This is a genomic window from Paraburkholderia sp. BR13444 (genome assembly GCF_040948755.1).
GTDB classification, from domain to species: domain Bacteria; phylum Pseudomonadota; class Gammaproteobacteria; order Burkholderiales; family Burkholderiaceae; genus Paraburkholderia; species Paraburkholderia youngii.
In genome coordinates this window covers 1-57,671 of record NZ_JBFPKM010000002.1, presented here as the reverse complement: position 1 = coordinate 57,671, position 57,671 = coordinate 1, and the positions used below count along the sequence as shown (strand labels likewise).

44 protein-coding genes and 6 tRNA genes are annotated in these 57,671 nt (G+C 63.9%); 35 read left to right on the top strand and 15 right to left on the bottom strand.

What is annotated here, in order from left to right:
- Positions 1 to 7 precede the first annotated feature (7 nt).
- From bamB to AB3X95_RS04555, 11 genes are all read left to right on the top strand, one after another.
- Entirely contained in the window at positions 8 to 1,153 is a 1,146-nt protein-coding gene (bamB, locus tag AB3X95_RS04605) for an outer membrane protein assembly factor BamB (protein WP_176108225.1), read from the top strand.
- Positions 1,154 to 1,621: 468 nt separating this feature from the next.
- On the top strand, positions 1,622 to 2,959 hold the full coding sequence (gene der, locus AB3X95_RS04600) for a ribosome biogenesis GTPase Der (RefSeq protein WP_013089777.1): 1,338 nt from the start codon (positions 1,622 to 1,624) through the stop codon (positions 2,957 to 2,959).
- Positions 2,960 to 3,134: 175 nt separating this feature from the next.
- Positions 3,135 to 3,371 (top strand): RNA chaperone Hfq, encoded by a 237-nt coding sequence (hfq, locus tag AB3X95_RS04595; protein WP_006051315.1) that lies wholly within the window; start codon positions 3,135 to 3,137, stop codon positions 3,369 to 3,371.
- A 58-nt stretch (positions 3,372 to 3,429) separates the two neighbouring features.
- Positions 3,430 to 4,617 carry a GTPase HflX gene (hflX, locus tag AB3X95_RS04590; protein WP_176108226.1) on the top strand — a complete coding sequence of 396 codons (1,188 nt, stop codon included), beginning with the start codon at positions 3,430 to 3,432 and terminating at the stop codon, positions 4,615 to 4,617.
- 49 nt (positions 4,618 to 4,666) lie between these two features.
- A complete protein-coding gene (hflK, locus tag AB3X95_RS04585; protein WP_368620791.1) occupies positions 4,667 to 6,070 on the top strand; it encodes an FtsH protease activity modulator HflK in 1,404 nt (467 codons plus the stop codon).
- 15 nt (positions 6,071 to 6,085) lie between these two features.
- A complete protein-coding gene (gene hflC, locus AB3X95_RS04580) occupies positions 6,086 to 6,991 on the top strand; it encodes a protease modulator HflC (RefSeq protein WP_368620790.1) in 906 nt (301 codons plus the stop codon).
- Positions 6,992 to 7,034: 43 nt separating this feature from the next.
- Positions 7,035 to 7,226: a DUF2065 domain-containing protein gene (locus AB3X95_RS04575; protein ID WP_176108229.1), complete on the top strand. Its 192-nt coding sequence runs from the start codon at positions 7,035 to 7,037 to the stop codon at positions 7,224 to 7,226.
- A 219-nt stretch (positions 7,227 to 7,445) separates the two neighbouring features.
- On the top strand, positions 7,446 to 8,597 hold the full coding sequence (locus AB3X95_RS04570; RefSeq protein ID WP_176108230.1) for an ATP phosphoribosyltransferase regulatory subunit: 1,152 nt from the start codon (positions 7,446 to 7,448) through the stop codon (positions 8,595 to 8,597).
- Positions 8,598 to 8,817: 220 nt separating this feature from the next.
- Positions 8,818 to 10,164 carry an adenylosuccinate synthase gene (locus AB3X95_RS04565; RefSeq protein ID WP_176125673.1) on the top strand — a complete coding sequence of 449 codons (1,347 nt, stop codon included), beginning with the start codon at positions 8,818 to 8,820 and terminating at the stop codon, positions 10,162 to 10,164.
- Between the two features lie 18 nt (positions 10,165 to 10,182).
- Entirely contained in the window at positions 10,183 to 10,755 is a 573-nt protein-coding gene (locus tag AB3X95_RS04560; protein WP_013089770.1) for a phosphoribosyltransferase, read from the top strand.
- 234 nt (positions 10,756 to 10,989) lie between these two features.
- Positions 10,990 to 12,876, top strand: a complete 1,887-nt coding sequence (locus tag AB3X95_RS04555) for a potassium transporter Kup (RefSeq protein ID WP_176125675.1) — start codon at positions 10,990 to 10,992, stop codon at positions 12,874 to 12,876.
- A 153-nt stretch (positions 12,877 to 13,029) separates the two neighbouring features.
- Here the strand turns inward: AB3X95_RS04555 and AB3X95_RS04550 are convergent, their stop codons facing one another.
- Positions 13,030 to 15,381 (bottom strand): Tex family protein, encoded by a 2,352-nt coding sequence (locus AB3X95_RS04550; protein WP_176125676.1) that lies wholly within the window; start codon positions 15,379 to 15,381, stop codon positions 13,030 to 13,032.
- A gap of 259 nt (positions 15,382 to 15,640) precedes the next feature.
- Here AB3X95_RS04550 and AB3X95_RS04545 point away from each other — a divergent pair, with 259 nt between their 5' ends.
- The 3 genes from AB3X95_RS04545 to AB3X95_RS04535 all read left to right on the top strand — a co-directional run bounded on the left by AB3X95_RS04545 (position 15,641) and on the right by AB3X95_RS04535 (position 19,338).
- A complete protein-coding gene (locus tag AB3X95_RS04545; RefSeq protein ID WP_368621093.1) occupies positions 15,641 to 16,654 on the top strand; it encodes a hypothetical protein in 1,014 nt (337 codons plus the stop codon).
- Between the two features lie 148 nt (positions 16,655 to 16,802).
- Positions 16,803 to 17,021 carry a DUF465 domain-containing protein gene (locus AB3X95_RS04540; RefSeq protein WP_013089766.1) on the top strand — a complete coding sequence of 73 codons (219 nt, stop codon included), beginning with the start codon at positions 16,803 to 16,805 and terminating at the stop codon, positions 17,019 to 17,021.
- 64 nt (positions 17,022 to 17,085) lie between these two features.
- Positions 17,086 to 19,338, top strand: coding sequence for an ATP-dependent DNA helicase (locus AB3X95_RS04535; protein ID WP_368620789.1), 2,253 nt, complete (start codon positions 17,086 to 17,088; stop codon positions 19,336 to 19,338).
- Positions 19,339 to 19,539: 201 nt separating this feature from the next.
- Here the strand turns inward: AB3X95_RS04535 and AB3X95_RS04530 are convergent, their stop codons facing one another.
- Together AB3X95_RS04530 and AB3X95_RS04525 are read right to left on the bottom strand one after the other, a co-directional pair.
- Positions 19,540 to 19,788, bottom strand: coding sequence for a hypothetical protein (locus AB3X95_RS04530; protein WP_035491217.1), 249 nt, complete (start codon positions 19,786 to 19,788; stop codon positions 19,540 to 19,542).
- Between the two features lie 231 nt (positions 19,789 to 20,019).
- Positions 20,020 to 21,273, bottom strand: coding sequence for a cupin domain-containing protein (locus AB3X95_RS04525; RefSeq protein ID WP_368620788.1), 1,254 nt, complete (start codon positions 21,271 to 21,273; stop codon positions 20,020 to 20,022).
- A 32-nt stretch (positions 21,274 to 21,305) separates the two neighbouring features.
- Here AB3X95_RS04525 and AB3X95_RS04520 point away from each other — a divergent pair, with 32 nt between their 5' ends.
- The gene (locus tag AB3X95_RS04520) at positions 21,306 to 21,848 is read left to right on the top strand and encodes a peptidylprolyl isomerase (RefSeq protein WP_184226670.1); all 543 of its coding nucleotides are present in this window, start codon (positions 21,306 to 21,308) and stop codon (positions 21,846 to 21,848) included.
- Here AB3X95_RS04520 and AB3X95_RS04515 read toward each other — a convergent pair.
- The 4 genes from AB3X95_RS04515 to AB3X95_RS04500 all read right to left on the bottom strand — a co-directional run bounded on the left by AB3X95_RS04515 (position 21,828) and on the right by AB3X95_RS04500 (position 28,339).
- A complete protein-coding gene (locus AB3X95_RS04515) occupies positions 21,828 to 23,243 on the bottom strand; it encodes a hypothetical protein (RefSeq protein ID WP_368621092.1) in 1,416 nt (471 codons plus the stop codon). The genes AB3X95_RS04520 and AB3X95_RS04515 overlap by 21 nt on opposite strands.
- Entirely contained in the window at positions 23,230 to 25,917 is a 2,688-nt protein-coding gene (gene mutS / locus AB3X95_RS04510; protein WP_176368639.1) for a DNA mismatch repair protein MutS, read from the bottom strand. The genes AB3X95_RS04515 and mutS overlap by 14 nt, the downstream gene beginning before the upstream one ends.
- A 107-nt stretch (positions 25,918 to 26,024) precedes the next feature.
- A complete protein-coding gene (lplT, locus tag AB3X95_RS04505; RefSeq protein WP_176368640.1) occupies positions 26,025 to 27,323 on the bottom strand; it encodes a lysophospholipid transporter LplT in 1,299 nt (432 codons plus the stop codon).
- Positions 27,324 to 27,535: 212 nt separating this feature from the next.
- On the bottom strand, positions 27,536 to 28,339 hold the full coding sequence (locus AB3X95_RS04500; RefSeq protein WP_176368641.1) for an inositol monophosphatase family protein: 804 nt from the start codon (positions 28,337 to 28,339) through the stop codon (positions 27,536 to 27,538).
- 334 nt (positions 28,340 to 28,673) lie between these two features.
- Here AB3X95_RS04500 and AB3X95_RS04495 point away from each other — a divergent pair, with 334 nt between their 5' ends.
- Together AB3X95_RS04495 and cysE are read left to right on the top strand one after the other, a co-directional pair.
- Positions 28,674 to 29,504: an RNA methyltransferase gene (locus tag AB3X95_RS04495; RefSeq protein WP_368610681.1), complete on the top strand. Its 831-nt coding sequence runs from the start codon at positions 28,674 to 28,676 to the stop codon at positions 29,502 to 29,504.
- A 262-nt stretch (positions 29,505 to 29,766) separates the two neighbouring features.
- The gene (gene cysE / locus AB3X95_RS04490) at positions 29,767 to 30,609 is read left to right on the top strand and encodes a serine O-acetyltransferase (RefSeq protein WP_176368642.1); all 843 of its coding nucleotides are present in this window, start codon (positions 29,767 to 29,769) and stop codon (positions 30,607 to 30,609) included.
- A gap of 45 nt (positions 30,610 to 30,654) precedes the next feature.
- Here the strand turns inward: cysE and AB3X95_RS04485 are convergent, their stop codons facing one another.
- The 4 genes from AB3X95_RS04485 to AB3X95_RS04470 all read right to left on the bottom strand — a co-directional run bounded on the left by AB3X95_RS04485 (position 30,655) and on the right by AB3X95_RS04470 (position 33,572).
- The gene (locus AB3X95_RS04485; RefSeq protein WP_176125684.1) at positions 30,655 to 31,452 is read right to left on the bottom strand and encodes a UDP-2,3-diacylglucosamine diphosphatase; all 798 of its coding nucleotides are present in this window, start codon (positions 31,450 to 31,452) and stop codon (positions 30,655 to 30,657) included.
- A 63-nt stretch (positions 31,453 to 31,515) separates the two neighbouring features.
- Positions 31,516 to 32,010 (bottom strand): peptidylprolyl isomerase, encoded by a 495-nt coding sequence (locus AB3X95_RS04480; protein ID WP_013089755.1) that lies wholly within the window; start codon positions 32,008 to 32,010, stop codon positions 31,516 to 31,518.
- Positions 32,011 to 32,148: 138 nt separating this feature from the next.
- Entirely contained in the window at positions 32,149 to 32,730 is a 582-nt protein-coding gene (locus AB3X95_RS04475) for a peptidylprolyl isomerase (protein WP_176125685.1), read from the bottom strand.
- 50 nt (positions 32,731 to 32,780) lie between these two features.
- Positions 32,781 to 33,572 (bottom strand): tetratricopeptide repeat protein, encoded by a 792-nt coding sequence (locus AB3X95_RS04470; RefSeq protein ID WP_368620787.1) that lies wholly within the window; start codon positions 33,570 to 33,572, stop codon positions 32,781 to 32,783.
- Positions 33,573 to 33,822: 250 nt separating this feature from the next.
- On the opposite strand from AB3X95_RS04470, the gene cysS reads away from it, so the two are divergent.
- The 6 genes from cysS to AB3X95_RS04440 all read left to right on the top strand — a co-directional run bounded on the left by cysS (position 33,823) and on the right by AB3X95_RS04440 (position 40,937).
- Entirely contained in the window at positions 33,823 to 35,220 is a 1,398-nt protein-coding gene (gene cysS, locus AB3X95_RS04465) for a cysteine--tRNA ligase (protein WP_368620786.1), read from the top strand.
- A gap of 47 nt (positions 35,221 to 35,267) precedes the next feature.
- Complete coding sequence (locus AB3X95_RS04460) at positions 35,268 to 36,371, top strand: DNA-3-methyladenine glycosylase (protein ID WP_368620785.1); 1,104 nt, start codon at positions 35,268 to 35,270, stop codon at positions 36,369 to 36,371.
- Between the two features lie 128 nt (positions 36,372 to 36,499).
- Entirely contained in the window at positions 36,500 to 37,471 is a 972-nt protein-coding gene (locus AB3X95_RS04455; RefSeq protein ID WP_090800690.1) for an acetyl-CoA carboxylase carboxyltransferase subunit alpha, read from the top strand.
- Between the two features lie 53 nt (positions 37,472 to 37,524).
- Positions 37,525 to 38,997, top strand: a complete 1,473-nt coding sequence (gene tilS / locus AB3X95_RS04450) for a tRNA lysidine(34) synthetase TilS (RefSeq protein WP_368620784.1) — start codon at positions 37,525 to 37,527, stop codon at positions 38,995 to 38,997.
- A 415-nt stretch (positions 38,998 to 39,412) separates the two neighbouring features.
- The gene (locus tag AB3X95_RS04445; RefSeq protein WP_018435472.1) at positions 39,413 to 40,663 is read left to right on the top strand and encodes an aspartate kinase; all 1,251 of its coding nucleotides are present in this window, start codon (positions 39,413 to 39,415) and stop codon (positions 40,661 to 40,663) included.
- Between the two features lie 180 nt (positions 40,664 to 40,843).
- Positions 40,844 to 40,937, top strand: a tRNA-Ser gene (locus AB3X95_RS04440).
- A gap of 134 nt (positions 40,938 to 41,071) precedes the next feature.
- On the opposite strand, the gene AB3X95_RS04435 is transcribed toward AB3X95_RS04440, so the two are convergent.
- The 3 genes from AB3X95_RS04435 to AB3X95_RS04425 form a co-directional block, all read right to left on the bottom strand.
- A complete protein-coding gene (locus AB3X95_RS04435; protein WP_368620783.1) occupies positions 41,072 to 42,256 on the bottom strand; it encodes a porin in 1,185 nt (394 codons plus the stop codon).
- Between the two features lie 97 nt (positions 42,257 to 42,353).
- On the bottom strand, positions 42,354 to 44,789 hold the full coding sequence (locus AB3X95_RS04430; protein WP_368620782.1) for a TIM-barrel domain-containing protein: 2,436 nt from the start codon (positions 44,787 to 44,789) through the stop codon (positions 42,354 to 42,356).
- A gap of 19 nt (positions 44,790 to 44,808) precedes the next feature.
- Complete coding sequence (locus tag AB3X95_RS04425) at positions 44,809 to 46,095, bottom strand: MFS transporter (RefSeq protein WP_176126415.1); 1,287 nt, start codon at positions 46,093 to 46,095, stop codon at positions 44,809 to 44,811.
- Positions 46,096 to 46,556: 461 nt separating this feature from the next.
- Between AB3X95_RS04425 and AB3X95_RS04420 the strand changes: the two genes are divergently transcribed.
- The 6 genes from AB3X95_RS04420 (at position 46,557) to AB3X95_RS04395 (ending at position 53,627) form a co-directional block, all read left to right on the top strand.
- Positions 46,557 to 46,904 (top strand): hypothetical protein, encoded by a 348-nt coding sequence (locus AB3X95_RS04420; protein ID WP_368620781.1) that lies wholly within the window; start codon positions 46,557 to 46,559, stop codon positions 46,902 to 46,904.
- Between the two features lie 182 nt (positions 46,905 to 47,086).
- Entirely contained in the window at positions 47,087 to 49,003 is a 1,917-nt protein-coding gene (locus tag AB3X95_RS04415; protein ID WP_368620780.1) for an extracellular solute-binding protein, read from the top strand.
- A gap of 49 nt (positions 49,004 to 49,052) precedes the next feature.
- The gene (locus AB3X95_RS04410) at positions 49,053 to 50,090 is read left to right on the top strand and encodes a microcin C ABC transporter permease YejB (protein WP_176126412.1); all 1,038 of its coding nucleotides are present in this window, start codon (positions 49,053 to 49,055) and stop codon (positions 50,088 to 50,090) included.
- Positions 50,090 to 51,196 (top strand): ABC transporter permease, encoded by a 1,107-nt coding sequence (locus tag AB3X95_RS04405; protein ID WP_176108252.1) that lies wholly within the window; start codon positions 50,090 to 50,092, stop codon positions 51,194 to 51,196. The genes AB3X95_RS04410 and AB3X95_RS04405 overlap by 1 nt, the downstream gene beginning before the upstream one ends.
- Complete coding sequence (locus AB3X95_RS04400) at positions 51,193 to 52,824, top strand: ABC transporter ATP-binding protein (RefSeq protein ID WP_176126410.1); 1,632 nt, start codon at positions 51,193 to 51,195, stop codon at positions 52,822 to 52,824. The genes AB3X95_RS04405 and AB3X95_RS04400 overlap by 4 nt, the downstream gene beginning before the upstream one ends.
- Positions 52,825 to 52,961: 137 nt before the next feature.
- Positions 52,962 to 53,627, top strand: a complete 666-nt coding sequence (locus AB3X95_RS04395; protein WP_176126408.1) for a C40 family peptidase — start codon at positions 52,962 to 52,964, stop codon at positions 53,625 to 53,627.
- A 112-nt stretch (positions 53,628 to 53,739) separates the two neighbouring features.
- Here the strand turns inward: AB3X95_RS04395 and AB3X95_RS04390 are convergent, their stop codons facing one another.
- Complete coding sequence (locus AB3X95_RS04390) at positions 53,740 to 54,684, bottom strand: patatin-like phospholipase family protein (protein ID WP_176108255.1); 945 nt, start codon at positions 54,682 to 54,684, stop codon at positions 53,740 to 53,742.
- A gap of 488 nt (positions 54,685 to 55,172) precedes the next feature.
- Between AB3X95_RS04390 and gltX the strand changes: the two genes are divergently transcribed.
- The 6 genes from gltX (at position 55,173) to AB3X95_RS04360 (ending at position 57,503) form a co-directional block, all read left to right on the top strand.
- Positions 55,173 to 56,582 (top strand): glutamate--tRNA ligase, encoded by a 1,410-nt coding sequence (gene gltX / locus AB3X95_RS04385; RefSeq protein ID WP_184226684.1) that lies wholly within the window; start codon positions 55,173 to 55,175, stop codon positions 56,580 to 56,582.
- Positions 56,583 to 56,701: 119 nt separating this feature from the next.
- Positions 56,702 to 56,777: transfer RNA gene (locus tag AB3X95_RS04380), tRNA-Ala, on the top strand.
- A 189-nt stretch (positions 56,778 to 56,966) separates the two neighbouring features.
- A tRNA-Glu gene (locus AB3X95_RS04375) sits at positions 56,967 to 57,042 on the top strand.
- Positions 57,043 to 57,132: 90 nt separating this feature from the next.
- Positions 57,133 to 57,209: transfer RNA gene (locus AB3X95_RS04370), tRNA-Asp, on the top strand.
- Between the two features lie 61 nt (positions 57,210 to 57,270).
- Positions 57,271 to 57,346, top strand: a tRNA-Glu gene (locus AB3X95_RS04365).
- Between the two features lie 80 nt (positions 57,347 to 57,426).
- Positions 57,427 to 57,503, top strand: a tRNA-Asp gene (locus AB3X95_RS04360).
- Positions 57,504 to 57,671: the final 168 nt, after the last annotated feature.

Sequence of the window (57,671 nt, the reverse complement as noted above, 5' to 3'; positions counted from 1 at the left end):
TCCACCGATGAATCTGCTGAAACGTTACGCCGTGCCCGTTATCTGTGCGATGACCGTTCTCACGCTGGCGGCTTGCTCGTCCACGAAAGACGAGCGCCGTGTGCCGACGCCGCTCACCGAGTTCAAACCCGTTCTCGATGTGCAGCAGTCCTGGTCGGCGAGCGTCGGCAAGGCGGGCCGCTACATGTTCTCGCCGGTTGCCGTCGGCAATGCCGTGTACGCTGCCGGCACGAACGGCACGGTCGCCAAGATCGACGCGCAAACCGGCAAGGACGTGTGGCGCGTCAAGCTGCATGACGATCTGTCGGCGGGCGTCGGCAGCGATGGCACGCTCACCGCGGTCGGCGGCCTGAAGGGTGACGTATACGTGCTCGGCGCGGACGGCAAGGAGCTGTGGACCGCGAAGGCGCCGGGCGAGATCATTTCGCCGCCGCTCGTCGGCAACGGCCTCGTGGTCGTGCGCACGATCGACGGCCAGATCGTCGCGTTCAACGCGCAAACCGGCGAGCAGAAGTGGAACTTCCGCAACCGCGCGGTGCCGTTGAACCTGCGCGTGTCATCGGGCATGACGTTCGCGGGCGACGCGGCCGTGCTGGCCGGCTTCCCGGGCGGTTCGTTCGCCGCTATCAATCTGCAGACGGGCGACGCCTACTGGCAGACGCCCGTGTCGTATCCGAAGGGCGTGACCGAGGTCGAGCGTATTAACGACGTGACCGGCCCGCCCACGCTGGTGGGTTCGGAGACCTGCGCAGTGACGTTCCAGGGCCAGATTGGCTGTTTCGACGCGAACTCGGGCCGCGCGCTGTGGGGCAAGCCGTTCTCGAGCACGAGCGGCCTCGCGCAGGATGAGCGCAGCGTGGTCGCCGCCGACGACTGGTCGGTCGTGTCCGCGTTCGACGTGAACAACGGTTCGGTGCTGTGGAAGAACGAGGCGCTGAAGAACCGCGAACTGAGCGTGCCGATGCTGCTCGGCCGCGCGGCTGTGTTCGGTGACTACAAGGGCTTCGTGCATTTCCTGTCGACCGCCGACGGCACGCTCGTCGCGCGGGTCAAGACCGACGGCAGCGCGATTACCGCCGCACCGGTGCTGGCCGGCGACACGCTGGTCATCCAGACGCGCGATGGCGGCCTGTTCGGCTATCGTCCGCGCTGATCGCTATAGATGGTGTCAGGCGCGCAGGCCGGCTTTGCCGGCCGCGCGTTTTTTAATTGAAGTCTGCGTGGGCCTTGGCGCACGGCTCCTGCCTCGGGTTGCCACTGCGTCCGTGGCGTGATCGGGGCAGACTCAATAGAAAAATCGCCGGACGGGCTGGTCCGGCAAGTCGGATCGAAGCTGCGCCCGCCGGCATCGAAGGCGGTGCGTGCGCTTGGTCGGCGGCTTTGCGAACCCCGGAAGCACTCGCGCACGAGCGTCGGCCGCCGAGCAGCCCGGTCTGAAGCAGGCGACCCCCAGTGGCGTCTGCGCAGCCACTCCCGTCCGCCTGGATGCGCGTGTCGATCGCGCATCCGGAGCAGGCTGAATTCGTGATAATTTCGTCAAAACGCCGCCGCGTGGCGGCTGCCTGGCGTCGCTAAGCGCGCGATCGATTGCGATCCCGCGTTTCACCGTGAACAACATCAGATGAAACCCGTAATTGCCCTCGTTGGGCGCCCCAATGTGGGGAAATCCACGCTGTTCAACCGCCTTACGCGTTCGCGTGATGCGCTGGTTGCCGACCTGCCCGGTCTCACGCGCGATCGCCACTACGGCGAAGGACGCACCGGCGAGCGGCCTTATCTGGTCGTCGATACCGGCGGCTTCGAGCCTGTCGCGAAGGACGGCATCCTGCACGAGATGGCGCGCCAGACCCGCCAGGCGGTCGAGGAGTCGGACGTCGTCGTGTTCATCGTCGATGGCCGCAACGGGCTCGCCCCGCAGGACAAGTCGATCGCCGACTATCTGCGCAAGGTCGGCCGGCCCATCTTCCTCGTCGTCAACAAGGCCGAGGGGATGAAGTACACCAACGTCGCAGCCGACTTCTACGAACTCGGCCTCGGCGACCCGCGCGCGATCTCCGCCGCGCACGGCGACGGCGTCACCGACATGATCAACGAGGCGCTCGAAGTCGCGTATGCCGGTCAGCCGGAAGAGAGCGAGGAAGACAAGGAAGCGCGCGGCGTGAAGATCGCGATCGTCGGGCGGCCGAACGTCGGCAAGTCGACGCTGATCAATGCGCTGGTCGGCGAAGAGCGCGTGATCGCGTTCGACATGCCCGGCACTACGCGCGACTCGATCTACGTCGATTTCGAACGTAACGGCAAGCCGTATACGCTGATCGACACGGCCGGCCTACGCCGCCGCGGCAAGGTGTTCGAGGCGATCGAAAAGTTCTCGGTCGTGAAGACGCTGCAGTCGATTTCCGATGCGAACGTCGTGATTCTGCTGCTCGACGCGCGTCAGGACATCTCGGATCAGGATGCGCACATCGCTGGCTTCGTCGTCGAGCAGGGCCGCGCTCTGGTGGTTGGCGTGAACAAATGGGACGGTCTCGATCCGCATGTGCGCGAGCGCACCAAAGCCGACCTCGAACGCAAACTAAAATTCCTGGACTTCGCCAAATTCCATTTTATTTCCGCCGCGGAAAAAACCGGGATTGGGCCGTTGATGCGTTCGGTCGACGACGCGTACACGGCCGCGATGTCGAAGCTGCCGACGCCGAAACTGACGCGCGCGCTGATCGAGGCGGTCGAGTTCCAGCAGCCGCGCCGCCGCGGTCCGGTGCGTCCGAAGCTGCGTTATGCACACCAGGGCGGGCAGAATCCGCCGATTATCGTGATTCACGGCAATGCGCTCGACGCGATCACCGACACGTATAAGCGGTACCTCGAAAATCGCTTCCGGGAAACTTTCAAGCTGACGGGGACTCCATTGCGAATAGAGTTCAGATCGTCGACGAACCCTTACGCGGACAAAGGCTGAAGCAGGCTGAAGCTGGTCTTAAACCTGGGCTGAAACCCGCATGTATGCTGGGTTTGGCCGGTGGTCCCGGGCCCGCGCGTCGAAATGAAAATCAGCTATAGTGTAGCGGTTGGCGGCGGATCTCTTTTTCTTCGCCGTCAATTCAGTCAACCTGCAAAAAAATACGGAGTTTGCTATGAGCAACAAAGGGCAATTGTTACAAGACCCGTTTTTGAACGCACTGCGTAAAGAGCATGTGCCGGTGTCGATCTATCTGGTCAACGGCATCAAGCTTCAAGGGAACATCGAATCGTTCGACCAGTACGTCGTGTTGCTCCGGAATACGGTCACCCAGATGGTCTACAAGCACGCGATTTCGACGGTCGTGCCGGCCCGTCCGGTGAATTTCCACCCGGATTCCGAACAGTCCTAACCCTCGCCGCGGCCGGCACAGCGTCGCCCGTTGGCGATTCGCTCCCGGTCGCGTCATTTTGATACCCTCCAATTTGATCAATGCAGCGCTCGTTGGCATCGACTTCGGCAAGATCGATTTCGAAGCCAGTCTCGAAGAACTCAGCCTGCTCGCGCAAAGCGCGGGCGCGAACCCCGTAGTCACCCTCACCGGACGCCGTTCCAGTCCCGACGCGAAGATGTTCGTCGGCAGCGGCAAGGCTGAAGAATTGCGCCTTGCCTGTGAAGCGAACGACATCGAACTCGTGATCTTCAACCATGCTCTGGCGCCTGCGCAGCAGCGCAATCTGGAGCGGGCGCTTAATCGGCGCGTGGTCGATCGCACCAGTCTGATCCTCGACATTTTTGCGCAGCGCGCACGCAGCCACGAAGGCAAGCTGCAGGTCGAGCTCGCGCAGCTGCAATATCTGTCGACCCGGCTGATTCGCGCGTGGACCCACCTCGAACGTCAGAAGGGCGGTATCGGTTTGCGCGGTCCGGGTGAAACGCAGCTCGAAACCGACCGCCGGCTGATCGGCGAGCGCATCAAGGCACTCAAGATCCGCCTCGACAAGCTGCGCCGCCAGCACGGCACGCAGCGTCGCGCGCGTAATCGCAACCAGACGATGTCGGTGTCGCTCGTCGGCTATACGAACGCTGGGAAATCGACGCTCTTCAACGCTCTCACCAAGGCGCAGGCGTATGCCGCCGACCAGTTGTTCGCGACGCTCGATACCACCTCGCGGCGCGTGTATCTCGGCGACGAAGCGGGGCAGGTAGTGGTGTCCGATACCGTCGGTTTCATCCGCGAGCTGCCGCATCAGCTCGTCGCGGCGTTTCGCGCGACGCTCGAGGAAACCATTCACGCGGACCTGTTGCTGCATGTCGTCGATGCATCGAGTGCGGTGCGGCTCGATCAGATCGATCAGGTGAACGAGGTGTTGCACGCGATCGGCGCGGACACGATCCGCCAGGTGCTCGTGTTCAACAAAATAGATGCGGTGCCAGAGCTGGCAGCCCGTGGGGACGCGGTCGAGCGGGACGAGTATGGTAATATTTCGCGCGTCTTTTTGAGCGCGCGCACCGGGCAGGGGCTGGATGCGTTGCGCGCTGCCATCGCTGAAATCGCTACAGCCGAACCGCTTGCCGAAATGCCGCTCGATGCGTCGCAAGATGACCGCTCGGCGCAACTGCGCGAAGACCACAAGATTCCAGAACTCGGGCACTGACCCGTTCCAATTGCACTGACCCGCTGTCTACTCTGGTGAACGAACACAGGTGAACGATTACAACGAGCGGAGTATCTGGCTGCGTATGCGCGCCTTGCTTTCACTGAACGATCCGCGTTGGGGCCGGGGCGACGGCAACGGCGACCGGCAACGGCCGAACGATCCGAAGCGACCGGGGCGCGACGGTGAAGGTCCGCCCGATCTCGACGAAATGTGGCGCGATTTCAATCGCCGTCTGTCCCGGATTTTCGGGCGCAAGGGCGGCGGTGTCGGCGGCGGCCGTCCGGACAACGGCCGCGGCGCGCGCCTCGGCGTCGGCATCGTAATCGGCGTGCTGATCGCAATCTATCTCGGCAGCGGCGTGTTCGTCGTGCAGGATGGCCAGGCGGCCGTCGTGCTGCAGTTCGGCAAGTATCGCTATACCGCGGCGCAGGGCGTGCACTGGCGTCTGCCGTATCCGTTCGAGTCCCACGAATTCGTCAACGTCGGCCAGATCCGCCAGGTCGAGATCGGCCGTAGCAACGTGGTGCGTCTCGCCAACGTGAAGGATTCATCGATGCTCACGCACGACGGCGACATCGTCGACGTGCGCTTCGCCGTACAGTACCAGGTGCGTAAGCCCAACGACTTTCTGTTTCGCAGCGTCGATCCCGATCAGAGCGTGATGCATGCCGCGCAGGCGGCGGTGCGCGGCATCGTCGGAGCGCACAGCACCAGCGATATCCTCGATCAGGATCACGAAACACTGCGCCAGCAGCTGATCGCGTCGATCCAGCAATCGCTCGATCAGTATCAATCGGGTCTCGGAGTCACGGGTGTGACGATTCAGAGCGTGCAGGTGCCCGAGCAGGTGCAACCCGCGTTCGCCGACGCTGCAAAGGTGCACGACGAAAACGAACGCGCCAAACGCGATGCGCAGGCTTATGCCGCCGAGCTCGTGCCGCGCGCGCAAGCCGACGTCGATCGTCAGGTCCAGGAAGCCAAGACCTACAGCCAGAACACGGTCGCGCAGGCGCAGGCCGAGGCCGAGCGCTTCAAGCAGGTCTACGCGCAATACGCAAAGGCGCCGGCCCTCGTGCGCTTCCGCCTGTACATGGAAACCATGCAGCAGATTTACGCGAACGCGACCAAGGTGTTCGTCGACGCGAAGAACGGCAACAACGTGCTGTATCTGCCGCTCGACAGGCTCGTCGAGCAGAACCGCGAGCGTCAGGCCGCGGCGGCGGCCGCCGCCGCTTCGGGTCCGGCCGTCGCGGGCGCGCCGCAAGCGGCGAGCGCGGCTGCGCCGTCGGCTGCGTCGGCCGCTGAGACCGGTGCCGCAGCGGGCTCCGCCGCCGAGGGCGCATCCGGCCCCGCCGCTTCCGCGCCTGCGCCGGCGAGCCGGCCGAGCGCCGCGTCGCTGCGTTCGCGCGAAGCATTCCGCAATCGCATGCGCGAAGAAGACGTTCAATAAGGAGCGCACGAGAATATGAACCGAATCATTGCGCTCGTCGTCGCCGTCGTCATCGTGCTGTTCGCGGCATCGTCGATGGTGTTCGTCGTCGATCAACGGCATATGGCGGTGCTGTCCGCGCGCGGCGACGCCGTGCCCACGCTGCTCGGCCCAGGGCTGCACGTGAAGCTGCCGCCGCCGTTGCAAACGGTGACTTTCGTCGACAATCGCATCCAGTCGCTCGACGCACCCGACGAAGATCATTACGTCACGTCCGACAAAACCGATCTGCTGGTCAACCCGGTCGTCAAGTTCCGTGTGACCGATCCGCTGAAGCTGATCGCCGAAACGAAAGGCGATCCGCAGAGCCTGCCCGACCGGCTCGCGCTGCTGTCGCGTGGCGCGCTCGGCGACGCGTTCGGCAAGTTCACACTATCCGACGCGCTCGCGAAACAGCAGGCGGTCGCCGAAGAGGCGCGCGGTGCGATGGACAGGAGCGCGGCATCGCTCGGCGTGTCGGTCGTGGATGTGCAGCTCACGCGCGTCGATTTCCCGGCGGCGGTGGCCGACTCGGTGTTCAAGCGCATGATTGCCGCGCGCCAGCAGGTCGCAGCGGACGAGCGCGCGAAGGGCGCCGCAGAAGCGAACCAGATCCGCGCTGACGCGCTCGCGAAGCAGCAGGCGGTGCTCGCCGACGGCCTCGCCCAAGCCCAAGGCATTCGCGGCGAAGGCGATGCGAAGGCCGCGGAGATCGCCGCCGAAGCGTTCGGCAAGGACCCGCAGTTCTATCAGTTTTATCAAAGCATGCAGGCGTACCGGAAGACCTTCAAACCGGGCGATCTGATCGTGGTCGACTCCAGTAGCGAGTTCTTCCGCTTCATGCGTAGCCCGACCGGCGGCGTCGCCCCGGACGCTTCCGCGCCTGCTGCGCACAAACGCTGATTACCGAAGGCCGCGGCATCCGCATCGCGGCCGCTTCACTCGCATGGACATAGCTGGCTCGTTATTGCTCGCGATCGCGCTGATGCTGATTATCGAGGGGATGTTTCCGTTCGTTTTTCCGAGCGCCTGGCGCGACACGTTTCGTAAAATAGCGGAACGACCGGCGCATCAGATTCGTGTCGGTGGGCTCATCGTGATGTTGCTCGGGCTGGTTCTGCTGTTCATCGCGACCTGAAGCCGGCTTGCTTGTCTGACGAACGCTGCGTGCTGCGGCGTGTTTGACCCGCCCCGAGCGAAACGCCGACTGTTCCGGTCAGGCCGCAGCGCGTCGCGCGCGAGCCGCAAAACGCCGCCCGAGCGTCGGTGTCAGCCGCCAGAATCAAGCCGCTATACGCCATTCACACTCATCATCGGCGCTACAAGACGCCGTGTTCAACGCCGTAGGACTGTATCGATGTCGACCTGGTTGCTTCCTGAGAATATCGCCGACGTGCTGCCGTCGGAGGCCCGCAAGATCGAAGAATTGCGGCGTCATTTGCTGGACCGTTTCCGCTCGTACGGCTACGAGATGGTGATGCCGCCGCTGCTCGAATACCTCGAGTCGTTGCTGACGGGCGGTGGGCAGGACCTGAATCTGCGCACCTTCAAGCTCGTCGATCAACTGTCGGGCCGCACGCTCGGTCTGCGCGCCGACATCACGCCACAGGTCGCGCGTATCGACGCGCATCTGCTGAACCGCCAGGGTGTCACGCGTCTTTGCTACGCCGGCAACGTCGCGCATACGCGGCCGCGCGGCCTGCATGCGACGCGTGAGCAGATCCAGATCGGTGCGGAAATCTACGGCCACGCGGGCCTCGAAGCGGACCTCGAAATCCAGCAGCTGATGCTCGACGCACTGCGTCTCGCCGGCCTCGCGAAGGTGCGTCTGGACCTGTGTCACGCGGGCGTGCTGGCGGCGCTGATCGAAGCCGAGCCGGCCGCCGAGGAACTCGGCCAGGCGCTCTACGACGCGCTGGCCGGCAAGGACGTGCCGCGCCTCGTCGAGATGACCGCGCAATTCTCGCCGGTGATTCGCGATGCGCTGCGCGCGCTGCCCACTTTGTACGGCGACGCTTCGGTGCTCGAAGAGGCCCGCGCGCGTCTGCCGAATTCGCCGGCGATCGCCCGCGCGCTCGACGACCTCGCGTTCCTCGCGAGCCAGGTCGACGGCGCCGAAGTGATGATCGACCTCGCCGATCTACGCGGCTACGCGTACCACAGCGGCGTGATGTTCTCCGCTTACGTGGACGGCGTGCCGAACGCGGTGGCGCGCGGCGGCCGTTACGACCACGTCGGCCAGGCCTATGGCCGCGCCCGCGCGGCAACCGGCTTTTCGCTGGATCTGCGTGAAGTCGCGCGGATCTCGCCGATCGAAGCGCGCAGCAGCGCGATCCTCGCGCCGTGGCGGCACGACGAGGCGTTGCGCGTGGCGGTCGCGGCATTGCGTGATGGTGGCGAAGTGGTGATCCAGGCGCTGCCTGGCCACAAGCACGATCTCGATGAATTCGCGTTCGACCGCGTGCTGGTCGAGCGCAATGGCGCATGGGTGGTCGAACCGCGCGCTTGAGCCGCGCGTTCCGATCGACTCCGCCGGGAACAGGTTTCCGGCGTTCGCTACAGGGCGGTGCAACCATCGCCCGAACCGGGCGCGGTCGAGCGACTTTTCGCGGCCGCGCATCCCTCGCAATACTCAACATAACGTGCATACCGTTGAGCGGAAACGGAAAAATTCCGGAAGCTTCCGCGAACCTAGGTAAAATACGTTTTTAACCAGCTTACGAAACAACATGTCTGCCAGCGCAGTGAATGTGAACCCCGGGCGCAACGTCGTCGTCGTGGGTACCCAATGGGGTGATGAGGGCAAGGGCAAGATCGTCGACTGGCTGACGGACCACGCTCAGGGCGTCGTTCGCTTCCAGGGCGGTCACAATGCCGGTCACACGCTTATCATCGGCGGCAAGAAAACCATCTTGCGTCTGATTCCGTCGGGCATCATGCATGCCGGCGTCGCGTGCTATATCGGCAATGGCGTCGTGTTGTCGCCGGAAGCGCTGTTCAAGGAAATCGGCGAACTCGAAGCCGCCGGCATCGACGTCCAGAAGCGTCTGTTCATTTCCGAAGCCACCACGCTGATCCTGCCGTATCACATCGCGATCGACCAGGGCCGCGAAGCGCGCCGCGGCGCGAGCAAGATCGGCACGACCGGCCGCGGCATCGGCCCGGCATATGAAGACAAGGTCGCGCGCCGCGGCCTGCGCGTGCAGGACCTGTTCGACGCGTCAGCCTTCGCCGAGCGCCTGCGCGAAAACCTCGACTACCACAACTTCGTGCTCACGCAGTACCTCGGTGCAGCCGCGGTCGACTTCCAGCAAACGCTCGACACGATGCTGAGCTACGCCGACCGTCTGAAGCCGATGGTCACCGACGTGTCGCGCCGCCTGTACGACGTCAACGCGAACGGCGGCAATCTGCTGTTCGAAGGCGCGCAGGGCACGCTGCTCGACATCGACCACGGCACCTATCCGTTCGTCACGTCGAGCAACTGCGTCGCGGGTGCCGCGACAGCGGGCGCGGGCGTCGGTCCGCAGAAGCTCAACTACATCCTCGGAATCACCAAGGCGTACTGCACACGTGTTGGTTCGGGCCCGTTCCCGAGCGAACTGTACGATGCGGACAATACCTCGCGTCAGGACCCGATCGGCCTCGAGCTCGCCACCGTCGGCAAGGAATTCGGCTCGGTCACCGGCCGTCCGCGCCGCACCGGCTGGCTCGACGTCTCGGCACTGCGCCGCTCGATCCAGATCAACGGCGTGACGGGTCTGTGCATGACCAAGCTCGACGTGCTCGACGGTCTCGACGAGGTGAAGCTGTGCGTGGGCTATACGGTCGACGGACAGAACGTCGATCTGCTGCCGCGCGGCGCGACGGAAGTCGCGCGCTGCGTACCGGTCTACGAAACCTTCGCGGGCTGGAAGGAAAGCACGGTCGGCATCAAGCAATGGGACAAGCTGCCCGCCAACGCGCGTGCGTACCTGACGCGCGTGCAGGAAGTCGCGGGCATTCCGATCGACATGGTGTCCACCGGTCCGGATCGCGACGAAACGATTCTGCTGCGTCATCCGTTCAAGGTTTAAGTGATGCAAGGTGTACCGATGATCGCGATGAAAGATCCGCGTAACGACGACAAGAACCTGTGGGTCGGCTGGGACGAATATCACCGGCTGATCGAGGTGCTCGCACTTGCCGTGCACGAATCGGGCTGGAAGTTCGACAAGATCCTGTGCCTCGCGCGCGGCGGTCTGCGCGTCGGCGACCAGCTGTCGCGCATCTACGATCTGCCGCTGGCCATTCTCGCAACGAGCTCGTATCGCGAGGCGGCCGGCACGCAGCAGGGCGAACTCGACATCGCGCAATACATCACGATGACGCGCGGCGAACTGCACGGCAACGTGCTGCTCGTCGACGACCTCGTCGATTCGGGTGTCACGCTCGCGCGCGTGCAGCAGCATCTGAAGGAACGCTATCCGGCCATCACTGCGGTGCGCTCAGCGGTGCTGTGGTACAAGGGCTGCTCGAAGGTGAAGCCCGATTATCACGTGCAGTATCTGCCGACCAACCCGTGGATTCATCAGCCGTTCGAGGAGTGGGACACGGTGCGTCCGCATAACCTCGGCGCGTGGATCAAGCGCGGCATTGCCCAGGCCGAGGAGGCGTCGGGCAATTAACGCAAGGCCGCGCGCGGCATCGCGGTGTCACAAAACGGAGCCCAGTCGGGCTCCGTTTTTTATGCGCCCCACACGCCGCGCTGGGACGCCCGCCCCGCGGCAGACGCGTCCATATCGCGGTGCTACACTGCGCGGACATCCACGTGGCGTATCCACAACAAGCCGGGCGGTACCGGATGGGCAGTTTAAAATAGCGGGCGTTTTTTCCGCCCGGGAACGGATTTCCTCGCGTCCATGACAGATAACAACCACGAACACAAACAGCCGCTTCCTTCCCTTGCGCTTGCCGCGATCGGAGTGGTGTTCGGCGACATCGGTACGAGTCCGTTGTACTCGCTGAAGGAAGCCTTCAGCCCGTCGCACGGTATCCCGTTGACCGATCAGTCGATCCTGGGCGTGATCTCGCTGCTGTTCTGGGCAATCATGATCGTAGTCGGCGTCAAGTACGTGCTGTTCGTGATGCGCGCCGACAACAACGGCGAGGGCGGCGTCCTCGCGCTGATGGCGCTGGCGTTGCGCTCGGTCGATCAGAAATCGAAAATGGCCGGCCTGCTGATGATGCTCGGCATCTTCGGCGCCTGCATGTTTTACGGCGACGCGGTGATCACGCCAGCGATCTCGGTGATCTCGGCGGTCGAAGGTCTGGAAATCGCCGCGCCGCATCTGTCGCATCTGGTGATTCCGCTGACCATTGTGATCCTGATCGTGCTGTTCTGGATCCAGCGGCACGGCACGGCCACGGTCGGCCGTCTGTTCGGGCCGATCATGATGCTGTGGTTCCTCGTGCTTGCCTTGCTCGGCCTGTGGCACATCATGCAGTCGCCGAACGTGATCCGCGCGCTCAATCCGTACTACGCGTACACCTTCATGGCCGCGCACGTGCTGCAGGCCTACGTGGTGCTCGGCTCGGTCGTGCTGGTGCTGACCGGCGCCGAAGCGCTGTACGCGGACATGGGCCACTTCGGCGCGAAGCCGATCCGCATGGCGTGGTACGTGCTCGTGATGCCGTCGCTGGTGCTGAACTACTTCGGCCAGGGCGCGTTGCTGATGCACGACTCGAAGGCGATCGAAAACCCGTTCTTCCTGCTCGCGCCGGACTGGGCGCTGTTGCCGCTCGTCGTGCTGTCGACGGTTGCGACGGTGATCGCGTCGCAGGCGGTGATTTCGGGCGCGTACTCGCTGACGAGCCAGGCGATCCAGCTCGGCTACGTGCCGCGCATGAAGGTCCTGCACACGTCCGAACTCGCGATCGGGCAGATCTATGTGCCGGTCGTGAACTGGATGCTGCTGTTCATCATCCTTTGCATCGTGATCGCGTTCAAGAGCTCCGACAATCTGGCGGCCGCGTACGGTATCGCGGTGACGGCAACGATGGTGATCACGACGATCCTCGCGTGCGTCGTGATGGTGAAGGTGTGGAACTGGAACAAACTGCTCGTCGGACTCATCATCGGCGTGTTCCTCGTGGTCGACCTCGGCTTTTTCGGTGCGAACCTGTTGAAGGTCGAAGAGGGCGGCTGGTTGCCGCTGTGCATCGGCGGCTTGCTGTTCTTCCTGCTGATGACGTGGTTCAAGGGCAGGATGATCGTGAAGGAACGCACGGCCGCCGACGGTATTCCGCTGATGCCGTTCCTGCAAGGCCTGCTCGCGCATCCGCCGCATCGCGTGTCGGGCACCGCGATCTATCTGACCGGCAGCGATTCGCTGGTGCCGGTGAGCCTGCTGCACAACCTGAAGCACAACAAGGTGCTGCACGAGCGCACGATCTTCCTGACCTTCGTCACGCGCGACATTCCGTATGTGAAAGACTCCGATCGCGTGACCGTGAAGGACATGAACGGCGGCCTGTGGCTGGTGAAGGCAGCCTACGGTTTTAACGAAACGCCCGACGTGAAGGCGGTGCTGCTCGACGTCGGCCGCTCGCACGACATGACGTTCGAATTGATGGACACGTCGTTCTTCCTCGCGCGCGAAACGGTGGTGCCGACGCAATTGCCGGGCATGTCGGTGTGGCGCGAGCGGGTGTTCGCGTGGATGCATCAGAACGCCGCCAAGCCGACCGACTTCTTCAGCATCCCGGCTAACCGGGTCGTGGAACTGGGGACGAAGATCGAGATTTGACGGCCCGCGCGTGACGTGCGGGAGCGCCAACAAAAAGCCCACGCAATGCGTGGGCTTTTGATTCCTGCGCGCGTGCGTGTAAGCGGTTGAGCGCGCGACGCAGTCGTGTAACGGACCGGTGCACGTCCAACGACGTACACCGGTCCGATACGCTCACTTCTGCTTGAGCTTGGCAAACGCGGCCGCCATCGCGCCGCCCGGCTCCGGTTCGCGCGAGCGCTGCGGCGCGCCGCGTCCCGCTCCGCCGCGGTTGAAGCCGCCCGAGCCGCTGCGATCCTGCTGCGCACCGCCGCCGCTGCGCGCGGCCGCCGCGCCGGGTTCGTCATCGAGACGCATCGTCAGCGCGATGCGCTGGCGTTTCACGTCGACCTCCAGCACCTTGACCTTGACGATCTGACCGGCCTTCACGACCTCGTGCGGGTCCTTCACGAACTTCGTCGACATCGCCGACACGTGCACGAGACCGTCCTGATGCACGCCGACGTCGATGAATGCGCCGAACGCCGCGACGTTCGTCACGACGCCTTCGAGCACCATACCCGGGATCAGGTCGCTGACCTTCTCGACACCTTCGCGGAAGGTCGCGGTCTTGAATTCGGGACGCGGATCGCGGCCCGGCTTTTCCAGTTCGATCAGGATATCGCGCACGGTTGGCAGACCGAAGCGTTCATCGACGAATTCAGTGGGTGACAGTCCGCGCAACGCGTCGCGATTGCCGAGCACTTCGCCGACCTGCTTGCTGATCTTTGCGAGAATGCGCTGGACGACCGGATAAGCTTCCGGGTGCACCGACGAGCGGTCGAGCGGATTCTCGCCGTTGTTGATACGCAGGAAGCCAGCGGCCTGCTCGAAGGTCTTGTCGCCGAGACGCGGCACCTTACGCAGATGCTCGCGCGACGGGAACGGCCCGTTCGCATCGCGATAGTCGACGATGTTGCGCGCGAGCGTCGCGTTCAAGCCCGAGACCCGCGCGAGCAGCGCGACCGACGCGGTATTCGCATCGACGCCGACCGCGTTCACGCAGTCTTCGACGACCGCGTCGAGCGAGCGCGCGAGTTCGCGCTGGTTCACGTCGTGCTGATACTGGCCGACGCCGATCGCCTTCGGCTCGATCTTTACGAGCTCGGCGAGCGGGTCCTGCAGACGTCGCGCGATCGACACCGCGCCGCGCAGCGATACGTCCATGTCGGGGAATTCCTTCGCTGCCAGTTCGGACGCCGAGTACACGGACGCGCCCGCTTCCGACACGACGATCTTCTGCAGCTTCAGCTCCGGGTGACGCGCGATCAGCTCGCTCGCGAGCTTGTCCGTCTCACGCGACGCCGTGCCGTTGCCGATGCTGATCAGCTCGGCCTGCGTTTGCGCGGCAAGGCGCGCGAGCTTCGCGAGCGAGCCGTCCCAGTCGCGGCGCGGCTCGTGCGGGTAGATCGTGTCGGTCGCGAGCACCTTGCCGGTGCGGTCGACCACCGCCACTTTCACGCCGGTGCGCAAGCCCGGATCGAGACCGATCACGGCCTTCGGTCCAGCGGGCGCCGCGAGCAGCAGGTCTTTCAGATTGCGTGCGAACACGCGGATCGCTTCGTGTTCGGCTTCGTCGCGCAGATTGGTCAGCAGCTCGTTTTCCAGGTGCGGCTGCACCTTCACGCGCCAGCACCAGCGACACACATCGGAGAGCCACTTGTCGGCGGGACGGTTCTGATTGGCGATGCCGAAGTGCCGCGCGATCAGCGCTTCACCCGGGTGCGGCACCTGCGCGTCGAGCTCTTCGCCGAGACCCAGCTTGATCATCAGCACGCCGGCATTGCGGCCGCGGAACAGCGCGAGCGCGCGATGCGACGGCACAGTGCGGATCGTTTCGGCGTAATCGTAGTAGTCGCGGAACTTCTCTTCCTCCGCCGTTTCCTTGCCTTCCACGACCTTCGACGACACCACGCCCTGGTTGAACAGATAGTCGCGCAGCTTGCCGAGCAGTTCGGCGGTTTCGCCGAACTGCTCGGAGAGGATGTCGCGCGCGCCGTCGAGCGCGGCCTTCACATCGGCGACGCCTTTCTCGGCGTCCACGTACGCCGCGGCTTCGGTTTGCGGATCGAGCAGCGGATTGCCGAGCAGCGCGTCCGCGAGCGGCTGCAAACCGGCTTCACGCGCGATTTGCGCGCGCGTGCGGCGCTTCGGCTTGTACGGCAGGTAGAGGTCTTCCAGCACCTGTTTGCTGTCGGCGCCTTCGATCGCGCTGCGCAGCTCGTCGGTGAGCTTGCCCTGTTCGTCGATGCTCGCGATGATCGCCGCGCGCCGGTCTTCCAGCTCGCGCAGATAGAGCAGGCGTTCCTCGAGATTACGCAGTTGCGTATCGTCGAGATTGCCGGTCACTTCCTTGCGGTAACGGGCAATGAACGGAACGGTCGCGCCTTCGTCGAGTAGTTCCACCGCGGCCGCGACCTGGCGCGGCTGGACGGACAGTTCGGTGGCGATGCGCTGGACGATCTTGAGTGCTACGGTTTCCGTCATAAGGTCTTGGTATTCCTGCGGACTCAGTGATGGGCCGCGCGCGGGCGGCAATTCGGGACAGGCCGGGCGTGTGCCGCGACCAGGTTGCTAGAGCGGGGCATTTTGCCATAAATGCCAAAGGGCTCAACCGCGGGGTGTTAGAATTTCGGGCATGTTCCGTTGACCCTCTACGACGTTGCCAATCTCCTTGTCCCTCAACCGCCTGGTCTCTTCGCTGGCGTCAGGTTCGCTGCCGGGTTCGTCTCGGGGTTCGTCTCAATTGCCGCTGGTTTCGTTGCGCTGGCTCGGTCCGTCGGTCGTAACGGCGGCCGCGTCGTGCGCGCTCGCCGCAGCGTTTGCCGTGCCGGTGCCGGCCGCGGCGCAGAGCGCGACACCCGCGCAAGGTGCGGCGCCGGTCGCGGCCTCGGGCCCGCAAGCCGCCGCAACGGCCGGCAGCCCTCAAAGCGCGAGTGATGCAGCCGCGCTGGACAAGTCGTTCGACGAACGGCAACAGGTGCTCAACCAGCGCACCGACGACAACAACTATCAATTCGCTGTCGCGCAACACAACTGCTACAGCCGCTTCTTCGTCAATCACTGTCTTAATCGTGCACGCGACGCGATGCGCAGCGTGCAGGCGGACATCCGCAAGGAGCAGCTCGCACTCGACGCCGAGCAGCGTGCGCAGCGCGCCCGCGAGCGCGACGAACGCACAGCGTTACGGCGCGCGCAAAACGAGGCGGAAGCGCCGCAACGCGCCGCCGAAGACGCGCGCAACGAGCAGGCGTATCAGGAAAAGCAGCGTCAGCACGCGCTCGATCAGGCGCAGCGCAACGCCGAGGCGCCGCAGCGCGAAGCCAATGCGCAGGCCTACGAAGAGAAGCAGCGTCAGCACGCGCTCGAGCAGGCGCAGCGCAACGCCGCGGCACCGCAGCGCAAGGCCAATGCGCAGGCCTACGAAGAGAAGCAGCGTCAGCACGCGCTCGACCAGGCGCAGCGTGGTGTCGCGCCGGCGCAGTCGGCGGCCAATCAGAAGGCCTACGACCAGAAGCAGAGCGACTACCAGCGCAAGCTCGAGGAAGCGCGTCGGCAGGGCGCGCAACAGGCCGTGGAGCGCCAGCAGAAACAGGAGAATTTCGAGCGGAAGCAGACCGAGGCCGCGCAGCACAAGCTCGATGTCGAAGCGCGTCAAAAGCAGGCTGCCGAAAAGGCCGAGCAGAAGCGTCAGGACCAGTTGAAGCAGCAACAGCTCGAAGAGCAGCAAAAGCAGCAGCAACAGCAACAGCAACAGTAAGCGTGCTGTAGTGGCAGTGCCGTAGAGTGAGCCGTGGCGGTCGTGGCCACGGCCGCCGTAGTCGCCGTAATGCGTTTTGAGCCGGACAGCAACCTCAGGCATCTGACCGCGCGCACGCGGTGGGTGCCGCCGACCAGAGGAGGCGAGCATGCGCGATCGTCATCACGTCATCGACGCAAACACACTTCGCGACCGCATTCTGCAACTGGAATCGGAGCATAGTGGACTCGACCGGTTGATCGACCGGATGTCGGATGAACCCGGCATCGACGACTTCGAGTTGCAGCGCCTGAAAAAGCGCAAACTCAAAGTCAAGGACACCATCATCTTGCTGCAATTGCAGCTCGAACCGGACGCGCGCGCCTGAGTTCGCGGCCTGGCAGGTGCTGGGGCGCGCAGCGCGCGAGCCGGACTTAGCAGGAACGCTTGCCTTGAATTCATCGCATGACACTTCATCCCGGGCCGCGCCGGACAACGCATCTGCTTCGGGCACGCCCTCGCCGCGTGCGGCAGCACCGGTGCCAGGTGTGTCGCTGAGTCGGCGCCGCGCGAGCGAGCTCGACGACATCTTCGCCGACAACGGTCTGCTCGCGCGGCAGATCGACGGTTATCGGCCCCGTGCGTCGCAGATCGAAATGGCGCGCGCGGTTGCCGCGGCGATGGAGGCGTCGGGTCGCGCGATGCCCGAGCCCGTGATGTTCGAGGCGCAGAAGCGCCCGGCACGGCGCCTGCAGCAGACCGGCGCTGAGGCCGCCTCTGAGTCGACCGACAGCAACGCCGAAGCCGACGGTGTCGATGCGGGTGAGAACACGCTGATCGTCGAAGCGGGAACCGGCACCGGCAAGACCTATGCGTACCTCGTGCCGGCCATGCTGTGGGGCGGCAAGGTGATCGTCTCGACCGGCACCAAGCATCTGCAGGATCAGCTGTTCCAGCGCGACATTCCGACCGTGCGCGACGCGCTCGCGGTGCCGGTGTCGGTCGCGATGCTGAAGGGCCGCGCGAACTATCTGTGCCATTACTACCTGCAACGCACCGCGGACAACGGCCGTCTGCCGTCGCGCCAGGAAACCTCGTATCTGCAGGACATCGTGCGCTTCGCGAAGATCACGCGCACCGGCGACAAGGCCGAACTCGCGAGCGTGCCGGAGACCGCGCAAGTGTGGTCGATGGTCACCTCGACGCGCGACAACTGTCTCGGCCAGGAGTGTCCACACTACAAGGACTGCTTCGTGATGCAGGCGCGCCGCGAAGCGCAGCAGGCCGATATCGTGGTGGTGAACCACCATCTGTTTTTCGCCGACATCATGCTGCGCGATACTGGCATGGCGGAGTTGCTGCCGACTGCGAACACGGTCATCTTCGACGAAGCGCACCAACTGCCCGAAACCGCCACGCTGTTTTTCGGCGAGACGCTATCGACCGCTCAGTTCCTCGAGCTCGCGCGCGATTCGGTGGCCGAGGGCCTCGGTCACGCACGCGATGCGCTCGATTGGGTCAAGCTCGGCGCGACGCTCGAGCGCGCCGCGCGCGACGTGCGGCTCGCATTCAAGGAAGACACGGTGCGCCTGTCGATCGGCCAGTTGCCCGACGATCATCCGCTATTCCCCGCGCTCGACACGCTCGAAGCCGAGCTCGACGCATTGGCCTCGGCGCTGGCGGGGCAGGCTGAGCGAGCCGAATCGCTGGGCGCGTGTCTGCGTCGCGCGCGCGAGCTGCAGGACGTGCTGAGCGGCTGGACCACGCCGCCCACGAGCGCGGAACGCGACGCGGTTGCGACACGCGAAGGCGACGCAGGTGCAGAGCGCACCGATCCGAACGAAAAGGTCCGCTGGATCGAGGTGTTCTCGCACACGGTGCAGTTGCACGAAACGCCGTTGTCGGTCGCGCCGATTTTCGCGAAGCAGCGCGCCGGCGTGCCGCGTGCGTGGATCTTCACATCGGCGACGCTGTCGGTGCGGGGCGACTTCACGCATTACGCGGCGCAGATGGGCTTGAACTCGAAGCGCTCGATGACCTTGCCGAGCCCGTTCGACTATCCGTCGCAAGGGCTTCTGTACGTGCCACGCAATCTGCCGCAGCCGTCGTCGCCGATGTTCACCGATGCCGTGTTCGATGCGGCATTGCCCGCGATCGAAGCATCGGGTGGCGGCGTCTTCATGCTGTGCACGACGCTACGCGCGGTGGACCGTATCTCGGCGAAACTGCGCGACGCGATCGAGTCGCGCGGCTGGGACTATCCGCTGCTGGTGCAGGGCGATGCGAGCCGCACCGAACTGCTCGATCGCTTTCGCGCGTACGGCAATGCGATTCTGGTCGGCAGTCAGAGCTTCTGGGAAGGCGTGGACGTGCGCGGCGACGCGCTGTCGCTGGTCGTGATCGACAAGCTGCCGTTTGCGCCGCCAGACGATCCCGTGCTGGCCGCGCGGCTCGACGCACTGACGAAGAAGGGCTTGAGTCCGTTCGCCGTGCATCAGCTGCCGCAAGCCGTGATCACGCTGAAGCAGGGCGCGGGCCGGCTGATTCGCGCGGAGACGGATCGTGGCGTGCTGATGATCTGCGATACGCGTCTTGTCGATAAACCGTATGGCCGCCGTATCTGGCAGAGTCTGCCGCCCTTCAAACGCACCCGCGAGATAGAGGTGGTCCGGGAGTTCTTCGAGGAACCGGTCGAACGCGGTTGAATGACTTGATCGGTTGCTGCGTTCAGGTGACGCAGCAACCCAACGACGTGTGCCGCGTGCGCGGTGCATCGCAAACAAAAAAGCCACGAATTTGCATTCGTGGCTTTTTTAATGCTGCTTGCCAGGGGCTGCTGGTTTGAGCAGCCTCCCGCATCGACGTTAGCTGCGACGGGAGCCGTCGCAACGTCGAGCAAGCGCAGCTTACTGGCTTGCGCCTGCAGCCGGCGATGCTGCGACTGCCGGCGATGCTGCTTCAGCCGGGGATGCTGCTTCTGCGGGCGATGCTGCTTCTGCCGGGGATGCTGCGACTGCCGGCGATGCTGCTTCTGCCGGGGACGCGGCAGCAGGCGCGGACGCAGCATCTGACGGAGCAGCGGCTTGTTCGCTCTTATTGCATGCAGCGAGTGCCACAGCTGCCAACAGGGATGCTACGAGGAGGGATTTCTTCATGATCACGTCCTTTTATGGTTTAAAGGTAAGCAACAGCGCAAAATAAAACCGGTAATGTGCTCCAACACCGACCTGGGCCGCTGGTGGAGATGCTCTTTCGAGAGCTGGAATCTTCCCTACGGCTTGGGCGGAAATTATATGCACTTTCGTACTGACAGTCGATAAATCCGGGGTCAATACGTTGTCTTTCTCATACAAAATTTCACTGTACGGTATAGCACGTGGGCAGAGTTACGCAAGCTCGCCCACCTGTATCCAGCCCGCACGATACCACTCGTGTAGCAGGGATGTCACAGATGAATCGTGCGATAGTGTTACAAAGCGTTTCGCACTCATGGACCTCTGATTCGCGAGATCAATCAGCCATCTTTTCGCACCGTTCCACGTCATTTCTTCTCCATTTACGAAGAAAAAACGACGTTCATACAACAAGTTAGTCTTGCGATCGAGCCGTACACCGGATTTCGATGCGACGCCGATGAAACGGGCTTCGTTGAGCGGCCGTTGCGGCGGATCAAAGACGACACTCGGCTTCGGTTCGCTGAGATATGTGCCGAGGAACGACGCAATGTCCTGCTCATTCCACCGCACTTTAGCAAGCATCGCGCCTACCCGTTCGACGAGCGCCGCGGGCAGTTCGGCCGGCCGCTCGACGGCGACCTGCCGTGGATCGCTATAGAGAGTGCCGGCCTTGCCGGTGGCCTCTCCACGCTCGGCCAGGTGGTACAGGAACTGCGCGGTCAGCTCGGTCTCGGACGGGGCGCGAAAACCGATCGAACAGGTCATGCATTCGCCCTCGGCGATGCCGTCGTGCGCGATGTGCGGCGGCAGATACAACATGTCGCCGGGCTCGAGCACCCACTCTTCATCATGCTCGAAATGCTGTAAAACTTTCAACGGCAAGCCAGGCTGCAGTGTCAGGTCTTTTTGCGCGCTAATACGCCAGCGGCGCTTGCCTTTTACTTGCAAAAGAAACACATCGTAGGAATCGAAGTGCGGACCGACGCCGCCGCCATCGGTCGCATACGAAATCATCAGGTCGTCGAGACGCGCGTCCGGCACGAAGCGGAAACGGTCGAGCAACGCGCGGGCGCGATCGTCATGCAGGTCCACGCCCTGCACGAGCAGTGTCCACGCGCGCTGTTTGACGGACGGCAGTTCGTCGGGCGCAAACGGGCCGTGCTCCAGCTGCCATTTGTTGCGGAAGTGCGTGATCAGGCGCGCTTCGACGTCGTCCTGATCGGCCAGCTCGAACAACTCGTCGCGCGACAGAGGCGCTTCGATGTCCGGAATCGCCTGACGGATCAGCAATGGCTTTTTCTGCCAATAGCGGCGCATGAATTGCGAGGGGCTCAGATGGCCGAGCAGTGCGGTCGGAATGTCGGGCGAGGGCGGAAGAATGGGCTGCGTGGCCGGCTTTGCAGCAGACGGCGAATTGCTTGCCGAATGTGCATCGGCCGGGAGGTGAGTGGGCCGCCTGGGCATCGTATAATGTGAGTTGTATTCTGGAGAATCGAATGAAAATCGCAAAGAACACCGTCGTGTCGGTCGCGTACAAGCTGTCGGATGCGCAAGGCAATCTGATCGAGGAAAGCGAAGAGCCGATGGTCTATCTTCACGGCGGCTATGATGGCACGTTCCCCAAGATCGAGGAAGAGCTCGACGGCCACGAGACTGGCTTCGAAACCCAGATCCAGCTCGAGCCGCAAGACGCGTTCGGCGAATACGATCCCGAGCTTGTGAAGATCGAGCCGCGCGATCGCTTCCCGGAACCTCTCGAAGTCGGCATGCAGTTCGAAGGCACCCCGGAAGATGGCGACGAGGAAATCGATGCGCTGGTCTACGTGGTGACCGACGTCGCCGAAGACAAAGTCGTGCTCGACGGCAACCATCCGCTCGCCGGCATGGCGCTGCGTTTCGCGTTGACCGTCAAGGACGTGCGTCCGGCAACTGAAGACGAAATCCAGCACGAACACGCGCATGGCGCGGACGGCCTCGAAGTCCTCGACGACGACGAAGACGAGGACGAAGAAGACAACTCAAAACCGACCCTGCACTGAGCTTGCGGGCGTGCGCGGTGTCGTCGCGGGGGCAGGCGGCAGCGATGCCGGCAACGCCGGCGAGGCTGGCAGTATCGACCCCGGCGGCATCGAGATCGCGGGCCCGTAGTCGCCGCCGCCCTGGTCGGACGGAATGTGCGGCTGCTGGTCCTGCGACTCTCCAGGTGTCTGCAATACGGGCGGCAATTCCGACCCCGGCCCGAACCCTTCCACATTCGGCATCTCCGGCGCAGCCGGCATTGACGCGCCGGATTCGTCACGCGGCGATACGGGCGGCAAGACCGGCGGCGTGGTGGGCAGCGGCATCTGCTTCGGCACGTCGCGCACGCTGACTCTGAACGGCGGCTTAGAGGCGAAGTCCGCTTCTATCTGAATCCATTGGTTGAGACGATCACGCGGCGCGAGCGCAATGCGCGTGAGGTTCGTCACGACCATCCCCTTGTCGTTGCGTAGCGGCTGATCGATGACGAAAGCACCGGCCTGCCGTTCGTCGTCTGCATGCACGACGACCACGGGTCCGGGGAAAATCTGCGCGAGCTTGACCAGACTGCGCTTGAATTCGAGAAAGCCGTCGCGGCGCGGACTGTGCGCAAAGTGCAGCCAGGCGAACCGTTCGGGTCGCTCATAGCGCTCCGGGTCGAAATCGCCCTGAATGAATACGACCATCGCGCGCGCGTCGCGGCGCTTCGCGTATTCGGCCGCGTGCTCGAGCCAGAATGCATTGGCGATCACGCGATCTTCGAACTCGCCGTTGCGGCCGCCAGCGCTCAGGTAGTGATTGTTCGGACCCGGCGCGTTCAAACCGATGAAGACGACGTCCCCGCCTTTGGTATTCGCTTTTTCGTTGACCACCCAGCGCACGTTTTCGCGAAATGGACGGAAGCGCGATACCTCGCTCTCGCGTGTCAACGCGATCGGGTTCTGTCCCATCGAGGTCGGATCGGCGAACAGCGTTTGACGCAACTGGTCGAGCCGTTCGACTGGATCGAAGCCACCGGCTTCCGCCGTGCCGCAATCGGCCCAGTCATGCTGGCCGGGGATAAAGAAGAGGGCAGTGCGCGAGCTGTCGAGCAAGGCCTGACGGCGCTCGAACAACGCGTCGCGACAAACTTCCTTCGCGCCCTTCAGATTGCCGTCGTAGACGATGAAGCGCACGTCGCGCTCGCGGCCGATCGCATCGAGCAACCGTTGCGTGGCGGCTTCGTCGGCGGGGCTGTGCATCGTGCCGGAAATCACCGCGAACCCGAAGCGCGAGGCCTCGGCGTGCGCCGGCGCGCCCCATGCGCACACCATTGCGAGCACGACGATGCCGCCTGCCGGTGCGAGCACGTGACGCAGCGCCGCGCGAATCCCGTGCGGGCGCGGCGGGCGTCTGCGCATGTCAGTGGCCCGCATCCGGCGCGACGGCCAGTTCATGCAGTTCGTACAGCAGATCGAGCGCTTCGCGCGGCCGCAGATCGTTCGGATCGATGCCGCGCAGACGCTCGACGAGCGTCTGCATCGCGGGCGACGCAGGCGTTGCGTCGCTCGCCGCCTCGAGGTCGTCGTCCGCATCTTCGGCGAGCATGGCAGGCTGCGTCGCAAACAGATCGAGTTGCGGCGCGGGCTGCGCGGCCGATTGCTGTTCCAGATGCGCGAGATGCTTGCGCGCCGCGCGAATCACCGCGTTTGGGACGCCGGCGAGTTGCGCGACCTGCAGACCGTAGCTCTGATTGGCCGGTCCTTCGTTGACAGCATGCAGGAACACGATGCCGTGCCCATGCTCGACCGCCGACAGGTGCACGTTGGCTGCGTGCGGAAACTCCGCGGGCAGTTGCGTCAGCTCGAAATAGTGCGTCGCAAACAGCGTGTAGCAGCCGTTGTGGGATAGCAGGTGACGCGCGATCGCCCACGCGAGCGCGAGGCCGTCGAACGTCGATGTGCCGCGGCCGATCTCGTCCATCAGCACGAGGCTTTGCGGCGTCGCGTCGTTGAGGATCGCGGCGGCTTCGGTCATCTCGACCATGAAGGTCGAGCGGCCGCCGGCGAGGTCGTCGGCCGCGCCGATGCGCGTGAAGATACGGTCGATCGGTCCGAAGGCCGCGCGCCGCGCCGGCACGTAGCTGCCAACATATGCGAGCAGCGCGATCAACGCGGTCTGGCGCATGAAAGTCGACTTGCCGCCCATGTTCGGACCGGTGATCAACAGCAGCTTGCGCTCGGTCGCGAGCGTGCAATCGTTGGCGATGAACTGCTCGACCTGCGCCTCGACCACCGGATGCCGCCCCTGCTCGATGTCGATGCCGGCGTTCGCCGAGAACGTCGGCGCAACCCAGTCGAGCGCGCGAGCGCGTTCGCCGAACGCGGCCAGCAGATCGAGTTCGGCAAGCGCGAGTGCGACGCGCTGACAGTCGGGAATGAACGGCAGCAACGCTTGCAGCAACGCGTCGTACAGCGCGCGTTCGCGCGCGAGCGCGCGTTCCTGAGCGGACAGCGCTTTGTCCTCGAAGGTCTTCAGCTCGGGCGTGATGTAGCGCTCGGCGTTCTTCAGCGTCTGCCGACGGCGATAGTCGTCGGGCACCTTGTCGGTCTGGCCGCGCGTGACTTCGATATAGAAGCCATGCACCTTGTTGTACTCGACGCGCAGATTGTTGATGCCGGTGCGTGCGCGTTCGCGTGTTTCGAGATCGATCAGGAACTGTCCGCAGTTCTCCGAAATATCGCGCAGTTCGTCGAGCTCGGCGTCATAGCCACGCGCGATGACGCCGCCATCGCGCACCATCGCGGCCGGCTCCTGCGCGACCGCGAGCGTCAGCAAATCGACGCACGCGTGCGGCGGTTCGAGCGCCGCGTCGATGCGCGCGAGCGAGTCCGCGTTCGCTGCCACCGCCGCGAACTGCGCGCGCAAAGCAGGCAGCGCGATGAAGGTATCGCGCAGGCTCGACAGATCGCGCGGTCGCGCCGACAGCAACGCGAGACGTCCGGTGATCCGTTCGATGTCGGAAATCTGCCGCAATGCGCTGCGCAACGTATCGAGATCGGCGCTTGGCGGTGCGTCGAGCAACGCGCCGATCGCCTGCTGGCGTGTTTGCGCCACCGCCGAATCGCGCGGCGGATGATGCAGCCAGTGACGCAGCAGGCGGCTGCCCATTGTCGTGCAGCAGGTGTCGAGCAGCGAGCACAGCGTTGGCGATTCGGTGCCGCGCAGTGTCTCCGTGAGTTCGAGGTTGCGGCGCGTGGCCGGATCGAGGCCGATGTATTCGGATTCGGATTCGACCTTCAGGCTCCGCACGTGACGCAACTGCTGGCCTTGCGTAGACGCCGCGTACAGCAGCAACGCGCCGGCCGCGCCGCACGCGCAGCCGAGCGAATGCGCGCCGAAGCCGTCGAGGCTCGCGACTTCGAGCTGATCGCACAGGCGCTTCGTGCCCGACGTGATATCGAAGTGCCAGGCCGGCACGCGCTTGAGCGCGCTGGCATTGACAGGCGGTGTCCAGCTGGTCGAGTCGGCGGCGGCATCGGCGACCAGAATTTCCGCAGGACGGATGCGCTCCAGCGCGGCGGCGACCTGATCGGGCGCGACTTCGGCGAGGCGCAGCGCACCGCTCGCGAGATTGAGCCACGCGAGACCGACGCTCGTCGCGACGCCGCGGCGATTGTGCGCGACGCACAGCGCGAGCAGATAGACGTCGCTCTTGTCGGACAGCAGCGCGGCGTCGGTCAGCGTGCCGGGCGTGACCACGCGCATGACCTTGCGTTCGACCGGGCCTTTCGAGGTGGCCGGGTCGCCGATCTGTTCGCAGATCGCGACCGATTCGCCGAGCTTCACGAGCTTGGCCAGATATTGTTCGACCGAGTGATGCGGCACGCCGGCCATCTTGATCGGATTGCCTGCCGATGCGCCGCGCTGCGTGAGCGTCAGGTCGAGCAGACGCGCGGCTTTTTCCGCGTCGTCGAAAAAGAGTTCGTAGAAGTCGCCCATCCGGTAGAACACCAGCGTGCCCGGATGCTCCGCCTTGATGCGCAGGTACTGCTGCATCATGGGCGTGTGTTGTGCGACGTCGTTGGCCGCTGCGGTTTGAATGCCCATCCTTCGTGTCTTCTTGCGGTAGATGCTCAGGGCGTGAGTTTAACCCGCCGGCGCGACGAGCGGACCCTGGCCGAACGGACGATGCCCAACCCGGGAGCCGGATGCGTTCATTCCTCGATCATCGCCCGCATGTCCACTCTGCGTTCGTTCGTGGCGCTGCGGCGTTTCGCGAGCCACATCAGCAGCGTGATGAAGCTGCCGAACACGACGATGATCCACTGCGCGGGCATCTTTGCCGTGAGCAGCAGCGCGTACACGCCGAGCATCAGCAGCACCGCGAGGTTCTGGTTGAAATTCTGCACGGCGATCGAGTGACCGGCCGAAAGCAGCGTCGCGCCGCGATGCTGCAGGACCGCGTTCATCGGCACGATGAAAAAGCCCGACAGCCCGCCGAGCACGATCATCAGCGGATAGGCCAGCAGAATGTAGTAGGGCGCGACGTGCGTGCCGAAGCGCAGGCCCGCGCCCGGCGGGAACAGGTTCTTGTTGTAGAAGGCCATCGCGATCGCCACGGCACCTGTGAGCACGCCGACCGGCAAAACCTTCAGCGAGTGTCGCAACGGAATCAGCGCGGCTGCACCCGCCGCGCCGATCGCGATGCCGACGCCGGTCACGCCCTGCATCACCGCGGCTTTCGACAACGACAGCCCGAGGTTCACGTTCGCCCATTTGAGCACCAGCAGCTGCATCGTCACCGCGGCGCCCCACATCAGCGTGGTCACCCACAGCGCGATCTGCGCGAGCTTGTCGGCCCACAGCACGCGGAAGCAGTGATGGAAATCGCCGAGCAGCTTGCTCGGCTCGGTCAGCCGGTTCGGATAGCGCGCGCCGGTATCCGGAATGAAGATGTTGATCGCGGCGGCGATCGCGTAGGTAAGCATGACTGCGGCCATCGCGAGATCGGCGGCGGAGTGGATCAGCGGCATATGCACGCGCTTGACGAAATGCTCGACGACGGTGCTGATCAGCGCACCACCGAGCATCGTGCCGACGATCGTCGACAGCACCGTCGCCGCTTCGAGCCACGCGTTCGCGCGCACGAGCTTTTCGGCGGGCAGCAGCTCGGTGAGGATGCCGTACTTGGCGGGCGAATACGCGGCCGCGCCGAAGCCGACCACGCCGTAGGCGATCATCGGATGAACGCCGAGGATCATCATCAGACAACCGCTCGCCTTCAGCGCGTTGGAGATGAACATCACGTGGCGCTTTTGCATCGAATCGGCGAACGCGCCGACAAAGGGCGCGAGCAGCACGTACGAGATCGTGAAGAAGATCTGCAAGAGCGGCGTAACCCACGCGGCAGAGCGCATCACGGAAAGCAGCGCGATGGCTGCGATCAACAGCGCATTGTCGGCCAGCGACGAAATGAACTGCGCCGCGATGATCGTATGGAAGCCTTTTTTCATGGGGCCGGTTGGAGGCTGCGCCCAGGGTGAAAGTCGGATAGGTCAAAGCGGTATGGAGCACAGAACGGTCCCGGCCGAGTCCCGTCCCGAGTCACCGCGGCTTTTTGGCACGACGCCCCGGCACGCCGCAGCGCCGCCAACAAAAAAGCGGCCGAAGCCGCTTTTCCGCACAACCGTTATGCGTGGCCGCGGACCGGCCACGGCAGTGCACCTTACGCCGACTGCTGACGCGTGCGGCTGTAGCGCGACAGGATCGGGATCATCTGCGCGTAGACCTTCGGGTTGCCCGCGACGACTTCGCCGACGTGCAGGAAATCCGAATCACCGGTGTAGTTGCCGACCAGACCGCCGGATTCGGTGATCAGCAGGCTGCCCGCCGCGACGTCCCAAGCGTTCAGGCCCTGCTCGAAGAAGCCGTCCATGCGTCCGGCCGCGACGTTGGCCAGATCGAGCGCGGCGGCGCCCGGGCGGCGCAGGCCCGCGCAAGCTTGCGTCATCTCGGCGAACTGGCGGCCGTACGATTCGAGGCTGTCCTGCGCGCGGAACGGGAAGCCGGTGCCGATCAGGCAGTCGGCGAGGCGGTCACGCTTGGCGACGCGGATGCGGCGATCGTTGAGGAACGCGCCACGGCCACGCGATGCGGTGAACAGATCGTTGCGGGTCGGGTCGTAGACGACGGCTTGCGTGACGATGCCCTTGTGCGCGAGCGCGATCGACACGCAGTAGTACGGGAAGCCGTGGATGAAGTTGGTGGTGCCGTCGAGCGGATCGATGATCCACTGGTATTCGGAATCGTCGTTCGACTTGCCCGATTCTTCGGCGAGGATGGCGTGATCGGGATAGGCGGTCTTCAGCGTTTCGATGATCGCCGCTTCGGACGCTTTGTCGACCTCCGTGACGAAATCGTTGTGCTGCTTCTTGCTGACCTGAATCAGGTCGAGATCGAGCGATGCGCGGTTGATGATCTGAGCTGCGCGGCGCGCGGCCTTCACAGCGATATTGAGCATGGGATGCATAAACTGATCCTTGTGCCGGGGCAGCACGGCTGCCGGCCGGTAAATAAGCGCGAAACCTGCGCTGACGGGCGCCGCAACGACGCAAAAACAGCACGGAACGGCAGCCGGCTATCCAGCCTGAGCGCATTCCGTCGACGGAGACGAATTGAATAAGAACGGTGCGGCCGGTTCGACGAAGGCTTCAGCAAACGTCGGCGCCGGACGCGAAAAGCGGTATTTTACCTGAGTCCGGCCGCCCTCGCGCAGGTGCTCGCTAACGTGGAGCGGATGTGCCGCACAGGCGCCCGTTGGCGCTACCATACGCGTCTTGAGTTCTAGCCAGCCGAGTTTCATCGTGGATCACACCCACCATTCCTCCGACCCCGCCGTGGCCGATTTGCGCGGCGGCTTCACGTCGACGCGTTTCGTGCTGGTCGAGCCCAGCCATCCGGGCAATGTCGGCGCCGCGGCGCGCGCGCTGAAAACCATGGGCTTTTCGCGGCTCGTGCTCGTGTCGCCGCGCGTGCCGAACGTGCAGAACGATCCCGAAGCGATCGCGATGGCGAGCGGCGCGGACGACGTGCTCGCCTCCGTGCACGTGGTGCCGTCGCTTGCCGATGCGCTGACCGGCGTGCACTGGTCGATCGCGCTGACCGCGCGGCTGCGCGAATACGGACCGCCGCAATGGACGCCGCGTGCGGCTGCCGCCGCCGCGCACGCAGAGGCGATGCACGGCGAGATTGCGCTGGTGTTCGGCAACGAGCGCACGGGCTTGTCGAACGAGGACGTCGAGCGATGCAGCGCCATCGCGCATATTCCGGCCAATCCGGCCTACAGCTCGCTCAATCTCGCGCAGGCGGTGCAGGTGCTCGCCTACGAGCTGCGCACCGCGTATCTCGGCGCCGATGAAGCGACCGACGGTGCGCCCGCCGCAGGGGCACGCGTAGCGCCGGCCGAATCCGCCGGTACGCGCGCGCAGATGGCAGCGAGCGACGAGATCGAGAGCATGTTCGCGCATCTGGAAAGCGCGCTGGTCGCGCTCGAGTTTCTCGATCCGGCCAATCCGAAGAAGCTAATGTCACGGCTGCGGCGGCTCTTCGCGCGCTCGGGCCTCGAGCGCGAAGAGGTCAACATCGTGCGCGGCATCGCCAAGCACATCCTGCTCAAGACCGGGCGGACCGGCTGACGCTCGTTGACGAGCCCGTCGCGGCGCACCTGTTGCGCCGCGTTCATCTGACGACAACCTTGCAGGTGACGGGGACTTCCGGCAGGTTTCGCGCAATCGCCCTACAATCCACGAAACGTTAGAAGCAAAGCTGCCGCCGTGCTAAGCGGCAGGCATGCCGTCACGCGTGGCGCGAAATGCACAGGCCCGCGCGAGCGCTAAGCGCGCGGACCCGCTCACGCAGACGGTTTTTCTTTTCCCCCAAAACAACACAGTCCCAGCCATGTTTACGAGACTTCGCGAAGACATCGCCACGATCCGCGAGCGCGATCCCGCCGCCCGCAGCGCATGGGAAGTGCTCACGTGTTATCCGGGGCTGCACGCGCTCGTGCTGCATCGGATCGCGCACGCGTGCTGGCGCGCGAAGCGCCGTTGGCTCGCGCGTTTCGTGTCGCAGATGGCGCGCTTCATGACCGGGATCGAGATCCATCCGGGCGCGACCGTCGGGCGGCGCGTGTTCATCGATCACGGCATGGGCGTCGTGATCGGCGAGACCGCGCAGATCGGCGACGACTGCACAATCTATCAGGGCGTGACGCTCGGTGGCACGTCGCTCACGCGCGGCGCGAAGCGGCATCCGACGCTCGAGCGTGGTGTGATCGTCGGTGCGGGCGCGAAGGTGCTCGGCGGTTTCACGATCGGCGCGGACGCGAAGATCGGCTCGAACGCGGTGGTGACGAAGCCGGTACCGGCGCGTGGCACGGCGGTCGGCAATCCGGCGCGGATCATCGTGCCGGCGTCGGTCGCCGCGGACGCGAACGGCGCCACGGGTGCAAACACGAATGCGGACAACGCCGCGCGTGACGCGAAGCGTGGCAGCGAAATCAGCGCGTTTTGCGCCTACGGCATCACGCCCAATGCGGACGATCCGGTTTCGCTCGCGATTCACGGTCTGATCGATCATGCAGCTACCCAGGCGCGGCGTATCGATGAGATCGTCGATGCGCTCGAGCGGCTCGGCACGAGCCTCGAAGGGCTGCAAGGCGCGGATGCGGCGTTGCTCGATCTGCGGCGCCTATCGGCGGCGATCGCGGGGAAGGTGGAAGGGGTGGCGGCGGAGCGCTAGGTATCGGCGCTTCGACAGCGCGAAGCGCACGCCGTACTTGCCAGGTCAATCCAGCGGCAACGCCCGAATCCCGTCGGCATCGATCTTCAGATAGCCGCCACGGTGCTCGCCGTGATCGAGATCCCAGTCCGGCAGAACCCAACGCGTGCCGCCCGGCTCGCGATGCCGCGCGGGCAGATGTGTATGCCCGTGAATGATCGTCGCGCTCTTCGATTTCCTGAACAGCGCGGCGACGCCTCGCGGGGTCACGTCATACTTGACCGACATCGGCCGCGTGCGGCCGTGCTCGCTCTTAGAGCGCATATTCTCGGCGAGCTTGCGACGCCAGCGAAACGGCCACGCGAGAAACAGTGTCTGCGCGAGTCGATTGCGCGCGAAACACCTGAACAACTGATAGCCGCGATCCGCGGTGCACAGACCATCGCCGTGGGCGAGCGCAATGCGCGTGCCGAACGCGGTGATCACGAATGGATCGGGGAGCCAGATCGCGCCGGCCGCTTTCATGAAGCGCTTGCCAAGCAGAAAGTCGCGATTTCCGTGCATGATGTAGAGCGCGATGCCGCGCTCGGACAGCGTGTGCAGCAATGCGGCAATACGGGCGACGAACGGCTCGCTCAGCATGTCGTCGCCGACCCAGTATTCGAACAGGTCGCCGAGGATGAAAACCGAGTCGGCCGCTTCCGCGTTCACGCGGATGAAGTGCTCGAACGCGGCGACCGTGCGCGGAATCGCCTCGCTCAGATGTAGATCGGAGAGGAAGAAAAAAGGGCGCGCGGCGTGCGGGCGTGGGCCCTCGCCTGGCACGCCCGCGGCGATGCTTCGCAGCGGCGTCTCTTGCAGCATTGAAGGTGCCTGATTTCAGTTCAAACGAGTCGACGCCCGCATGGGGCGCGACTCACTCACGGCTTAGCCGACGACGACAGCCTTTTCGATCACGACGTCATCGACCGGCACGTCCTGATGGAAGCCCTTCGAGCCGGTCTTGACCTTCTTGATCTTCTCGACCACGTCCATGCCTTCGACGACCTTGCCGAACACCGCGTAGCCCCAGCCTTGCGGCGTCGGCGACGAGTGGTTCAGGAAGTCGTTGTCGTTCACGTTGATGAAAAATTGCGCGGTCGCCGAATGCGGGTCGTTGGTACGCGCCATTGCGATCGAGCCGTTCTCGTTCTTCAGACCGTTGTTTGCCTCATTGGTGATCGGCTCGGCCGTCGGCTTCTGCTTCATGCCGGGTTCGAAGCCGCCGCCCTGGATCATGAAGCCGTCGATCACGCGGTGAAACACCGTGTTGTCGTAGTGGCCGGCCTTCACGTAGTTCAGGAAGTTCTCGACCGACTTCGGCGCCTTTTCGGCGTTCAGCTCGAGTTTGATGACGCCGTGGTTCGTATGCAGTTCAACCATGATGGAATCCTTTGATGAACAGGTGGATAAAAGGCGCGTCGCGTCGTCATGCGCTGACGACAGGCCGCGCCGGGGCGTTGGTTGGGGCCGGGCTTCGGCCGCGCGGATTCGCTTGCTGGTGCGCCCGCTGGTTCGTCGTTACTTGCTCACCACCGTCGCCGACTGGATCACGACCGGTTTCTGCGGCACATCGCTCATGGGGCCGCGCGTGGTGGTGGGCGTGGCTTCGATGCGCTTCACGACGTCCATGCCGCTCGTGACCTTGCCGAACACCGCGTAGCCGTTGCCGTCCGGATTCGGGTAGTCGAGATTGGCATTGTCCACCGTGTTGATGAAGAACTGCGCGGTGGCGGAATTCGGGTCGCTGGTGCGTGCCATCGCGATCGTGCCCGCGGTGTTCTTCAGACCGTTGCGGCTCTCGAGCGGGATCGGCGCGCGCGTCGGCTTCTCGGCGAAGCTCTGCGTGTAGCCGCCGCCCTGAATCATGAAGCCCGGAATCACGCGATGAAAGATCGTGCCGCTATATTGGCCGGCCTTCACGTAGTCGAGAAAATTCGCGACCGTCTTTGGCGCCTTCTCGGGATAAAGCTCGACGCGGATCTCACCCTCCGACGTCTTCAACAGCACGGAAGGATGAGCGGCCTGCGAACCGGACTGTGCAAAGGCGGGTGCGTTTGCGATCAGGGCGGCGCTGCCGAGCGCCAACATCAACCATTTCATGAAAATCCTCGGGGTTGGAGAAAACGTGCGGCAAGCAACGAGCCCGGCGCTCAGCGCGACGGCGCCATGTACGGCGGCATGGCGAGCGAGCCGTTCGGGCCGCCGAACTGGAAGCTCGGGCTCTCAGTGATGTTCGACGTGGGGTGCGCGGCGGGCCCGGTGGTCTGTTCGGCGGCGGGCTGCGACGCCGCGGCAGCGGGCGCAGCCGGCGACACGACCTTCTGGATGTCCGCGAGACGCTGCGCGGTCCTCGGGCTAGCCTTGCCGAGGCTTTCCGCGCGACGGTACGCGGCATCGGCGAGGCGCAGATAGAGGTCGCCGAGGTTCTCGAACGCGAGCCCGTAGTTCGGATTGACCTGGGTGGCCATTTCGAGCGCGGCGCGCGCTTCGGTCAGGCGGCCTTGTCTTGCGAAGAGCGTGGCGAGGTTGTTGTACGGCTCGGGCAACTCGGGATACAACTGCGTGAGTTCGGTGAACGCGGTGATCGCTTCGTCGTCGCGATTCAGATGCACGAGCACGTTTGCGCGTTTGAATTTAGCTTGTGCGTCGCGCGGGTTTGCGGCGACGCGCGCATCGAGTTGGGTCAGCGCGGCTTGCCAGTTTTTCTGCGCGATCGACGCGTCGATTTCCGGCGTGTTGTCGCGCACGGCGGGACCTTGCGGCATCACCGCCGCCTTCTGCGCAAAAGCGCTCACAGCCGGCACCGCGGCTAGCGCGGCAACGACGGTGATACGCCACGCGAGGGCGCGCGCCGCTTCGAAAGTAACGCCACCAACAACGTCGCCAAACGCAGTCGCGGCGAGGGTCGCAGCGCTGCGCGCGCGGCCGCTGGAGTGTTTCATAGGCTCAGGTCAGGATGTTATACTCCGAGCCATTCTAACAAAAGGTCTGCGCGTTCCGTCGAACCGCCGACTGTCTTTTCGCCACTCGTGGCCGTCTCCGCCCGGTTCGCAGTATCGTCTGCAGCCTGATCGCCGCACGAGGTGCGCCGGTTTAAGCTGTATGCGACGCACCCGTTGTCCTGTTGGTTTCGCGGGTCGCGGCGCGCATGAAGCACAATGCGGACTTCTTTCGGCCCACGCACCGCTCTCTATGGAATCTCTGCGCATCTACAACACGCTCGCGCGTGACAAACAGACTTTCGTGCCGCTGCGCGAAGGTGTCGTGCGGATGTACGTCTGCGGGATGACCGTGTACGACTATTGTCACGTCGGTCATGCGCGGGTGATGGTCGTGTTCGACATCGTGCAGCGCTGGTTGCGCGCGCTTGGGTACAACGTGACCTACGTGCGCAACATTACCGATATCGACGACAAGATCATCAAGCGTGCAGTCGAGAACGGTGAAACTATCAAATCGCTGACTGATCGCTTCATCGCCGCGCTGCATGAAGACGCGGACGCGCTCGGCATCGAGCGTCCGGACATCGAGCCGCGCGCGACCGACTTCATTCCGCAAATGCTCGGCATGATCGAGGCGCTCGAGAAGAACGGCTACGCCTACCAGGCGAGCGACGGCGACGTCAACTACGCGGTACGCAAATTCGCAGGCTACGGCAAGCTGTCGGGCAAGTCGCTCGAAGACCTGCGCGCGGGCGAACGCGTCGCGGCCAACGACGCGAAACAGGACCCGCTCGACTTCGTGCTGTGGAAGCAGGCGAAGCCACATGAACCGGCCGACACCGGCTGGGATTCGAAGTACGGGCGCGGTCGTCCCGGCTGGCACATCGAGTGCTCGGCGATGGGCTGCACGCTGCTCGGCGAACAGTTCGACATTCACGGTGGCGGCCAGGATCTGCAGTTTCCGCACCACGAAAACGAGATCGCGCAAAGCGAGGCCGCGACCGGACAAACATTCGTCAATTATTGGATGCACAACGGCTACGTACAGATCGACAATGAGAAGATGTCGAAGTCGTTGAACAATTTTTTTACGATTCGCGAAGTGCTCGCGCAGTACGATGCAGAGGTGGTGCGTTTCTTCATCGCGCGCGCGCATTACCGCTCGCCGCTGAACTACAGCGACGTGCATATCGACGACGCGCGCAATGCACTCGCGCGTTTGTACACGGCGTTGAAAGACGTGACACCCGATAGTGCCGCGCTCGACTGGAACGAAGCGTACGCGCAGCGTTTCCAGGCAGCGATGAACGACGACTTCAACACGCCGGTGGCCGTGTCGGTGCTGTTCGAACTGGCCACTGAAGTGAATCGCACGCGCGAGCCCGCGCTGGCCCGTCAATTGCGCGCGCTTGGCGCGGTGCTCGGGTTGCTCGGACGCGAACCGCGTGCATACCTGCAGCAGGCAGCGGGTGCTGCAGCCGAAGGCGCGCTCGAGCCCGCCGCGATCGAAGCGAAGATCGCCGCGCGCATCGCCGCCAAGCAGGCAAAAGACTATGCGGCAGCAGACCGGATCCGGGCTGAATTGCTCGAGGCCGGCGTTGCCCTCGAAGACAAACCCGGCGGGTTGACCGAGTGGCGGCGCGTGTGAGCGCACCTCGTACTTCCCTCTAAACGACTCGCCAGGCAGGAGGCAGGATGGCAACGGCCACGAAGACGCCGGCTAAACGCGCGGCGTCTCAAACCAGTGCGGCTGCCGCAGCATCGGCTGCCGCAGCCAAGTCGACGCGTGCGTCGACTCGCGCGGGCGATGGCGCGGTAGACAAAGCGTCATCGACAGCGGGCGGGGCGGCGAAAGCCGGCTCGGCCGCGGCAAAGAAGAGCGCGGCCAAACGCTCGCTCAATGGTGCGGGCGGCGCGGGCACTGAAGCCGCGCACGCGCCGGTTGCGAAGCGCGCGAAAACGGCGTCGCGGGCGAAGGGCAATGGTGCGGTGCCGGCCGAGTTCGCCGGCGACGTGCAGGAACTCGCACGCGATACGAACGCAGGCGAAGTCGTGCGCAAGACACGTGTGTCGGCCGCCTCGGCGAGCACGGTCAGCGCCGGCGGCGAAGCGGCCGGTGTCGCATCGCTCGCGAACGAAGTCGCGGTGCCGGTGCAGATCGGCGGCCTCGCGCCTGAAGTCACGCGTCCCGCGTATTGGGATAAGGCGTGTGCGGACCTCGTCAAGCGCGATCGCATTCTGAAAAAGCTGATTCCGAAGTTCGGCCCCGTGCATCTTCTGAGTCGTGGCGATCCGTTCGTTACGCTTGCGCGCTCGGTGGTCGGCCAGCAGATTTCGGTCGCGTCGGCGCAGGCGGTGTGGGCGAAGGTCGAAGCCGCGTGTCCGAAGCTCGTGCCGCAGCAGTTCATCAAGCTCGGTCTCGAGAAGCTGACCGCGTGCGGCCTGTCGAAACGCAAGGCCGAGTACGTGCTCGATCTCGCGCGGCATTTCGTGTCGGGCGCATTGCACGTCGGCAAATGGACGTCGATGGACGACGAGTCGGTGATCGCCGAACTCACGCAGATTCGCGGCATCGGCCGCTGGACCGCGGAGATGTTCCTGATCTTCAACCTGTCGCGTCCCGACGTGCTGCCGCTCGACGACCTCGGCCTGATCCGCGCGATCAGCGTCAACTATTTCAGCGGCGAACCCGTCACGCGCAGTGAAGCGCGCGAAGTTGCCGCGAACTGGGAGCCGTGGCGCACCGTGGCGACCTGGTACATGTGGCGTAGTCTCGATCCGTTGCCGGTCGACTACTGAAGAAGAACAGGAGGCGAAGCCGTTTCAAAGACTATCGTGTATATCATGTCGATAGTTGAGAAATGGTTTTGACATCGGCTCGCGCGGTTAGAATACGCGCTGCCCGGTAAGTCCAAGGATTACAACCAATGAAGACCACGTTTCTGGATTTCGAACAGCCGATCGCTGAACTCGAAGCGAAGATCGAAGAATTGCGCTTCGTGCAGGACGACTCGGCCGTCGATATTTCGGAAGAGATCGAGCGGCTGTCCAAGAAGAGCCAGCAGCTCACCAAAGATCTGTATGCGAACCTCACACCTTGGCAGGTTTCGCAAATCGCCCGTCATCCGCAGCGTCCGTACACGTTCGACTACGTGAGCGAACTGTTCACCGACTTCCATGAACTGCATGGCGACCGCAATTTTGCGGACGATCTGTCGATCGTCGGCGGTCTCGCGCGGTTCAACGGCCAGGCGTGCATGGTGATCGGTCATCAGAAGGGCCGCGACACCAAGGAGCGCGCGCTGCGCAACTTCGGCATGCCGCGTCCGGAAGGCTATCGTAAGGCCGAGCGTCTGATGCGCCTCGCCGAGAAGTTTGGCCTGCCGATCTTCACGTTCATCGACACGCCGGGCGCGTACCCCGGCATCGGCGCGGAAGAGCGCGGCCAGTCCGAAGCGATCGGCCGCAATCTGTACGTGATGGCCGAGCTGAAGACGCCGCTGATCGCGACGATCATCGGCGAGGGCGGCTCGGGCGGCGCGCTCGCGATCGCAGTGGGCGATAGCGTGCTGATGCTGCAGTTCTCGACCTACTCGGTGATTTCGCCGGAGGGTTGCGCGTCGATTCTGTGGAAGAGCGCCGCGAAGGCGCCGGAAGCAGCGGAAGCGCTCGGCTTGACCGCGCATCGTCTGAAGGCGCTCGGTTTGATCGACAAGATCGTCAACGAGCCGCTCGGTGGTGCGCACCGCGATCCGAAGGGCATGGCCGCGATGCTGCGCCGTGCGCTCGCCGATTCGCTGCGCCAGTTCCAGGGCATGAGCACCAACGACCTGCGCGAACGCCGTTTCGAACGGCTGATGGCGTACGGCAAATTCAAGGAAACGACGCCGGGCGCATAAGCCCGCGCGTTGACCTGTCTTCATCGTCCACCGGCGCTTGCCGCGCTAACGACGTGACCACCACCGCCGACTCATCCGCCGAGCGCCTCGTGATCGAGGCGCTCGGCGCGGCGCTGTCCGGGCTCGATCCGAACGCGCGGATTGCGCTCGCATTCAGCGGCGGCGTCGATTCGAGCGTGCTGCTCGATGCGGCGGTGCGCGTCGCCGGCGCATCGCGTTGTGTCGCTCTGCATGTACATCACGGTTTGAGTCCAAATGCCGATGCGTGGCTCGCGCATTGCGAGGCATTCGCGCGCGAACGTGGCGTGGAATTCGACGCGCGACGCGTGGACGTTTCGCGCGCGCCGGGCGTGAGCATCGAGGCTGCGGCACGCGACGCGCGTTATCGCGCGCTCGACGCGATGTGCGCAACGCACGGAATCAGCACGCTATGGCTCGCGCAGCATGCGGACGATCAGGCCGAGACCGTGCTGCTGCAACTGCTGCGCGGCGCGGGTCTCGCGGGGCTCGCGGCGATGGCGCCCGGCTCGCTGCCGACGGGTGCGTCGACGACACGTATGCGGCCGCTTTTGCATTTGCTGCGCGCGCAACTCGAACATTATGCGAGCGCGCGCAAGCTGCGCTGGATCGACGACGAATCGAACACGGACACGCGTTACGCGCGCAACGCATTGCGTCATCAGGCGATGCCGGTGCTCGCGGTGCACTTTCCGGGCTTTCGCGATGCGCTCGCGCGCACGGCCGCGCATGCGGCATCCGCGCAGCGCTTGCTCGATACGCTCGCGCGCGCGGACATGGAGAGCGCGGCGCGCGATGAAGGACGCGCGCTCGCGCACGACGCGCTGCTCGCTCTCGACGACGATCGGGCGCTGAATCTGCTGCGCTACTGGATGCGCACGCTCGGCTTCGTCGCGGCATCAAGCGCACGTGTTGCGGATGCGCTGCGGCAGTTGCGCGAAGTCGGTGCGGGACAGGACGGACATCGTCTGCGTATCGATCATGCGGGGCATGCGTTGCGCAGTTATCGCGGCCTCGTCTACTGGGAGGCCGGCGACAGCAGCGAGCCCGCCGACGAAACCGCGCTCGTCGAGCGTGAGATCAGCGAACTCGCGTGGCAGGGGCAAGAAGTCTGGCATCTGCCGCAATGGCGCGGCACGTTCGTGTTCGCGGTGGTGGATGCAGCCGCTGCCTCCGACGTCGCCGACTCATTGCACGAAGCGCCACGCGACGAAGCATTGGATACCGTTCCCGTCAGCGTCCTGCAACGTGCTTCTCTAAGCGTGCGGGCGCGCCGCGGCGGCGAGCGCATGCGCGTCGGTGCGTCGAACACGTCGAGCCGCACGCTGAAGAACCTGTTTCAGGAGCGCGGCATTCCCGCATGGAAGCGCGACGTGCCATTGCTTTACGTCGGCGATGAACTGCTGTTCGTGCCGCTGATCGGCGTGAATCGTCGGACGGTGCGCGACGCATCCGAGCGCGAAACGCGCGTGAAAATCGCCTGGCGAGAAGATCTGCTGATCGCGTGAGTGCCGGTCGGGCAGTCGCGCATGCCGCGCGGGGGCATGTCGTAATAGTGAAATAGGGTGCAAATCAACGATAAAACAGGCCATTGCGGGCCTGATTTGACGCATTTGAACGCTCTGTGCGTCTTGTCTTTTTGCGCCTAATCAGGTACTTTAGCTTGTTTGCCCGACCCGATTTCGCCGTCGCTTTTGTCGCCATCGGTCGTTAGTGCCGGCAGGCGTGCGTGATCCGTCGTCGCCGTTCAAATCCGATCAGCCATTTGCGATTTCATCCCGGGCAAATCCGCGCGTGCTGCACGCGTGCTGCATCTACGCCGCCACACACTTTGCCGCCGTTCACGAGACGTTGCGCCCCTGTGCTTTCTGTGCGGTCGTCTCCAGCGCGCCAGCGCGGCTTATCTTCCAGTTCAGAACGACAATGGCACTCATCGTACACAAATACGGCGGCACCTCGATGGGCTCGGTCGAGCGCATCAAGAACGTCGCCAAGCGCGTCGCGAAATGGCACAAGGCCGGCCACCAGATGGTCGTCGTGCCCTCGGCAATGTCCGGCGAAACCAATCGCCTGCTTGGCCTCGCGAAGGAAATCACGACTCAACCGAGCCCGCGTGAACTCGACATGATCGCCGCCACCGGCGAGCAGGTCAGCTCGGGTCTGCTCGCGATCGCGCTGCAGGAAGCCGGCGTCGAAGCGGTCAGCTACGCAGGCTGGCAGGTGCCGGTCAAAACCGATAGCGCGTTCACGAAAGCGCGCATCAGCGACATCGACGGCGAGCGCGTCAAGCAAGACCTCGCGGCCGGTAGGGTGGTCGTGATCACCGGCTTCCAGGGTATCGATCCCGACGGCCACATCACGACGCTCGGCCGCGGCGGCTCGGACACCTCGGCGGTTGCGGTCGCGGCCGCGCTGAAGGCCGACGAGTGCCTGATCTACACGGACGTCGACGGTGTGTACACGACGGACCCGCGCGTCGTTGAAGAAGCGCGCCGGCTCGACCGCGTGACGTTCGAAGAAATGCTGGAAATGGCCAGCCTGGGTTCGAAGGTGCTGCAGATCCGCTCGGTGGAATTCGCCGGCAAATATCAGGTGAAGACGCGCGTGCTGTCGAGCCTGACCGATCCGCTGATGCCGCTCGACGACGAAATGAAGTCGGGCACCCTGATTACTTTTGAAGAAGACGAGACCATGGAAAAAGCAGTCATCTCGGGCATCGCGTTCCAGCGCGACGAAGCTCGTATCGCCGTGATGGGCGTGCCCGACAAGCCGGGCATCGCGTATCAGATTCTCGGCCCGGTGGCGGACGCGAATATCGACGTCGACATGATCATTCAGAACCAGAGCGTCGAGGGCAAGACAGCGTTCACGTTCACGGTTGGCCGCGGCGACTATGCGCGTGCAATGGAAATCCTCACCGGCACGGTGAAGGCGCACGTGCAGGCCGAGCAGGTGCTGGGCGACCCGAAGGTGTCGAAGGTGTCGGTGGTCGGCGTTGGGATGCGCTCGCACGTCGGCATCGCGAGCAAGATGTTCCGCACGCTGTCGGAAGAGGGCATCAACATTCAGATGATCTCCACTTCCGAAATCAAGATTTCGGTATTGATCGACGAAAAGTACATGGAGCTCGCAGTGCGCGCGCTGCATAAGGCCTTCGAACTCGATCAGGCATAAATCGTGTGAAAAACGGGGCGCTCTAGAGCGCCCCGTTTGTTTTGTGGCGTTCATGTGAACGATTTGCGTCGCGAGACACCTCGTTGGCACAAAAAATGTTCGCGGGACATTGACCTTATCGGCCCGGCCCGCTATTATCTTGGCTTCGTCGCACTGACTCCCTGTGCGACAGAAAGTTTGGGAGACGTGGCCGAGAGGTCGAAGGCACTCCCCTGCTAAGGGAGCATCTGGGCCAAAACCTGGATCGAGGGTTCGAATCCCTCCGTCTCCGCCAGCAATGGTGGTGAAACCCCGCAGAGTCTAGGCTCTGCGGGGTTTTTGTTTTTTCGGCGACCGCTGTTTCGTTTCCTCTCACTGCCAGTTATGCAGGCATCCTGATCACTGCATGGCGCTCTGAACCCGCGTCGCTTAGAACGCGTGCCGCAACCCCACCATGCCGACGAACTGAGACGGGCCCGACGACGGCGTCGTGTTCTGCGAGTCGCCGACCACCGCGACCGCATCGGCGATGGTCACGCCGCTGCCCGACGCGATCAGCGACTTGCCGCCCGCATGCTGATAGGCCTCGAGCGCGTACAGCGTGGTGCGCGTCGACAGGCTATAGGTCTGTTCGAGCGAGATCTGATGATAGTGCGCCGGGTCGGTGATGCCATTCGCCTGGCTTGCCTGCGTGAAGCTATAGCCGCCGCCGACGGTCACGCTCGGTGTGATCCGGTACGTCGCGATCGCGCCGTACGTGTTGAACACGGCCTTGTCGAAGAACAGCGAGCCATGGCCCGGCGCGTACTGCACATTCGAGTAGTTGACGCCCACCATCAGATCGTGCCACGTGTAGCGGCCCGCCGCGGCGAACAGCTGCGCGCTGCGCGCGCTCGCATAACCGTTGTTGACCGGCGAGTTGATCGCGAAGCTGCCGAGCGCCGCGCTCGTCGCGATGTCCTTCAGCTTCACGTAGCCGGCTGCGAGCGATACCGGCTGGAAGTCATAGCGCAGTGCCGCGCTGAACAGGCTGCCGTTCGCGACGCTGCCGGGCACGCCACCGAGACCGTACTGCGCACTTGCCTGCAGGCCCGCGATCGTCGGTGATAGATAGGTAACCGAATTGTTGAAGCGCAGCGTCGTGTCGAGGGCGTCGAGATCGCCCGGGTGCGCGCCGGTCGCGCCGGTCAGCACGCCGGTCGGTCCGAGCGCGCCGACCATCTGGAAGTAGGGCGTGTACTGGCGACCGAGCGTCACGGTGCCGTAGCGATCGTTCGCGAGGCCGACGTAGGCCTGGCGGTTGAACAGGTAACCCGCGGTGCTTTGCGCGCCGGTCAGCGAATTGAAACCGCTCTCGAGCCGGAAGATCGCCTTCGTGCCACTGCCGAGATCTTCCGAGCCGAGGAAGCCGAATTTGCTCGCCTGCAGATTGCCCTGGCTCATGTAGAAGTTCGAATGCCCCTTCTGGTTGCTGGCATAGGCGAACGCATTGTCGACGACGCCGTACAACGCGACGCTGCTTTGCGCAGACGCGCTGGTCGATAACGCGGCGCCCGCGAACGGCAGGCAGCAGAGGACGAACGCGCGGGTACGCGCGCGCTGGCTGATTTTCATGATTGGGATGTCTCCAGACTGAAGGGACGGCCTGATCCCTCAGGCCGGTGCGGTGTGTCGTTCAGTGCCTAGTAGCGCGAGTCGGTGCTTTTGTGTGTCAGTGCGGCAGCGAAATCGTCAGGCAGCGCCAGCCGTTTGCGGTGTGGTCGGCGTCGAGCGTGCCGTTCGTGCAGACGATCGCGCGTGTCTCATGCATCGGCACGAACACACGCACTTGCAGCTGCGTGCGATGCTTCCATTGCGGACGCTCGAGCGTCACGCGCAACGTGTTTGCGTCACCCGTCAGCGTGACGTTCCAGCGGCCTTGCTCGCCATTGCGCCAGGCTTCGGTCTCGCCGTCGTCCTCGATCGAGCCGCCTTGCGCGGTGCCCGCGCCGGCATGGGGCACCGCGAGGAATGCGCGCTCGTCGGCGGGGCGGCCGAAATGCTGCTCGGCGATGTTGAGCGGAATCACGCTGCCTTCGCGCAGCAGGAACACCGGCCGCTCGATAGGCGCGGGCAGCGTGACGGTCTGGCCGCCGTCGAATGCTTCGCCGCTCCAGTACGACACCCAGCGCGAACCGGCGGGCAGATACACGTCGCGCGTGCTCCGGCCCGGATCGACCACCGGCGCGACCAGCATCGACGAGCCGAGCATCATGTCGTCGCCGTCGACGAGGCAGCGCGGATCGCGCGGAAACTCCGCGAACAGCGGCCGCAGCACCGGTTCGTACGCACTATGAGATTGCCACAGCAGCTCGTACAGGTAAGGGATCAGCCGATAGCGCAGCTTGATCAGGTCGGCCACGTGCCGGGTGACTTCCGGATGCATCCATGGCTCGTTGACGGTGCCGTCGTCGTTCCACGAGTGAATCGAAAAGCGCGGCAGGAAAATGCCGAACGCGACCCAGCGCGCGAACAGCTCCGGCTGCGGCGCCGGACCCGAGAAGCCGCCGATGTCATGGCCGCTATTCGACACGCCCGACATCGCGAGCCCGAGGCCCATCTTCAGATTGAAGCGCAGCGTTTCCCACGACGTGTAGTTGTCGCCCGACCACGTCTGTACATAACGATGCATGCCCACGCCGCCCGAGCGCGATACGAGGAACGGACGCTTATCGGGCGCATGCTCGCGCTGCGCGTCGTGCGACGCGCGCATCATCAGCTGCGTTTGCAGCACCTTAGCCTGATGTGCCGGATACGGCTTGCCGAAGCCGTGCGCAATTGCATGCGGCGACCAGATCTCGAACTCGTTGTTGTCGTTCCAGGTGGCCGCGATGCCATATTCGAGCAGCGCGTCCTTCACGCGCGCCTTCCACCAGTCGATCGTCGCGGGATTCGTGAAGTCGAGATACGCGCCGACTTCGTCCCAGAACTGCACCCATGCGGGCTCGCCGTCGGGCGCTTCGATCAACAGGCCGGCCTGCGCGACGTCGTCGAACGCGGGGTGATCCTGCAGCAGACACGGCTTGATGTTCGCGCACAGACGCACGCCGTGATCGAGATAGCTCTGCACGAAGCCTTCGATGTCCGGAAACTTCTCGTGGTTCCAGTTGAACACGTAGCGCTTCGGCCCGATCGACGTATAGCCCGATGACAGATGGAACGAGTCGCACAGCACGTCGTGCTCGCGGCAGCGCTCGATGAATTCGCCCATCTGCTGTTGCGCGTCCGGTGCGTCGGTGTAGCTCATCGTCGAGCCCGAGTAGCCGAGGCCCCACTTCGGCATCCACGCGGGACGTCCGGTGAGCCACGTGAAGCGGCGCACCGCGTCGAGCGGCGAGCCGGGCGACGCGATGAAGTAGTAGTCGAGATCGCCATGCTCGGCGATGAAGTGCCGATAGCGACCGTGATAGTTGTCGAGCTCACGTCCCATGTCGAAGCGGCAATCGGCGAGCGTGTCGTAGAACAGGCCAAAGCCGGTCGACGTCTGCGGCTGCCACGTCACGTAGAACGGGATGTGTTTGTATAGCGGGTCCGTGGTGCGTGCGCTGTAGCCCATCGCGTCGATGTTGCGCATCTCGTAGCTTTGCTGCGCGCGATCGAGCGAGCCGGCACGCTCGCCGAGGCCCACGTACATTTCGTCGCGGCGCCGCTCGACGTAGTGATAGACGCGCGAGTCCCACCAGCCGAAGTTGTACGCCTGGGTCTTGCGATCGCTCATTACGCGATGCCACGTGCCTTCGTGCACGATGTCCCATGCGCAGGCGCCGCCTTCGAGCGCGACGCTCACGCGTACGCGCGCCGTTTCGATCGCCACGTGGCCGGCTGCTTCGTTCACCGTGAACGGCGGCGGCGTAAAGCCGCTCAGGTCGCGGCGCTCGCGGCCTTCGAGCGGCACGTCGTCCGCGCCGGGCGCGATCGCCCACGTGCGCGGACCGTGCGTTTCGCCGTCCGGCAGCACGAGCACGCGGATGATGTCCTCGGCGAGCACGAATAGCTCGATGCGGCAATTCGGCTGCGCGCTCAGCACGACCGGGTTGGCCGCGGGGTTGCCAGCGTTGGGGGCGAGTGCGAAGCGCGGCGGATGTTTGAGATTGATCTGTGAACGCATGACGAGTCTTCGAGGGAGGTCAGGCAGCGGTGTTGACGCTCAGGTCGGCGCGGCGCGCGCGGCCGTGGCGCGGCACACCGCGCATCAGGATGATCAGCAGCGCCGCGCCGATGATGTCGAACGCGCCCAGCGCGCCGAACAGCGGCGTGTAGCCGATCGAATCGGCGAGCGCGCCGACCATCAGCGAGAAGCCGAGGCCGCCGATCCACGCGGCCATGCCCGCGAAGCCGGCGACGGTGCCGACTTCGCCGGGATCGAACACGTCGGCGGCGAGTGTGTTGACGAGCGCCGAGATCATCTGGTGCGCGAAGCCGCCGACGCAGAAGAGGGCGATCGCCTGGTACGGCGACGCGACGAGACCGATCGACGCCGGGCCGAGCATCATCAGCGCGCCGAGCACCACGCCCGAGATGCGCGACCAGATCAGCGGCACGCGAAAATGCTTCATCAGGAACGGCGACAGATAGCCGCCGAACAGGCCGCCGAGGTCCGCGGCGAGAAACGGCAGCCACGCGAACAGAGCGATTTGCTTCAGATCCATATGACGCTGCGTGGCGAGATAGAGCGGAATCCAGAAGCTGAACGTTTGCCACGCGGGTTCGGCGAAAAAGCGTGCCTGCGCGATCGCCCAGAAACGGCGCGTGCGCAGTACTTCACGCACGCTCGCGCGGCGTGCCGCGGGCGGTGCCTGGCCTTCGACGATCGCCGTGCGCTCGGCGTTACTCACGCGCTTGTGCTCGGTGGGCGAGCGGTACAGTACGAACCATGCGGCGGCCCAGAAGAAGCCGAGCGCCCCGGTCACTGCAAACGCGCTCTGCCAGCCGTAGCGCAGCGACAGGAACACGACGAGGGGCGGCGCGAGCAGCGAGCCGAACGAGGTGCCCGCGTTGAAATAGCCGACCGCGACGGATTTCTCGCGATCGGGAAACCATTCGGCGACGACCTTCATGCCGGCCGGAATCGCGACCGCTTCGGACAGACCCATGAAACCGCGCAAGGCGGCGAGCGAAAGCCAGCTGCCCGCGAAGCTATGGAACACGCCGGTCAGCGACCACAGGCACGCGAACAATGCGAAACCGAGGCGCAGGCCGATCAGATCGATGATCAGGCCGCAGACGGGCTGCATCACCGTATAGCCGACCTGGAACGCGCCGACCACGTACGAGTACTGCCGCGTGTTCATGTGGAGCAGCTTCATCAGCTCGGGTGCCATCACGCCGAGCGCGTTGCGCGACAGATAGTTGACGATCGTCCCAACGCAAACGAGGGCGATGATCCACCAGCGCAATCCCTTGATCGTTTTCAAAATCAGTCTCCGTGGCGCATTGAGCGGTTGCTTTCCGAGGCAGCGCTCGGAAATGCTCGAATTCGAACATTTATTGGTCTTCAATGGAAGTCATCCTACCACTTGGAACCCGGTTAGATATCGGGGAAAACCATGGCATGTGCGGAGTTATCCCTGATTTTTCGAGATAATCTAGTAATCTTTGTCAGAATTTTTGAGAGGTGATCGGATGACTGCGATCAGAAATATCGAGCACGAATGTTCTTTCGAACATCGAATGTTCGTTTTCGGTAAGCCTGTCAGGCCTCAGCCGCCGGCTCCGCCGGAAGCGTTTTTTCACGGCCGTATGGCGGATGTAACCAGACATTACGCCGCAGTCGGTCAGGCGATTTTCAGCATCAGTTATTACAAGGTTGAAATACGCGTGTTGGTGCCTTGCGTTATATTTCCGCCAACAAAACATGTTCGTACAAAGGTGATCAATGAAGTCCGTTCGTCTTGTTCCGTTTATGCTCGGGGTGTTCACGTTGGCTGCATCGGGTGCCGCGATGGCCGCGGGGCTCAACGTCGGAGTCAATATCGGCATCCCCGCGCCGGTCTACGTCGCACCGGCTCCGGTCTACGCACCGCCGCCGCCTCCGCCGCCTCCCGTCGTCTATCAGCCGGCTCCCGTGTACTACGGCGGTCCGCAGATCGTGATCGGCTGGCATGGCGACCGTTACTGGGATGGCAGTCGCTACTGGGCGCGCGACGACTGGTATCGCCACCATCCGCCGGGCCACGGCGACTATTGGCGCGGTCACTACGACCAGCATCGCGGCTGGCACTGAGCCGGCACCGCGGCGCGCTAACTGGCTGCTGCGACATCAGAACCGCCCTTCGAGGGCGGTTTTTGTTTTCTGCGCTGAAACATCGATAACTGATGCGTTTCGTCGCAGTCGCCCGCCGGATCGCGCAAGCTAATTGGGTAGAATCCCCCACATCGCCACTGCCCACTTACCAGCACGACTCCATGACAACTGGCTCGCGACGGGTTCAAACGCCTCAGGGACTTCGACACAGCGTGCTCCACGGACCCTTGCGCGCCGCGTTCGCCGTCGCGCTGCTGTGCGCGAGTCTGCTCGCCGCGCCGCACGCGCATGCGGCGCATGCGATCGCGCAGTACGGCGAGCCGAAATATCCAGCGGGCTTCAAACACTTCGACTACGTCAATCCCGATGCGCCGAAAGGCGGCACGCTCGTGCTCGCGAACCCGAGCCGTCTGACGAGCTTCGACAAGTTCAATCCGTTCACGCTGCGCGGCAATGCGGCGCCGGGCCTCGAATTGATGTTCGAGAGCCTGACGATCGGCAGCAGCGACGAAGTCGCGTCGGCTTATGGGCTGCTCGCCGACGACATCGTCATCGCGCCCGACGGCCTGTCGGTCACGTTCCGCATCAATTCGCGCGCGCGCTTTTCGAATGGCGAGCCCGTGACCGCCGACGACGTCAAGTTCTCGCTCGATACGCTGAAGAGCCCGCAGGCCGCGCCGCAGTTCGCATCGCTTTTCAGCGAGATCAAGGGCGCGGTCGTCGTCGATCCGGCCACGGTGCGCTTCGAGTTTCGCGAGCGCAATCGCGAGTTGCCGCTGCTCGCGGGCAGCATGCCGGTGTTCTCGCGCAAGTGGGGGTTGAAGCCCGACGGCAGCCGCATTCCGTTCGATCAGCTTGCGTTCGAAAAGCCGATCGGCAGCGGGCCGTATCTGATCGACAGCTTCGACAACGGCCGCACGATCACGTTTAAGCGCGACCCGAACTACTGGGGCGCCGATCTGCCGGTGCGCGTCGGCATGTACAACTTCGATCGCATCGTCTACAAGCTGTATGCGGATAGCACCGCGCGGCTGGAGGCGTTCAAGGCGGGCGAGTACGACGCGCTGGTCGAATACATCGCGCGCAACTGGGTGCGGCGTGACGTCGGCAAGAGGTTCGACAGCGGCGAGTTGATCAAGCGCGAGTTTGCACAGCACAACGGCACCGGCATGCAGGGCTTTTTCCTGAACACGCGCCGGCCGCTGTTCCAGGACGTGCGGGTGCGCAAGGCGCTAGATCTCGCGCTCGACTTTCAATGGCTGAACCGCCAGCTGTTTTTCAGCCAGTACACGCGCATCGATAGCTATTTCGCCAATACCGGATGGCAGGCGAAGGGGCTGCCGTCGCCCGGCGAGCTCGCGCTGCTCGAGCCGTTTCGCGCCCAGCTCGACCCCGCGGTATTCGGGCCGCTGCCGAAGCAGCCCGATACCGATCCGCCCGGCACGCTGCGCGCGAATCTCCTAGAGGCACGCGATCTGCTGCAGCAGGCCGGCTGGACCTATCGCGACGGCGCGCTGCGCAACGCCGAGGGCGAGCCGTTCCAGTTCGAGATACTCGACGACGCCGGTTCGGCCTCGTCGATGGAGCCGATCATCGCGACTTTCACGCGCAATCTGCAGAAGCTCGGCATTACCGTGAACTTCCGCACTACCGACTTCGCGGTCTATCAGAAGCGGCTCGACGCATTCGATTTCGACGTGACGACGATTCGGATGCCCGACGTGCAGGTGCCGGGCTCCGAGCAGATCACCCGCTTCGGCAGCAAGGCCGCCGATACCCCCGGCTCGGACAACGCGATCGGCCTGAAGTCGCCGGCCGTCGACGCGGTGCTGAACGCGCTCGTACACGCGCAAACGCGCGAGCAGCTGACCGACGCTGCGCACGCGCTCGACCGTCTGCTGATGCATGGCTACTATGTGGTGCCGCACTGGTACAGCGGCACGCATCGCGTCGCGTACAAGCGCGGACTCGCGTGGCCGAAGACTTTGCCGCTGTACTATGGCGCGGAGGGCTGGATCACGACGATGTGGTGGTACGAAGATCCGCAGGCGCATGCGCACACGGCCAGCGCCGACTGATCCGCAGACCCATCGCCCCCACCAACGCGTTCGCACTGGAACACCGCCTATGTGGAGCTACATCCTTAAACGCCTGCTGCTGATGATCCCGACGCTGCTCGGCGTGCTGACGCTCACTTTCGTCGTGATCCAGTTCGTGCCGGGCGGTCCCGTCGAGCAGATGCAGCACGAGTTGCGCAAAGGCGCGGAGGGCGCCTCGCCGTTCGGTTTGCGTTCGCATAGCGGCGTCGATGCGCAGCAGATCGCGCAACTGAAGCAGCTATACGGCTTCGACAAGCCGCCGCTCGAACGCTACGGGCTGATGCTCAAGCGCTTCGCGACCTTCGATCTCGGCCAGAGCTATTTCCGGCATCAGAGCGTGTGGTCGCTGATCGTGTCGAAGCTGCCGGTGTCGATCAGCATCGGCCTGTGGACGTTCTTTCTGACCTATCTGATATCGGTGCCGCTCGGCATCGCGAAGGCGGTGCGCAACGGCTCGCATTTCGATATCGCGACGAGCCTCGTCGTGCTGGTCGGCTACGCGATTCCGGGCTTCGTGCTGGGCGTGCTGCTGCTCGTGCTGTTCGGCGGCGGCACCTTCCTGCAGCTGTTTCCGCTGCGCAACCTCACGTCCGACAACTGGGACCAGCTGAGCCTCATCGGCAAAATCCTCGACTATCTGTGGCATATCACGTTGCCTATCACGGCGTCGGTAGTGGGCAGCTTCGCGGTCGTCACGATGCTGACGAAAAACGCGTTCCTCGACGAAATCCGCAAGCAGTACGTGCTGACCGCGCGCGCGAAAGGTTTGTCCGAGCGGCGCGTGTTGTGGAAGCACGTGTTTCGCAATGCGCTACTGCCGCTGATCGTCAATTTCCCGGGTGCTTTCATCGGCGCGTTCTTCACCGGCAGCCTGCTGATCGAAACGCTGTTCTCTCTCGACGGGCTCGGCTTGCTGTCGTATGAATCGGTGATGCGGCGCGACTATCCGGTCGTGCTCGGCACGCTGTATCTGTTCACGCTGATCGGCCTCGTCACGCGACTGATCTCCGACCTGTGTTACGTGTGGGTCGATCCCCGCATCCAATTCGAACAACTGGAGCGCTGATGAATCGAGCCCGCCTTTCCGCCGATGCGGCGGCACGCACCGAACCCGCGCGCGCACTGATGTCGCCGTCGCCGGCGCGTCGCGTGTGGCAGCGGTTTCGCCAGCAGCGTCTCGGCTACTGGAGCCTGATCATTTTCGTCGTCGCGTTCGCGGCGAGCCTCGTGGGGCCGCTGTGGTCGAACGACAAGCCGGTCGTCGTGCGCTATGACGGTCATCTGTATTTTCCGCTCGTGAAGACCTATGCCGAGACCACCTTCGGTGGCGACTTCCCGACGCCGACCGATTACCTCGATCCGTACATCCGTCACCGCTTCGACGCGCCGGGCAACTTCGCGCTGTATCCGCCGAATCATTACTACTACGACACGCTCAACTACTTCTCGAAGGCGCCCAACCCGGCGCCGCCGTCGCGCGAAAACTGGCTCGGTACCGACGACCGCGGCCGCGATCTGTTCGCGCGTCTGCTGTACGGCTTCGGCGTGTCGGTCGTGTTCGGCCTCGTGCTGACCGTGATCAGCACGATAGTCGGCATCGTCGCGGGGGCGGTGCAAGGTTACTTCGGGGGGCGAACGGATATCGTCGGGCAGCGGTTGATCGAAGTCTGGAACGCGATGCCTCAGCTTTATCTGCTGATCATCTTTTCGTCGATCTTCGAGCGCAGCTTTGCGCTCTTGATCGTGCTGCTGTCGCTGTTCAACTGGATCGGACTGTCCGATTACGTGCGCGCCGAATTCCTGCGCAATCGCCAGCAGGATTATGTGCGCGCCGCGCGCGCGATGGGCCTGTCGCATTGGCAGATCATGTGGCGTCACGTGTTGCCCAACAGTCTGACGCCGGTCATCACGTTCCTGCCGTTCAGCATGAGCAGCGCGATTCTCGCGCTGACGAGCCTCGACTTCCTCGGCCTCGGGGTGCCGCCGCCGACGCCGAGCTTGGGCGAGCTGCTCGCTCAGGGCAAGGCGAATCTCGATGCATGGTGGATCTCGGTGTCGACCTTCGGCGTGCTGGTGGCGATGCTGTTGCTATTGACCTTCATGGGCGACGCGCTGCGCAACGCGCTCGACACGCGTATCTCCGATGCGATACACGCCGGAGGTGGCCAATGAGCGCGCTCCCGCAAATCGATCCGCCATCGACGGATATGCCGCTGCTCGAATTCGACCATCTGCGCGTTGCGTTCGGCGACACGGTGGCCGTCGACGACGTCACGCTCGCGATCGCGCGCGGCGAGCGCGTCGCGCTCGTCGGCGAGTCGGGTTCGGGCAAGAGCGTGACCGCGCTGTCGGTGCTGCGCCTGCTGAACGACGCGCAGGTGAGCGGCGCGATCCGCTTCGATGGTGAAGATCTGCTCGCGAAGAGCGAGCGCTCGATGCGCGGCCTGCGCGGCTCGGACATCGCGATGATCTTCCAGGAGCCAATGACCGCGCTCAACCCGCTGTACACGATCGGCGACCAGATTGCCGAGACGATCGTCGTGCATGACGGCGTCAGCGTGGCCGAGGCGTGCCGGCGTGCGGTCGCGTTGCTTGCGCGCACTGGGATCACCGAACCGGAGAAGCGCGTCAACAGCTATCCGCATCAGCTGTCGGGCGGCCAGCGGCAGCGCGCGATGATCGCGATGGCGCTCGCCTGCCGGCCGCGCCTGTTGCTCGCCGACGAGCCGACCACTGCGCTCGACGTGACGATTCGCGCGCAGATCGTCGAACTGCTACTGGAGTTGCAGCGCGACGAAGCGCAAAAGCGCGGCATGGCCGTGCTGCTGATCACGCACGACCTGAATCTGGTGCGTCACTTCGCGCAGCGCGTCGCGGTGATGGAGCGGGGCGTGCTGGTCGAAACCGGCACGGTCGAGCAGGTCTTCGAGGCGCCGCGCCATCCGTATACCCAGCGGCTGCTCGCCAGCCGGCCGCAACGCGAGGTCGCGCCGGTGCTGCCGATCTCGCCGGTGCTGCTCGAAGCTCGCGACGTGTCGGTCGACTTCAAAACGAAGCTGCCTGGCCTGCGCGGTTGGTTCGGCGCGGGGCGGTTTCGTGCGGTCGACTCGGCGAACGTGTCGGTACGCCAGGGCGAGACGCTCGGGATCGTCGGCGAATCAGGGTCGGGCAAGTCGACACTCGCGATGGCGCTGCTCGGTCTGCAGCGCACCGCGCACGGCGAGATCCAGTTTCAGGGCAGGGCGCTCGCGAGCTATCGCGGCGCCGAAAAGACCGCGCTGCGCTCGAATATGCAGGTTGTCTTTCAAGACCCTTTTAGTTCGCTTTCGCCGCGGCAGACGATCGAGCGGATCGTCGGCGAGGGGCTCGCGCTGCATCGGCCGCAGATGACGCCGCAGGCGCGGCGCGACAAGGTGCTCGCGGTGCTGCGTGAAGTCGGCATCGACCGCACCGCGCTGTATCGCTATCCGCATGAGTTTTCGGGCGGGCAGCGGCAGCGCATCGCGATCGCGCGCGCGCTGGTACTCGAGCCGCGCGTGCTGATCCTCGACGAACCGACCAGCGCGCTCGACGTCTCGATTCAGCAACAGGTGCTCAAGCTGCTCACCGGTTTGCAGCACAAGTACAACCTCGGCTTCGTGTTCATCAGTCACGATCTGGAGGTGATCGGGGCGATGGCGCACCGCGTCGTGGTGATGCAAAACGGATCGATCGTCGAGACCGGCGAAGTCGAGAAAATTTTTGCGGCACCCGCGCATGCTTACACTAGAAAGCTGCTGAAAGCGGCGCTTGATCGTTGATTTTTCACCGTTTCACCAATTGAGTGCGCGTCTCGATTGATTTTTTCTATTCCTTTTGACACGCAAATACTTACTGGCTAGTATCGACCAAACTTTTTTCGTAGACGTCTGATTTTTTTGGCAAAAACTACCGACCAATGCAGCACAGAAACTTCACCCAGGCTTGCACGCGCGTCGTCGCCGGGATGTTCATTGGCGTCTTGATGGCAGCAGCTCCCGGCGTATTCGCCGATGAAGTAAGCGGTTTTAATCAGAATGCCTCGTATCCCACCACCAACGGCTCGGATCCTCTCTCCCTCCTCACTCCCCAACCCAAGGCTGCTAGCACCGAGAGCAGCGGCGCCAAATCATTCCTTTCCGGTATGGCCGGCAAAGCGGGTGACGTGGTGGTCGGCGCGCTGAACATGATCGGCGTTCGCTACCGTTGGGGCGGCAATACGCCAGATTCAGGGCTTGATTGCAGCGGTTTCGTGCGCTACGTGTTCCAGGACACGCTCGGCCTCGCGCTGCCGCGTCGTGCCGAGGAAATGAGCCGGATGGGCGAGAAGGTGCGCGTCAGCGACCTCAAGCCGGGCGATCTGGTGTTCTTCAATACGATGCGCCGCACGTTCTCGCACGTCGGCATCTATATCGGCGACAACAAGTTCGTGCACTCGCCGTCCACCGGCAGCACGATCCGCGTCGACGACATGGATGACGGCTACTGGGAAAAGCGCTTCACGGGTGCGCGTCGGATCGAGACCTCGTATCAGGCCGACGATCTGCGCAAGCGCGTGACCGCGACGATCAGCGGAAATAACTAATTCCGCGCTGAGTCCGGCGATAAAAAAGCCTGCTTCGTTCGAAGCAGGCTTTTTGCATTTGATGCGCGAACTTTGCCCTGGTGGCGCACGGCGACTGTGCGCCACGAGGTTTTCAGGCGCCCATGCGCCGCGCGGCGAGCTTGCGCTGCAATTCCGGCATCATCTTCGCGACCGCTTCCTCGCCGGCGAGGATCGCCGCGTTGCGCTGCGAGAAATCACTGCCGCTCATCGCCGCGAGATTCGGCCGGATTACCACGTCGGCGTACTTGTCGAGCTCGTAGGCCTTGATCGTCTGGCCCATGATCGTGAAGGTCTGCATCAGCACGTCGAACGAGCTCGTGGTGAGGCCGGTCTCCGGCCGCTGCGAGATATCGACGGCGATGACGAAATCCCCGCCCATCTTGCGCGCGAACGACGCCGGTACGGGGCTCACGAGACCCCCATCCACATACTCGTGACCGCCGATCTTCACCGGCTCGAAAATCGACGGCACGCTGCACGACGCGCGCACCGCGGTGCCGGTGTTGCCGCGCTGGAACAGGATCGGCTGGCCGGTTTGCAGATCGGTCGCGACTACGCCGAGGGGCCTCGCCATCTTCTCGATCGGGCGGTTGTTCAGCGTCGTGTTCAGGTAGTTCTGCAGCGCGACGCCCTGCAGGAAGCCGCGCGTACGAAACGGCATCGCCCAGTCGCTGATCGACGCTTCGTCCATCGACAGCGCGAGCTTGTTCAGCGCGAAACCGTTCATGCCCGACGCGTACAGCGCGCCGACCACGGAGCCGGCGCTCGTGCCGGCGATCAGGTCGATCTGGATATTGCGCGCCTCGAGCGCCTTGATCACGCCGATGTGCGCAAAGCCGCGCGCGGCGCCGCCGCCGAGAGCGAGCGCGACGCGAACCGGTTTCTGTTGCGCTTTTTCAGGCGGCGCAACGGCGGGCGTCGCGGTGATGGGCGCGCCATTGAGTTTGCCGTTGGTCGTGGTGCAGGCGGCAAGCACTGCGGATGCGGCCGCCAGCGAAAAGCTGCGGCGGCTCAAACTTGGGGATGAGGGTTTCAACGAGTTCTCCAGCTACGGCGCGGGCGACGCAGGCGGCGTCGCGCGTACCGCGATCAGGCTGAGGTCAGGCCAGGCGTATCGCCGGCGGCGATTCCGCGCGCTGGAGAGTGTCCCGTTCCTATCGGATCGATGTGCGGGGCAAGCCCTTATATCAGCGCGCGCACATCTTAATGCAAACGATCGGCGCGCGCGGTCCGCTGTAATGAAACGTTGCAGAGGAAGTATTCGGAACTGGGGCCGCGTCTTTTCAAGATGAGTTCGGTCAGCGGAGGGAAGGTGCCTGCGCAGGTGTCCGGACGCCGTTCGCCCATGCGCCATAGCCGTTCGGACGAGGGCGGCAACCCGCGGGCGGAAGGTATAATTCGCGTCTTGCATCTATTTCCCTCGTGGCCGTGCGCGACATCGCGCGCAGCATGGGCACGCTTCGCTGCCGCGCTTCGCAGCCGTGTTCGCTCGAGCGCCGGCGCCTGTTTTCCGAGTAACCGCTAATGACCACCTCCGTTCGTACCCGTTTCGCACCGAGTCCCACCGGCTTCATCCACCTGGGCAACATCCGCTCCGCGCTGTATCCGTGGGCGTTCGCGCGCAAGATGAAAGGGACCTTCGTGCTGCGGATCGAGGACACCGACGTCGAGCGCTCCACCACCGAATCCGTCGACGCGATTCTCGAGGGCATGGCATGGCTTGGTCTCGATTTCGACGAAGGCCCGTTCTACCAGATGCAGCGCATGGACCGTTACCGGGAAGTGCTGAAGCAGATGCAGGACGCCGGGCTCGTCTACCCGTGCTACATGTCGACCGAAGAGCTCGACGCGCTGCGCGAGCGTCAGCGCGAAGCGGGCGAAAAGCCGCGCTACGATGGCACGTGGCGCCCGGAGCCGGGCAAGGTCCTGCCGGAGCCGCCCGCGGGCGTGACGCCGGTGCTGCGCTTTCGTAATCCGCTGACCGGCGTGGTCGCGTGGGACGACGCGGTGAAAGGCCGCATCGAAATCTCGAACGAAGAGCTCGACGACCTCGTGATCGCCCGTCCGGACGGCACGCCGACGTATAACTTCTGCGTCGTCGTCGACGATCTCGACATGCGCATCACTCACGTGATCCGCGGCGACGACCACGTCAACAATACGCCGCGGCAGATCAACATTCTGCGCGCGCTCGGCGGCGAGCCGCCGGTGTATGCGCATCTGCCGACCGTGCTGAACGAGCAGGGCGAGAAGATGAGCAAGCGCCACGGCGCGATGAGCGTGATGGGTTATCGCGATGCAGGGTATCTACCGGAAGCGGTCGTCAACTATCTGGCGCGCCTCGGCTGGTCGCATGGCGACGCGGAGATTTTCACGCGCGAGCAGTTCGTCGAGTGGTTCGATCTCGAGCATCTCGGCAAGTCGCCGGCGCAGTACGACCATGACAAGCTGAACTGGCTCAACGCGCACTACATCAAGGAAGCCGACAACGCACGCCTCGCCGAACTGGCGATACCGTTCTTCGCGGAGCTCGGCATCGACGAAGCCACACTCGCGCAAGGTCCGGATTTGACGGGCGTGGTGGGCCTGATGAAGGATCGTGCGTCGACCGTGAAGGAAATCGCGCAGAACTCCGCGATGTTCTATCGCACGCCGGCACCCGATGCCGAGTCGCTTGCCCAGCACGTGACCGACGCGGTTCGTCCGGCGCTCGCTGATCTGGCCGCTGCATTGAAGACGGTCGAATGGACCAAGGAGGCGATCGCCGCCGTGCTGAAGGCTACGCTCGGCGCGCACAAGCTGAAGATGCCGCAGCTCGCGATGCCGGTGCGTTTGCTGGTGGCGGGTACGACGCATACTCCGTCGATTGATAGCGTGCTGATGCTGTTCGGTCGCGACGTCGTCGTTGGCCGTATCGAAACAGCGCTTGGCTGATCAGCTGCGGGCGTGCGTGACAGGGTTTCGCACGCCTTCGGAAAAATCGCATGTAATTGCTCAAAGGGTATTTACAAACCGCAGATCGCCCTCTAGAATCTCGTTTCTCTGATGTGCGCGGGGGTATAGCTCAGCTGGGAGAGCGCTTGCATGGCATGCAAGAGGTCAGCGGTTCGATCCCGCTTACCTCCACCAACACAGCAGAGAGAAGTTAAAGTGGTTAAGAAGTCTGAAAGTTGTAGAAAAAAAGACTTCACAAATAACTGAAACGTAGTTAAAATAGCGGTCTTCGTAGTTGACGTTAAAAAGCTCAGCGAATTAACTGAAAAGTTAGAGCGAGCTGAATAAGTCGAAAGCGAATTAAGACGGATCTGAAAAGATTTTGTCCCCTTCGTCTAGAGGCCTAGGACATCACCCTTTCACGGTGAGTACAGGGGTTCGAATCCCCTAGGGGACGCCAAACATCAGCGTCGCTTTAGTATTCGAGTAGTAGTAAAGCAGCGCAGCTTGCAGAGAATTAACCGACGCTCGCAAGCAGGGTGTAAAGACTGGAGTGGTAGTTCAGTCGGTTAGAATACCGGCCTGTCACGCCGGGGGTCGCGGGTTCGAGTCCCGTCCACTCCGCCAGACAAAGCCCGTTCACACATACCTGAACGGGCTTTTTCATTAAAGGTGTAAGCAGTACGTTGTCCCCTTCGTCTAGAGGCCTAGGACATCACCCTTTCACGGTGAGTACAGGGGTTCGAATCCCCTAGGGGACGCCAGAACATCGGCGTCGTTCGGTTGGAAGTTTGAACGGTGCAGCAGGCTGGGAGCATGGCCCGCAGACTGCGATGCAAAATCTGGAGCGGTAGTTCAGTTGGTTAGAATACCGGCCTGTCACGCCGGGGGTCGCGGGTTCGAGCCCCGTCCGCTCCGCCAGATTTGAGAAAGCCCACTTCACAAGAAGTGGGCTTTTTTTATTGTGCGCCCAGCATGGGCGCACTCTTGTGGGTGCAAGTCCCACCGCAAGTTGATCACAGCGAGCGAAGCGAAGCGCAACTGCGCGAGGGCGACCGGGCGTAGGGAGGAAGCGTGGAGCGAAACTGC

Excerpts from the sequence above, each read along its gene's own strand:
- bamB (WP_176108225.1), top strand. The coding sequence starts at position 8 with ATGAATCTGCTGAAACGTTACGCCGTGCCCGTTATCTGTGCGATGACC.
- der (WP_013089777.1), top strand. The coding sequence starts at position 1,622 with ATGAAACCCGTAATTGCCCTCGTTGGGCGCCCCAATGTGGGGAAATCC.
- hfq (WP_006051315.1), top strand. The coding sequence starts at position 3,135 with ATGAGCAACAAAGGGCAATTGTTACAAGACCCGTTTTTGAACGCACTG.
- hflC (WP_368620790.1), top strand. The coding sequence starts at position 6,086 with ATGAACCGAATCATTGCGCTCGTCGTCGCCGTCGTCATCGTGCTGTTC.
- AB3X95_RS04575 (WP_176108229.1), top strand. The coding sequence starts at position 7,035 with ATGGACATAGCTGGCTCGTTATTGCTCGCGATCGCGCTGATGCTGATT.
- AB3X95_RS04570 (WP_176108230.1), top strand. The coding sequence starts at position 7,446 with ATGTCGACCTGGTTGCTTCCTGAGAATATCGCCGACGTGCTGCCGTCG.
- AB3X95_RS04565 (WP_176125673.1), top strand. The coding sequence starts at position 8,818 with ATGTCTGCCAGCGCAGTGAATGTGAACCCCGGGCGCAACGTCGTCGTC.
- AB3X95_RS04560 (WP_013089770.1), top strand. The coding sequence starts at position 10,183 with ATGATCGCGATGAAAGATCCGCGTAACGACGACAAGAACCTGTGGGTC.
- AB3X95_RS04555 (WP_176125675.1), top strand. The coding sequence starts at position 10,990 with ATGACAGATAACAACCACGAACACAAACAGCCGCTTCCTTCCCTTGCG.
- AB3X95_RS04550 (WP_176125676.1), bottom strand. The coding sequence starts at position 15,381 with ATGACGGAAACCGTAGCACTCAAGATCGTCCAGCGCATCGCCACCGAA.
- AB3X95_RS04540 (WP_013089766.1), top strand. The coding sequence starts at position 16,803 with ATGCGCGATCGTCATCACGTCATCGACGCAAACACACTTCGCGACCGC.
- AB3X95_RS04530 (WP_035491217.1), bottom strand. The coding sequence starts at position 19,788 with ATGAAGAAATCCCTCCTCGTAGCATCCCTGTTGGCAGCTGTGGCACTC.
- AB3X95_RS04525 (WP_368620788.1), bottom strand. The coding sequence starts at position 21,273 with ATGCCCAGGCGGCCCACTCACCTCCCGGCCGATGCACATTCGGCAAGC.
- AB3X95_RS04520 (WP_184226670.1), top strand. The coding sequence starts at position 21,306 with ATGAAAATCGCAAAGAACACCGTCGTGTCGGTCGCGTACAAGCTGTCG.
- AB3X95_RS04515 (WP_368621092.1), bottom strand. The coding sequence starts at position 23,243 with ATGCGGGCCACTGACATGCGCAGACGCCCGCCGCGCCCGCACGGGATT.
- mutS (WP_176368639.1), bottom strand. The coding sequence starts at position 25,917 with ATGGGCATTCAAACCGCAGCGGCCAACGACGTCGCACAACACACGCCC.
- lplT (WP_176368640.1), bottom strand. The coding sequence starts at position 27,323 with ATGAAAAAAGGCTTCCATACGATCATCGCGGCGCAGTTCATTTCGTCG.
- AB3X95_RS04500 (WP_176368641.1), bottom strand. The coding sequence starts at position 28,339 with ATGCATCCCATGCTCAATATCGCTGTGAAGGCCGCGCGCCGCGCAGCT.
- cysE (WP_176368642.1), top strand. The coding sequence starts at position 29,767 with ATGTTTACGAGACTTCGCGAAGACATCGCCACGATCCGCGAGCGCGAT.
- AB3X95_RS04485 (WP_176125684.1), bottom strand. The coding sequence starts at position 31,452 with ATGCTGCAAGAGACGCCGCTGCGAAGCATCGCCGCGGGCGTGCCAGGC.
- AB3X95_RS04480 (WP_013089755.1), bottom strand. The coding sequence starts at position 32,010 with ATGGTTGAACTGCATACGAACCACGGCGTCATCAAACTCGAGCTGAAC.
- AB3X95_RS04475 (WP_176125685.1), bottom strand. The coding sequence starts at position 32,730 with ATGAAATGGTTGATGTTGGCGCTCGGCAGCGCCGCCCTGATCGCAAAC.
- AB3X95_RS04470 (WP_368620787.1), bottom strand. The coding sequence starts at position 33,572 with ATGAAACACTCCAGCGGCCGCGCGCGCAGCGCTGCGACCCTCGCCGCG.
- cysS (WP_368620786.1), top strand. The coding sequence starts at position 33,823 with ATGGAATCTCTGCGCATCTACAACACGCTCGCGCGTGACAAACAGACT.
- AB3X95_RS04460 (WP_368620785.1), top strand. The coding sequence starts at position 35,268 with ATGGCAACGGCCACGAAGACGCCGGCTAAACGCGCGGCGTCTCAAACC.
- AB3X95_RS04455 (WP_090800690.1), top strand. The coding sequence starts at position 36,500 with ATGAAGACCACGTTTCTGGATTTCGAACAGCCGATCGCTGAACTCGAA.
- AB3X95_RS04445 (WP_018435472.1), top strand. The coding sequence starts at position 39,413 with ATGGCACTCATCGTACACAAATACGGCGGCACCTCGATGGGCTCGGTC.
- AB3X95_RS04435 (WP_368620783.1), bottom strand. The coding sequence starts at position 42,256 with ATGAAAATCAGCCAGCGCGCGCGTACCCGCGCGTTCGTCCTCTGCTGC.
- AB3X95_RS04430 (WP_368620782.1), bottom strand. The coding sequence starts at position 44,789 with ATGCGTTCACAGATCAATCTCAAACATCCGCCGCGCTTCGCACTCGCC.
- AB3X95_RS04420 (WP_368620781.1), top strand. The coding sequence starts at position 46,557 with ATGAAGTCCGTTCGTCTTGTTCCGTTTATGCTCGGGGTGTTCACGTTG.
- AB3X95_RS04415 (WP_368620780.1), top strand. The coding sequence starts at position 47,087 with ATGACAACTGGCTCGCGACGGGTTCAAACGCCTCAGGGACTTCGACAC.
- AB3X95_RS04410 (WP_176126412.1), top strand. The coding sequence starts at position 49,053 with ATGTGGAGCTACATCCTTAAACGCCTGCTGCTGATGATCCCGACGCTG.
- AB3X95_RS04405 (WP_176108252.1), top strand. The coding sequence starts at position 50,090 with ATGAATCGAGCCCGCCTTTCCGCCGATGCGGCGGCACGCACCGAACCC.
- AB3X95_RS04400 (WP_176126410.1), top strand. The coding sequence starts at position 51,193 with ATGAGCGCGCTCCCGCAAATCGATCCGCCATCGACGGATATGCCGCTG.
- AB3X95_RS04395 (WP_176126408.1), top strand. The coding sequence starts at position 52,962 with ATGCAGCACAGAAACTTCACCCAGGCTTGCACGCGCGTCGTCGCCGGG.
- gltX (WP_184226684.1), top strand. The coding sequence starts at position 55,173 with ATGACCACCTCCGTTCGTACCCGTTTCGCACCGAGTCCCACCGGCTTC.